Raw genomic sequence first — 54,139 nt, 5'->3', positions numbered from 1 at the left:
GAGAATCTTCTCCGGAAAATCCGTGGATGAGTTAATAATGTCACATTCTTAAATGGAATGACTATACACGCTGGCAGCACAGGGCAACACAAAATTTCTCCATGCCGTCTGCCAGAATTCGGCCTCTGGTTTGGTCTGGAAGCATACGATAAATTTAATAAAAACACCGATGATAGATTGGAGCTGGAAAATCAGCCGGGTGTATCCGGGGCTGGATCCACATGCGAAATCAGGCGATGATTATCCGGCACGCGTCTATGTTGTTGCCGGTAATCCGTTTTTCCCCTCGACATTGCGCAGCCTTGTCTATGTCTGGGCCAATGGCCCGGTCAGTGCGGCGCATCGCGGGCCGAATGGCACGCCGTTCTATCCTGATCCTTATACAACTCAGGCTGAAATCGTGGCCCTCAGGCAAGGTGCGGCGGGCGCCGGCTCATGGGTGTCTGAACACCGTGATCTGCGCACGGATCTCGCCCGCGCTTTCGGGCCCGGGCATGATGTTATTGGTGCTGTCGCTGTCATGTCTGATTGTGATGATGCCCATGGACATGGAGAGGCATGGTATGGCGATATTCATTTTGAAAAACGCGATCCCCCCGATAGTGGCCTGTAGCGGGGACCATTCATGCGCGTCATATGGGAATTTAAGAAATCTATATATTGACGAGCATAAATTGAAAATAAGCCTTCACTTCGTGTGGTTTAGTCAGGATAGTTCTGCACACTGGCGGCAACCGAATCCGCGACCTGCTCCTTGCCGATAATGCCAAGCACGTCAGCTCCGCGCGGCGCGCCCCGCCCGCCAACCACCACGGCCAGCACCGCATCCTTCGCCCAGATGCGGCGGATGACGTCGAACACCATCGTGGTATCGCGCACAATGGTGAATTTCAGCCCCGCGGCATCGCCAAGGGTAAGGCCCGTATCGGTTTGCGCCAGGCCGCGGCGCATGCCGGGATTAAGGCGCATAACACCGGCGATATGATCATCACGCGTCACCACCACATGCTGTACGGCCTCATCATCAGCCACCTGTTGCAGAAATGCATCCAGGCTCATCTCCGCCGGCAGCACGGCGATGGCGCTGTTCATTACCTCAGCCGCCCGTTTCACCAAAAACATATTCGCATGCAGGGCTTTGGGAATCGGGTGGCCGCGCCGCACCAGCTTGAGCGTGTACATCGTCTCGGGCGAGAGCATCCGGCGCACCTGCACGCTCACAGCCACCGCAACGATCATCGGCATCACGATGTTATAGTCGCGCGTCATCTCGAATATCATCGTCACGGCGGTCATCACCGCACCCGTGCCGCCGCCCACCATCGCCGCCATGCCCACCATGGCGAACACCGGCACGCTGACCGGCAGCGGCAGATGCAACGCCTGCAGAACAGCCGCAAAGCCGCCGCCAATGGTCGCGCCCATGAACAGCGAGGGTGAAAAAATTCCTCCCGAGGCGCCTGAGCCCAGGCTGGTGGTCGTGGCCGCGAGCTTGGCGGCGAACAGCAGAAGCAGCAACGGCCAGACGGAGAGCTGCCCGTTCAGGATCGACTCAATCGCGGCGTAACCCACGCCCTCCACGTAATAATGCCCAAACCCAAGCTGCAACGCATAAATCAGCATGCCCACCAGCACCATGCCGGCAGCGTGGCGCGTGTAACGCCCGGGGATCAGCTCGAACCAATCCTCCATCCAGTGCAGGCTGCGCACGAACAGGGCCGCGGCCGCACCGGTCACCGCGCCGAGCACCACAAACAGCAGCAGCGAGATGGCCGCCTGCGGGTCCGCGCTGGTGGAACCCAGCGGCGGCACCGCGAAGGCAGCCGCGGGCCCGAAAAAATATCGTCCCACGAAGGTGGCGGCCCCGGTGGCCAGCGCCACGGGCAGGAAGCTGGTCACGCTCACCTCGGGCAGCATCAGCTCGATGGCGAACATAACCCCGCCGATCGGCGTATTGAACGTCGCGGCGATACCCGCTCCGGCACCAGCGGCAACCAGGATGATGCGGCTCGCGGCGGGCATTTTAATCATCTGCCCCAGCGTGGAGCCGAGCGCCGAGCCGATCTGGATAATCGGCCCTTCTCGCCCAACCGCAGCGCCCGAGCCGATGGATAGCGCCGAGGCCAAGGATTTAACCACCGCCACCACGGGGCGGATTTTGCCGCCTTTGTAATAAATCGCGTCCATCACCTCCGGCACGCCGTGGCCTTTGGCCTCGGGCGCGAAGTTGGAAACCAGGAAGGTCACCCCCAGCCCACCGATGACAGGCACCAGAATGACCAGCGCCCCCCAATGCCCCACAGTGGTGAATTGTGAGGAATCATAGGCAACGGCAAACCGGCCCAGAAAGAATATATTATGGATCAGCCCGATAAGCGCGCGGAAAATCACCGCGCCAAAGCCGGTGACAACGCCAACCACAAGCGCCAGCATTGACAAATAGCCAAGCGTCAGGGGGCGGTTCTCAGCCGGTTCCGGGGATGGGGCCGTGTCGGCCTGCGAGAGAATATGATCCATGGGCAAGGGCGCTAATCCCGGTTGGCGGTTTCTGTCAATTTGGCGAATTCTGATGCACGGCGAACCGGCAATGGCTCAATGTGCCATCTGCAATGCCTCGGCACCTTCCTTGTCATGCACGCCATAGCGCTCCACCATCGTGGCGCTCGCCTCATTCAGGCCAACCACCTCAACTTCGATCCCGCGTCCGCGCTCTTTCATCACCACCGTATCCAGCGCGCCAATGGCTGAAATATCCCAGAAATGAGCGTGGGTCAGGTCGATGACGATGCGCCGGACGGAAGGTTCGGTCACATGAATATCATTGGTCAACGTGCCGGCGGAGGCGAAGAAGATTTGCCCGGTCACATGAAAAGTCTGCACTGCCCCATCGCCGGAAAGTGCTGAGTTCACACCGCTTAACCTTGAGACCTTGCTGGCGAAGAAGACGCCCGACATCAGCACCCCCACCAGCACACCTGCGGACAAATTCCCCGTTGAGACGACGACGATGACCGTGGCCAGCATCACCGCCGATGACGTTTTCGGGTTGGTCCGCAATTGTGCGAGTGAACGCCAGGAGAAGGTGTTGATCGAGACCATGATCATCACCGCCGTCAGCGCCGCTACCGGCACCAAGGCGAGCAGGTGCTGCATGGCGACCAGCAGCACGAGCAGAAAGGCGCCGGAGACCAAAGTGGAAAGCCGCCCCCGGCCGCCGGAGGAGACATTGATGACGGATTGGCCGATCATGGCACAGCCGCCCATGCCGCCGAAAAAAGCGGCGGCGATATTGGCGATGCCTTGCCCGGCGGATTCCCGGCTCCGGTTGCTTGGCGTATCGGTCATGTCATCGACAATTTGCGCGGTCAGCTGCGTCTCCAGCAGGCCGACAGCGGCAAGGGTGAGCGCCAGGGGCAACAGCAGCCAGAGCGTCTCCAGCGTGTACGGCACCTGCGGAATGCCAAACTGCGGCAGGGCAGAGGGCAGCTGGCCCAAGTTGGCGACTGTGCGGACATGCAGCCCCGTTGCCGCCGTGATGATGGTGAGCACCACCACCGCTACCAGCGCCGAGGGCACCGCCCGCGTGATCCGCGGAAACAGATAGATAATCGCGAGGCCCAACGCGATCAGCCCGTAAGTGGCCATCGGCACATGCACGAGTTGCGGCATTTGCGCGAGAAAGATTAAAATCGCGAGCGCGTTGACGAACCCGGTAATCACTGAGCGGGAGACAAAGCGCATCAGCCGGTCGAGCTTGAATATGCCGGCCAAGATCTGGAACAATCCCATCAGAATGGTCGCGGCGAAGAGATATTGCACGCCATGGGCATGCACCAGGCCACCCATCAACACGGCGGTGGATGCCGTGGCGGCCGAGATCATGGCCACCCGCCCGCCGGTGAAGGCGATGACGCAGGCAATGACGACGGAGGCATATAGCCCGACCTTTGGGTCAACCCCTGCGACCACTGAGAAGCCGATCGCCTCAGGGATGAGGGCAAGGGCCACGACCACGCCGGAGAGGACGTCAACACGAATATTGCCCAGCCACTCACGGGCCAGAACAGGTGAAAAATTCTTCAAAAACATTATCCAAGGGAAAGCGATTCTAAAAATTCGGCTGTCCACGAACTTCAATCGCATTGTCCGGCGGATCGGCGGCCGGAAGAGCCACCCGGAATTGCACCGGGTCCAGGTTAATGACCCGGCTTTACCGAAGTTCATGCTGCGATGCAATGTCTTAGCCACAACGAAGATGCTGATCTTCGGCATGAAGCATCGCCCGGCGCTGGAATGGGCGGCTGGCTCATTCATTGCCATTGTGCTTTGCCGTCAGAGGATGGGAATAGCCATATGACAGGAGCGGCCTATGTCAGTGCTTAGCCAGATTACCGTTGAGCCAAAGCCATTTTCGCCGGATCCGATCACCGATGAAGAGGCAGGCGCCATGTTCCGTGCGGCCCTCAACCTCTTTCGCCTATGGGGGCAACAGACGACCAGGCTGCAACCATCCTCGATTTGCCACGCCGGACCTTCGGCCGCTGGAAAGCCGGAGAGATTGGCCGGATCGGCCGTGACGGCAAGGCCAGGCTCTCCAACCTCATGGAAATCCACAAAGCCTTGCGGATCATTTTCAAGGAGCCCGCGCGGGGCTACGACTGGATTAAAATCCCCAACGCGGCTTTCGGGGGCGCCCCGGCTTTGGATGTCATGCTCCATGGCGAGTTGACTGACCTCATGCGCGTGCGGAACTATTTGGATGCGGAGCGTGGCGGCTGGTGATCGATCCGTCGATCGTACCTGTCTCGCCGGTTCATTGGGTTGGCGCGAACCAAGCCGCGCGCGCAGCATCAGACTGCTCGTCGACCCAATGGCGCTGCCACCACTACAGCCGAGCCACCTTCAACCCGTCAAAACCACTGTGCCGAGGTACTAGCCGATGACGATCGTACGGGCCTTGACCTGAATCAATCTGCTTGCCCAGACTTAAGAATCAACATTTCCGCTAGCCGCTCGGGCAGTTTGCGGCGGCCGCGCGGCGGGTCAATCTGGCGTCATTCTTGCTCTTGGCGCCCTCGCGTAGACGACCCGGCCGGTCCGTGATTTTCAACACCGTTCAAGGGTGCCATGTGCTCCAGTGAAGCCTTGACCGATGTATGTCAGATGAGGCTTACTTAACCCTGTGACCGGCCTCGCTGGCCGGAGGATATTTCCGCAACGGGGTTTGAGGGGGCAATGCCCGCGGAGAACTGGCCAGATCGCCGGAGCCGGGCTCTCCGGCAGGCTTACGCATCCAAAGCTCCTGCACCACGCCGCGGGTCAGCCCAGGCAATTGTTGAAGGAGCCGTTTTGCAAGTATCTCTTTTATCCCCCGATTCTTCAATTTCGCGGGAGCCCGCGGCCAATTTCGCGGTTCACTATGCCAACCTCCACACGGCCCTTGCGCTTCTGGCACAACCGAGCCGGATTCTCGGCGTGGTTGGTTACGGTATTGAGCGGCCTGGCGTCTTACCTCCAGCCTGCCCGTTCGTGGCCGCGCCACTCTTGCCCGCGGCTGGAGGCGCGATGTTCGAAATCTGGACGGCGGCCTCCCCGTGCCGGCCTTGTCAGGTTGGGCCTGTCATCGGAGCCTGTAGCGACGATCTCGCCTTCGGTGCAATCAAGCTGGACGAAACCGGAAAAGCCTCGCTGGAGGCGGCGGTCGAAGCGGCCTATTTGAATATTTTCGATTTCATGCAGGACATTGGCTTTCAAACGCCGATCCGGTTCTGGAATTATCTGACCTCGATCACCGATCACGATCAGGGGTTAGAGCGCTACAGGCGTTTTAATATCGGCCGTCACCGGGCATTCTCGGCCCGGTTGCGCCAACAGGTTCCGCCGGTTGCAAGTGGTGTCGGCGGGCATCAGGGTGCGCCGGTGATCTATTTTCTGGCGGCGCGCGAGCCCGCGATGACGATTGAAAATCCCCGCCAGGTCAGTGCCTATGCATATCCGCCAATTTATGGCCCCTGCAGCCCGAGCTTTTCACGGGCATCGATTTACGCGCGCGCAAGCGCGGAATCGTTGTTTATCTCCGGCACCGCCAGTATCGTTGGCCACGAAACGCGCCATCGCGGCGATCTCCCGGGCCAGATCGCGGAGACGGCGGCTAATCTGCGCGCACTGATCGGCGCGGCCGCGCAAGCCGCCACAGCGCCGCTGAGCGGCCGTTGGTCGGTAAAGATATATGTACAGGACCCAGGTGATTGCGCGGCGGTTGAACCCGCCGTCGACGCGGTTTTTGGCGCAGATGCGGAGCGGTTATATTTGCGCGGCGACATCTGCCGATCCGATCTGCTGATGGAAATAGAGGCCTTCCGCCGTTCGGCTTAGAATGCAATGACTTCAAATTGGTCCGCTTTGCCGGCCAATTTGAACTCTGAATCGTCCTCTATCCTTATAATTTAGAGCGTGCGTGATGCACGGCCTCAGGCCGCGCTGCTGCGTGTCACCGCCAGACTAAGCTTCGGCATCAGGATTTGCAAAAGAGGGCCGGTCATCAGTGTTGTTGCCACAGCCAGGATTACGAGCATGGTGAAGACCTTCTCGGGAAGAAATCCGGTTTCCAGGCCGATGTTGAGGACGATCAGTTCCATGAGTGCGCGCGTGTTCATCAATACGCCAATGAGGAGCGCCGCCGGGCTGTTGTAGCCGGCCAGCCGGCCGGCGATGAAGACCGGAACGACCTTGCCCAAGGTTCCTGCCGCGACGAACGCCAGCAGCCAGAGCCAATCGGTGGCGGAGGTCAGGCCGAGCAGGTTGGTGCGAAGGCCCGTGAAGGTGAAGAACACCGGCAGGAAGAATACCAGTACGAAACCGCCGACCTGGCGGCGCCAGGCTTCGACGAAGGCGCGATCATGATGGACCAGCAGCCCGGCGGCAAAGCCGCCGAAGATCGTGAAGATGCCGAGTCTGAAGGTGCACATGCCGAGCAGGAATATGCAAATGAGGGCGATTGCCATCAGCGATAGAGAAATTTCACCGTTGATGATTGGAAATTTCCGGAGCAGGGCGCGTGCGGCGGGCCGGAGCACCAGCACGCAGACCAGCACGAAACACAGTATGAGACCGACCTGAAGTGCGGATTTTTGGGGTGAGAATGTTGCCGTGGCAGCGGCGGATACGCCCGCGAGGAGCACCCAGCCCGCAACATCGTTGATGGCGGCGGCTGAGATGGCGAGGGCGCCAAGTTCATGCCGGAGCATCCCGTATTCGGCGAGGATGCGTCCAAGGATGGGCACGGCGGTGATCGCCATCGCGACGCCGCAAAAGAGCGAATATAGGGTTACGGGAATCTGCCCCGCAAAAACCGGCGCGGAGAGATGGCCGAGCCAGACGCCAAGACCGAAGGGGACCATGACCGATACAGCCGCGAGCGGCAACAATCCCCTGCGTGCCCGCGCCTCACGCAGATGATTGAACTCAAAGCTCATCCCGATCTGACACATCAGCAATATGAGGCCGATCTGTGACAGGATCACGATCGGCGCCGCCGGCTTGGCGCCAAATACGCTCGCGGAAAAGGCTGGAAAGAAATGGCCAAAAAAAGATGGGCCAAGCAGCAGCCCGGCCATGATTTCGCCAACCACGCCCGGCTGCCCGAACCGCCGGAAGACCAAGTTCATGATCCGCGCGGCGCCGATCATGATCACCAGCTGAATAAGAATGGAGAAGAGCAATGTCTCCGTCTGCTGGGTGGAGGTAATCATTGGGGCGGCGAGCGTCATGCAGGCTCATGGTCTGGTTTTTGGGCCGTGTATCGCTGGAACAGATCAAACTCGTTCACGCATCGCACATTGAGAAATCCGCTCTCGGTCAAGACCCGCATAATTGCATCGGGCGGCATGCAGTTGGCGATCGTTTTCCAATGATAACGCATGAGTGCCCGCGAGCCTCGCTCGCGGGTCATCAGCAAGGAGAGCAGCGGCAGAATACCGCCGATATAAGCCGCCGCCAGTATTCGGCTCAGCCGTTTGCGCGGCGCGCTGATTTCCAGCAGCAGGATGGTGCCGCCAGGCCGCAATATCCGCATCGCTTCGCGCAATGCCGCCTCGATATCCGCAAGATGCCGGAGCGCGTAGCCCATGGTCACGAAATCGGCGATGTCAGGCGCCAGGGGCAGCGCCTCGGCGGTGGCCTGGATCAGGCGGATACCAAGGTTCTTGCGTGCAATGGCGAGCATGGCTTCGCTGACGTCAACACCGATGACCGCACCCAGATCGCCGGTGAGCGTGATCGCTTCGCGCGCCAGCAGGCCGGTTCCAACGGCAACGTCCACAATTTTCACACCAGGGCGCACGCCGGCCTTGCGCAGGCTGGTGCGGCGGTACCAGGCGCCGGAGCCCAATGAAAACAGCCGGTTGACCCCGTCGTAATGCTGCGCCGAGCGGTTGAATAAATCGCGCACAAAGGACAGCCGCCGCGCCGGATCCGCGAAGTACGCCGAGGCAACCAACGGCGGTTGTGTAACCTCTGGGCGCTCCTGATGATTAGACATAGAGGCGTACCTGTGGCTTAATGTTACTGAATCGTTCATCGGCGAATACAGTATCGGGGTCAATGCTCTGCAACCTGTCCGCCGGTACAGGGAGGGGACCGAGATTGCCGCAGCTTCAGCAGAGTGAGCTTCCCGCAGCACAAACGGATTGTGATGTGTTTGTTGTTGGCGGCGGCCCTGCGGGGTCCACAATCGCGGCGTTGCTGGCGGAACGGGGCCACCGCGTGATTTTGGGCGAGAAAGACCGGCATCCGCGTTTCCATATCGGTGAGTCGTTGCTGCCGCATAACCTGCCGTTATTTGACCGTCTGGGCGTTCGTGAGAAAATTGAGACATCCTCGATCCAAAAACATGGAATCGAATTCGTCTCGCCCTATCACGGCAAAAGCGTCAGATATGATTTCGCGAATGCCTGGGACAAACGCTTCCCCTACTCTTTCCAGGTCCGCCGCTCGGCCTTCGATCACATCCTGTTAAAAAATGCCGCGGCAAAGGGCGCCGAGGTGATCGAGGGCTGCCGCATCACCTCGATTGAGTTTCCAGACGGCGGTCATCCGCTTATTACCGGCCGCGGCGAGGACGCAAGCACGCGGCAATGGACAGCTGCCTTCGTCGTCGATGCCTCAGGCCGTGACACGCTATTGGCGGCGCAGCTGGAGATGAAGGAGCGCAACCCCAGGAACAACAGCGCGGCCATCTTCGGGCATTTTACCGGCGCGCGCCGTCTGCCAGGAAAAGCCGAGGGCAATATCAGCATCGTCTGGTTTGACCATGGCTGGTTCTGGTTCATCCCGCTCTCTGATGGCACAACCAGCATCGGCGCCGTCTGCCAGGCGCCATTTCTTAAAAACCGCGGCGCGGACTTGAAGAGCTTCTTCATGAGCGTCATCGCTTCCTGTCCCGAGATCGCGGACCGCCTCAAGGATGCTCAGCTCGCCGGTGAGGTGACCGCAACCGGCAATTATTCCTATGGCGTCAAACGCACCAGCGGCCAGAACTTCATCCTGGTTGGTGACGCCTGCGCCTTTATCGATCCAGTGTTTTCCAGCGGCGTATACCTCGCGATGACCACGGCGTTCTGGGCCGCTGACGCGGTGGATGCCTGCCTGCGTTCACCGCCTCGCGCGGCACGCGCGCTCCGCCGCTACGATGCCGAGACGCGCAAGGTTCTGGCGGCGTTCACCTGGTTCATCTATCGCATCCGCGAACCGGCGATGCGCAACCTGTTCATGTCGCCGCGCAACTGGTTCCGCATGGAGGAAGCTGTTCTCTCCTTGCTCGCCGGCGGCATTTTTGATGGATGGCCGATCCGCGCGCGCCTCTATATGTTCAGAACGATCTACTACATAACAAAATTCGCCCATCTGCGGCATCGCGTTTTTGCCCGCCGCCCCGCCCCCGCGCAAGCTGGGTCAACAGTTGGGTAGCGGCGATGCCGGCGCGAAATGCGGATCACGCGGAGAATACCCATCTCGTTCTGATCCCCAGCTACAACACCGGCGAAAAACTCTTCGAGACCGTCGCGGACGCGCGAAGCCATTGGCTGCCTGTGTGGGTGGTGATCGACGGCAGCACTGACGGAACCGGCGAGGCGCTTGCGGCGTTGAGCGCAAACCAACGCGGGGTGCGGGTGATCCGCCGAAGCCGCAATGGCGGCAAGGGTGCCGCCGTGCTTGATGGTATCCGGGCGGCGGCCACGGCGGGTTTCACCCATGTTCTGGTCATGGATGCCGATGGCCAGCATCCGGCATCCATGATCCCCGCATTCATGCAGCTTTCGCAGCGCAACCCTCAGGCGATGATTCTTGGCACGCCGGTTTTCGACCACAATGCGCCGCGCATCCGCGTCATCGGGCGGCGCGTGTCGAACGCCCTCGCCAGGCTCGAGACACTGAGCGGAATTGGCGATGTTCTGTTTGGGTTTCGTGTCTATCCACTGGCAGCGTTGAGAACCATCATGGAGTCCAGCCGCTGGATGCGCCGGTTCGATTTTGACACCGAAGCCGTGGTCCGGCTTTCGTGGCGCGGCGTGCCAGCCATAAATCAGCCTGTCCCCGTGCGGTATTTCCGGGCCGCGGATGGCGGTGTCTCGCATTTTCGCTACGTCCGCGACAACATCGCGCTGGCCGCGATGCACCTGCGCCTGATCGGTGGATTCCTCCCCCGCCTGCCGTGGTTGGTGGCGCGGCTGCTTAATCGATCATCCTCTAAATCATTCCACCATTGATGGAAATCTGCTGCCCGGAGATGTAACCGGCACGTTCCGATGCGAGAAACGCCACCAGATCGGCGACTTCCTCCGGCCGGCCGGCCCGTTTCATCGGCACCAGCCGGTCGATCGCCTCCTTGGGGAACACATCTTCGATCGCGGGTGAGGCGATAATCCCCGGCGCGACGGTGTTGACCGTGATGCCCCGGCTGGCGAGTTCCAGCGCCAGCGACCGCGTGGCCCCGTGCAGCCCCGCCTTCGCCGCCGCATAATTGGCCTGGCCGCGATTGCCCATGATGGCCGCAACCGAGGAGATGTTGATGATCCGCCCCCACCGCGTGCGGATCATCGGCATCAGGAGCGGCTGCGTGACGTTGAAAAATCCGTTCAGCGACACGTCTATGACGTTGGACCATTGTTCAGGGCGCATCCCCGGCATCACCGCGTCATCATGGATCCCCGCGTTATTCACCAGAATTTGGATCGGACCGGCCTCAAGCAACCGCGTGAGCGCGCGCTGTGTTTCCTCCGCATTGGTGACATCGAACCGCACGGCCTCCGCCGCGCCGCCGCCAGCCGCGATCTCCGCCGCCAGATCTTCCGCGCGGCCAGGCTGGCAGTGTGCATGCACATGGACATGATGCCCCGCCGCCGCCAGCGCGCGCGCGATGGCGGCGCCGATGGTGCCGCTCCCGCCAGTGACCAGGGCGCGGCTCATTCCCCCGCCTCGAAAACAACGGTGGCGCGGCCGCTGAGGAGTTCAGTGTCGTGGCGCGCGAGACGAAAGCGGTAGGTCGCGCCATCGGCATCACCCAGCAGGCGCTCCGCCTCGATGATGAGATCGCCACTTGCAGCATCGAGGAGTCCGGTTCGCAACGCGACGTCGCGCAGGCTAACCAGATAACCACGGCGAGGCGGGCCGCTATTTCCAGCGCTGAGCCGGCCTTGAACCGCCATGGCCTGAGCCGCAATCTCGATGCCGCACGCCACCCCCAACTCGCCATTCGCGCGCCGCATCGGGTTGTCCTGGTCCTGGTAGCGGCGCGAGAGGCATCGCACCGAAACATCGTTCCAGCTCAGCACCTCGTCGAGCAGGCACATGGCGCCGCAATGGGGGATCATCGTGAGGATCTGTTCGCGGTTAATGATGGTCATGTCAGGCTCCACGCGGATTGGGCGATGCCGGAAGCGGCGTGATGCGCAACGCGAGGACCATATCATCCAGATAATTCAGGCTGATGCTGCTCTCCTCCCGGCGCGCCAGCGCCGCCAGCAGCGGCAGGCTCCGCGCCGCGGGAGTGCCCTGGCGCAACCACTCAAGCTCCGGTGGCGAGTCAGAGGCGGGCGAGGTGAGAGTCCCTGGCCGCAGCTCCAGTTCGATACATGCGATGGAGGCCGCTCCCGGCGCCGGGGACAGCACCAGCGCTATGCCAAAGGCCGCGGCGAGCGGCCGCGCGTCGCGGAGCGGAGATGGATATTGCACGTCATAGGCGATCAGCGCGACAGATTCCCGCGTTGCCGCCGCCTGCACAGCAGCCTCAAGCAGCCCCGCGGCAAAGCTGTCATTGTAACAGCAAAGGCTGGTTGAGGCGGCCCGGGAGTGGGTGGCGATACTCCAATACCCGGCAGCGGCATTATGGACCGAATTATGGAACCGCGTCGGTGAAAGTTCACGGTTCGGCGACGCCAGAACATGCAGGATTTCGTGGATCGTATCGCCGTCACCGCCGGAGGACGCGAAGACCGCCGCCGTTCCAGCCGGATCGCGCCCCGCCATGGCGAAGGCCTCGGCGCCAATGGCAAGCGCAATTTTCACGATCTGGGGCGCGCGGCGGCGTTCATTGGCCGGCAGCAGCATGCTCGCCGGCACGCAGATTGGTGATGCTTCGTAATCATCCGTGCCGGCCAGCACCGGGCGGCTTGCCTCCCAGCCATTCAGCCCGGGGCCGCATAGGCCGATCCCTTCGATATAAATGCGGATCACGCGGAGCGGCCCAGTATCAGACTGCAATTTACGCCGCCAAAGCCGAAGGAGTTGCTAACCACCCGATCGATCCTGGCAACGTGGCCCTCCAGCACATACCGGCTTTTGAAACCGGGATCGAGCGCGCGCGTATGCGGGCTGCCAGGTAGAAAACCATGCTGGATCGCCAGCGCGCTGATGATTGCCTCGGCCACGCCGGAGGCGCCAAGCGTGTGCCCGGTGAAGCCTTTGGTCGAGCTGCAGGGCACGGCGCCGCCGAACAGGTCTGATACGGCACGATCCTCCGCCGCGTCGCCAACCAGCGTCGCCGTGCCGTGCAGGTTGATATAGTCAATCGCCGCCGGTTCGAGCCCCGCGGCGTTTAATGCCCGCTCCATCGCCAACCGCGCCCCGCTCCCCTCGGGGTGCGGCGATGACATATGGTAGGCATCAGAGCTTTCGCCGGCACCCAACAGCAGGACAGTATCCGCGCTCAACCGTTCGCTGGGCCGTTCGAGCAGGATGAAGCCCGCCGCCTCGCCAAGTGAAATCCCGCGGCGCTCAGGGTCGAACGGCCGGCACGGCTCATCCGCCATAACGCCCAGCGCGTGGAAGCCAAAGAGCGTGGTGGCGCAAAGCGTGTCGGCGCCACCGACGATGGCGGCGTCGCAGATGCCGGTGGCGATCATCCGCGCCGCGCTGGCAAAAACTTTGGAGGTTGCCGCGCAGGCAGTGGACACGGTGAAAGCCGGTCCGGCGAGGCCAAGCATTTCGCGGACAAACCGCGCGAGTGAATAGGTGTTGTGCGTGCGCGCATAGTCAAACCCGGGGGGCAATATGCCGCTTGCGGGGTCGCGCAGGCGGTACGCGCCTTCCGTCTGCAGTATGCCCGAGGTACTCGTACCAGCAAAGACACCGATGCGCCCGGCGCCGTAGCGCTCTCGCGCCGCCGCAACCGTATCCAGAAAACCGTCCTGGCGCAGCGCCAGCGCGGCGAGCCGGTTATTGCGGCAATCAAAACCAGCCAGCCCGGGCTGCAGGGGGGTGTCATCAAGGCCGGTGATCTCACCGGCATATGTCTGGAACGGAATCGAATCGAACGCGCAGGGGGCGAGGGCGCTGCGGCCTTCCCGCAGCGCCGCCATGGTCTGCTCACGGCCCGCGCCGAGGCTGGTCACGATGGAAAAATTGCTCAATGCCAACGGCCCGCTCATGGCAGGACCTCCACCGGTAATGCGCCGGATTGTTCAAGGCACGCCAGCTGTCCGCGGACTTTCGCGGCTTCCCGCGCGGCATATTCGTTATAGCGCATTTGGAAGCCGGCGCCCTGGCCGGTGGCGCCGCGCGATTTCAGCGCCGTGGCATATAATTTTTCAAAATGCCGCAGATTGGCCCGCAGATCGAGGTATCTCGGCTCGGTGAATATGCGGGCGAAGCGGTGACGGTAAGGCCCCCAAAACGGATTGTCATAGAAAATCAGCCGCAAGCGATTGATATCATAAACTTCATTATCCGCCACGGCTGGCGCGGCGGCCGCCAGAGCTCCCGGCGCCGTCGGGAGGAAGCCGGTTGTAAGGAATGCCTGCCGCGCCTGTCTGTCCTTGTAAATTGCTTTTGGATTTTGGATCGGCAGATCATTTGTGCGCAGGGCGAGATCCACCAGCTCGTTCTTCGGCACCGGGAAATTGAACGCCGCGAGCGCGAAGAACTGCCCGGTCGGCCAAGGCGCCCAGACTCCCGCCGCCGCGAGCGCATTATGCGCCACATGGCCGCAATTATCGTTGAACAGCCGCCAGTTATACACGCGGGTGCCGTCGCGATAGGGCGCATTGATGCCGTTGAGGAAATCGACGATCGCCGACATCCTTGCATGGTCCAGCGGTATTCGCGTGCGAAAGGTGTCGCGGCCGAACTGGGCCGCATAATCGGTCGCGACGGAGATTTCATACATATAATCCCGCTCCGTCATGCCGCTTGGTTTGTCGCGGAACAGATGGTCATGGAATTGCACGCCGTCGAGCACGCCCATCGCCTTGGCGTGGTGCTGCGTCCGCTCATAGGCTTCGCGCGTCAGGGGTTCGCCAGGCTTAAGCGCGCCGCGCCATAAAAAATCGCGCCCTTCGGCGGCAACCCAATTGGCGTTTTTGTAGTGCGAGTTCACGCTGATGCCCACGCCTTGCGAGCCTGGCGAGGCGTCCGGCGCGCAGAGTTCAAGCACAGGGTATCCCTGTGTCCGGTCGAGGCGCACGCCGTTCAGGTAGAGCAGCGAATGCCCGCCCATGCCGCTGCGCAACGGAATGCCAAAACCGGGCTTCTTGCGCAGCTCCGACAATGCGCAAAGTTCGGCGTAATATGGGTAGAATTGTTCATAGGCCGCGCCGCCCGTGCCCTTCATGGCGCAATTTTCCTGGCTGGCACGATCATCGCCATCATTGCTCATGACTCCCGCGGCCATTCCTTTTCGTTTGGTCATCTTATTCACCGTGTGCCGCATCGTCCAGTTCCGCCGCCGTGGCCTCACCAGCCGGGAGAAAGGGCGAGGTGTCCAGCACAAGCCGCCAGAGCGTGCGCCAGGTATCCCAATCATGGCCGCCAGCGGCGGTTACAACGCGCGCGGCGGGCAGCGCGTCCGCGAGCAGCCGGTGCCCACGGGCAAAACGGTCTTCGCGCCCATACCCGAGATAGAGCGCCGGAGATACCGCCCGCTGAACGAGAAAATCCCGCAGCCAAACCAGCATGCGCTGTTCCGGCGCCGTGGCGGCGGAGCGCGCGGCGGGCCATGCCGCCAGCCCCCCGGCCCGGCCCAGCTCGGCAACAGTGCCTTTTGTGCCCAGAAACGGTGCCAGCAACACCATGCCTTCCAACGCGGCGGCGTGCGCGCTCGCGTAGAGCAGCGCGCCCATGCAGCCCAGCGAGATACCCAGCAGCCAGACCCGCGCATAGCCCTGCGCGCGCGCCGGTTCGACAACCGCGCGATGCAGCGCGGCGGCGACATCGCCATCAAGATAGAGGTCCAGATCCGGCTGCGCGATGATGATATCCACGGCCAGCCCGCGCGCATGCACGGCGTCGGCCATGCCATGCTCCACGAACGCGCTTGCCTTGATCCCCGCACCCGGCAGCATGACCAGCAAAACGCGATCGCCCCCGGCGCCCGGCGCCTTGTGGAGGATTTGGGTGATCATGCCTCCAGTCCCGGTGCCTTGAGCAAGGCAGCGCAGACGAGGCTCAGAAACGTGCCCATCGCAACCGTCATGCCGATATCGTGCAGCACTGGAATGCTCGATAAGGCCATCAGCCCATAGGCTGACACGGTGCAGAGATTAGCCAGGACGATGGAGGCGATCGATCGGTGCCATGTCTCGGCATCGGGCGCCGATCGTTCGAAGAAGAGACAATAATTGGAACCGACGGCGACGATGAGCAGGAAGCCGACAACCATGAAAATCGAGACTTTGCCACCGCCAAGCGTGAGCAGGGCCGCTGTCATGATCACCGCGGCGGCGAGCGGCGCCACGACGGTGATAACGCGCGCCACGGAGCGCAACCCGGCGAGCAGAAGGAGCACAACGGCAAGGCTGCCGGTGACGGCAAGCAGCACGGCCTCTCGCTGGAACGTTTGCAGGAGCTGGTCCGATTCATGGTTCAGGTCAACGAACCTCACGCCAGGCAATCCGGCCAGCGCGATTGCCCGGGCCACGCCCGCCGGGTCGGCGACATCATGCAGCGGCGCCATCACAACCCAGCCATTGTCTCTGCGGACCAGCATGGATCCGAGCTGGAGCGCCAGCGGCGGCGGCAGGCTGCCGGCGCTCAGGAGCGGGCCGGTTTTCGTTGCGGCCACATCACGGAAAAACGGTTCGAACGCATCCGCGCGGAACGGCAGGCCGGCCTGTGCCTGGGTGAAGCGCTCGCGTAACAGGGCCGCGCCGGGCAACGCCGCCTGCCGGGCCCGCTGCGTCCTTAAGCTGGGCAAAATCATACTCGGCACATCGAACCCGCCAAGCTTCCCGCGCGCCACAAGGCTGTTCAGACTCGCTGTCAGGTCCTCGCTTTTCTCCAGCGCCCCTTCTTTGTCAGCAGCCTTGAACACCGCGAAATAGCGGACATCCGGCACGCCGAGGTCACGGCGGAGCATCTGGTCCTGTGCCTGGTCCCTGGCGGGGATCGGGCTCAAATTCTCCAGATTATTATCCCAGAGCGCACCGCGGTGCATCGTCAGCGCGAAGATGGACGCAAGCACCCCGGCGGCGACGAGCCAGCGCAGGCGCCGCCGCTGGCGGATGGCCGCGCGCAGCGGCCGCGATATGGAATCCGCGCCCGCCGCGCAAAACCCTTGCGGCACAAGATGCGGCAGGACAAAGCGGGTAACACCGGCCGCGACAATCAGCCCCGCGATTGAAAACAACCCGAGCTGCGCGAAGCCGGTGAAGCTTGAGAACAGCATGGCGCTGAACCCAACGGTCGAGGTGAGCATGCCGAGACGCAGCGTCGGCCAGATGCGCGCGATCGTGTCGCTGGCCGTCTCGCCGCGCGCCGTCTGGGTAAACAGATAGATCGCGTAATCAATCGATTCGCCGATCAGCGTCACCCCAAAGCCCAGCGTAACGCCGTGGACAAACCCAAAAGTCAGCGACACCGTGGCGATGGCCGCGAGCACGCCGCTGGCGATGGGCAGAATGCCCAGCAGCAACACGCGCGGCGAACGATAGGCGAAGCTTAACAGGCTGACGGCACCAGCCATCGCGAGCAATGATAGCCGGGTAACATCGCGCTTGGTGGTATCGCGAATATGAATGGCGAACACCCCCGGCCCGCTTTCAATCAGGCGCACCCCCGCCGCACCCGGCACCGCACGGCGGGCCTTGCCGAAATCACCGTTGATCAGCGTCAACGCCTGCTGCTGCGAGTCGATGTCAAAACCAGGAGCGCTGGTATGAACCAGCAACAGCGCGCGCGCGCCATCGCTTGAAAACCACACATTGCCGATGCTGGCCGGGCCTTGGGCTTGGCCGAGCTGGCGCAGCAGCGTCAGGGCTTCGCCGGTTGGGTCGCCGGGCAGGGTTTGCTGGATCATCCCGCCCAGATCCGAGCCAAGCAGCCCAAGATCATTCAGCAGCGCGGCATGCAGCCCGGTTGCCGTGAAACGATCGGCGGTTATATCCGCGCTGAGCAGATAGCGGTTGGCCCAGACAAAACCCTGCACCCCGGCGAAGGATTGGTCATCGCCGTTGATGACGTCAATGAATTCCGCCCGTTGCCGGAGTTGCCCGGCCAAGGTCTCGCTCATCGCTGCGAGTATGGGTGCCGGCGCGCCGGTGAGCGCCAGCACGATCAGATGTGACGCCGCGCCGCTCGTCGCCTGCTCGGTGAGAACCTGCTGTGCCATCGGCGCCGATTGGGGCAGGAAAGCCCCCATATCGGTGCGAAACTGGGTCCGGGCGATGATACCGGCACATGCGACCAACAGAACCAGCCAGAAGCCGAGCGCGCGGCGCTTATTGGGCATCGCTCACATCTTCGGCAATGCTCATCTCCGAATGGTCGCCATTGCCGCTCGCGGTATCAAGGCCGTCAAGATGATTCTGTTTGCCGCGAATGATGATCCATTTGATCATACGGGCGGCGCCGGGATTTTTGGGCTGCAGCAGAAGCTGCCAATTGGCGGCATCACCGCTGAGCCGTACGATATAATAATGGTCAAGCGCTGGCAGGTCACCTGCGAGCGTGGCGCGGATCCCTTCGACCAACCCGCCGATCCGCGGATCGGCATTCAGCGAAAAAACATGAGTTTGCTGGTCCGGGCCGCCGCTTATGGTGATCTGGTCATGGTCGAGAACAAAATTTTCCGGCACCGGCAACAACGTCGCCTTGCGTATATAATCAGGCGCCACGTAGCTCAGGGAGCCTGATGCCACCAGCGGCGTGCTCAACACCTGCACGGTCTTGCGTTCGGTGAAGCTGGCGGAGGCCGAGTGGACCTGCGCAAGCTCTTGCATCAATTGCGCCAGCCCCCAGTTCGCGGTGGCAGGCTGCGCCAGGGCCAAGGGCGCGCTCGCGATGCAGAGCGCGCAAAGCCAGGGCAATAGCCGGATTATCCGCATCTCATGCCCAGAAATCATAGAAGTTGAACCAGTTGAACGGCGCCTCGCGGCAATGATGCTCAAGCCGGGCGGCATATTGGCGCATGATGCCATCAAGCCACGCATCGCTGTCCTTTGGCCGCGATTCGGGGGCTTCGGCCAGGGTTTCAAAAAACACGTCATAGGTCCGCCCGCCCCGGTAGACGCCAACCATCATCACAACCGGGCACTGCAGAAGCATGGCCACACGGAACGGCCCTTGCGGAAATTTGGCGGGCGCGCCCAGGAACGGATAGCTCACCATGTCCTTGCCATTGATATTGCGGTCCGCGAGCACACCGATGAAATGTCCTTGCCGGAGGCGCTCCGCCACTGAAATCAGCGAATCCATCCGGCCCAGGCCGATGACCTCCGTCGCCAGGCGTGGATTGATGGCCGCCAGCGCCGCGCGGATTTTCTTCGCATTTTCCTCATACATGAGAAGGCTGATCGGCAAGTCCGCATGGTTGCGGCCAACCGCGCGCGCGACTTCAAAGCTGCCGAAATGCGCGCCCAACAGGATGCACCCGCCCCCGCGCTGCTCAATTGCGCGCACGATCTCCTCGCCGTGCACGCGGATATCAAATTGGTCGAGTTGCTCATTGAGGAGGAAGACGCGGTCGAGCACGCAGGACGCGAATGTTAAAAAATGTGAAAAAATATCGGCGAGACGCGGCTTGCGGCCAAGCACCCGCGCCAGATAAGCCCGCGAGCCGCGCGCCGCCGCGGGCGAAGATGCGAGGAAGAAGATGCAGATCGGGTAAAGAAACAGCCGGGCCACCCGCCGGTGGAGGCGCAAGGCGACCCACACCCCGAGCTTGATCAGCGGCAAAGACCCGCGCTCGCGCCGGGCCGCCCATTCCTGCACGAGCAGCTTCTGGGTCATGGCCGGCTGATCTCGAGTGTGCCTGTCAGCGCCAAAGCGCCCCCACCGGCCAGCCTGCATTCGAACTTGATCGCGCCGTTGACCTGTGTTTGCCACCGCAGGTCCAGCCTCTCGCCGGGGCGGACAGGATGCAGGAATTTCGCGGCACGGATGACGGCCGCGCCACCGGCTACCCCTCCGGCAACGGCCGCTACCACGCAATCAAGCATCAGCGCGCCGGGAACAATCGGGTTGGAGGGGAAGTGGCCCGCCATGGCCGGGTGGTCGCTGGCAAAATGAAGTTCCATTGATTGCCACACGGTTAAGCGTCCTGCGCGCGGCCCGCAAGCCGCAGCAGCGCCTCACGCGGCAATTTGCCGAGCTCGTTGCGCGGCAATGCATCGGTGAAGATAAGGGGGCGCGGCAGAAACGCCGGGTCAATCCGCTCGCGCAGCGCCTGCAAAATCGTCTCGGGCCGCAGTGCCGGCGCCACCACCAGAGCCGTCAGGCGTGAAACGTGCGAGCCGTTCGCTTCCCCCATGAAAAAGACGCCATCCTCTACACCTGGGATGCTCTGGAGCTGGTGGTTGAGATGCGTCAAGGAGGTGCGCTTGCCGGCAATATCTATGAGATCGGCCGAGCGGCCACCCAGCAGAAACAACCCGGGGCCAGTCAGCTCGATCACGTCCTGCAGCGGCGCCACCCCCTCCACCGCGGCACCGCTGGCCCAGGTGCCGTGCTCGTTCTGGCTTAACGCGACGCCATCGAAGCATTGCCACTGGGTTTCCTGTGCGGTCCGCCGGGTCGCGACTTGTCCCGCCTCCGTGCAGCCGTAAATTTCGATGAGGGGCGCGCCGAAACAGGCCTCGGCCTGGGCCGCGAGCGATACCGGCAGCGGCGCCGTCGCCGAGAGGATAAGATCGGCACGGGGCATCCCCCCCGGCTCGGCGACAAGGGCGCGCAGATGCACCGGCGTGGTGACCAGGATGCGCGGCCCGGCCGTTCGTTCAAGCGCCGCGCGGATATCGGCCGGATAAAGCGGCCAGCCGGTGTCGATGGTCAGACCATGCTGGAGCCCGAGCAGGATTGCCGATTCAAGCCCATAACTATGCTGATGCGGCACTGTAGCGATGACCGTGCCGCCACGCAGCCGCGAGAGCCCAAGCCGATCACCGGCAGCCCGCGCGCTATGCACCAGCGTGGACCATGTTTTTGGCACCGGCTTTGGCTTGCCGGTCGAACCGGAGGTGAACAAAATAAGCGCCGGCTGATCGCGGGGCACGTCCTCCATCTCCGCCGCCGCGCCAGCGTCATCAAACGTGCCGGGGTAGATAAAACTGGTGAGCGGCGGGGGCGTGGTGTCGGTGAGCGCATAAAGATCGGGATAATCCTCCGCCAGCGCCCGCAGGACACCTGGCGCGGTGCTAGGCGGCATCAGGCTGATCTGCTGGCGCCGCAGCGCGGCGGCCACACCGACCATGAACCGGTAGCGGTCGGTGCAGAGATTGAGGATATATCGATGCGCGGGCAACCTGGACGCGAGGGCCGCGATATCCCTGCGTAATTCAGCCCGGCGGATCGGCCTTCCGGCGCGTACCGCGACGATGGCGTTATCGTCCGCATGCCGCGCAATGGCATAGCCTGCATTACCGGCCAACGGCGATGCGCAATTCACGATATAATCAGTCCGGCCGCGCGGCATCGGAGAGAGCTGGCCATGTGCCCACATCCCGCCTGGAGTTGGCAACCATGTCCAGGATCATGGCGAGCGAATGCCGGGGCGGGTTACGCAGGCAGCGGAGCCGGCACATGTATTCGGCGGCAAACATTGCCACGACCAAAGGGATATCGAGGATATTGACGAAAACCGACCATACGACCAGCGGGGCAAAGCAAAACAGGGTGATCGACATTGTGAGCTGCGCCGCGAAAAAGCAGCACCAGGCGAATGTGACGCGGCGCGTGTAAAGCGCCAATTCGCCGGAGACATCCCCCTGCAGCCTGCGCGCCATGCCGGTGATGAGGGCCTCGCGGCCCGGCCGCAGTGTCAGTGCGAATGTGAGCAGGAGGCTGCCATAAAGCCCCCAATGCGTGAGCGCCGAGAAGGTGATCAGGCCCAGCTTGAACAATTCCCCGAAGCCCAGCGCCAATGTGAGGTGGACATGGTTTGTCGCGACGATGGCAATATGAAACGATAGCGAAACGATACATAAGCCCACTACCGCCGAAAGAGGCGTGCGGGCGGCGGTCAAGGCACGCATTTAAAGCTCTCGATGGCTTTGGATATACGCATTGAGGCTACGCAGCGAGCTGAATATCCTGACGTTGTCCCTATCGTCCGCACGCAGCTTCACACCAAACTGCTGTGACACGACGAGCGAAATCTCAAGCATGTCGATCGAATCCAGCCCGAGGCCTTCGCCGTAAAGTGGCATCTCAGGGTCGATCTCGCTCGCAACGGCCTCAAGGTTGAGGGTATCGACGAGCAGGCGCGCAAGTTCGGCTTCCTGGGGGGTTTGAGTCGTGTTGTCGGCCTTCATGCGGCTATCTGGGGCGGCGAGGTTGGTCCAGTCAAGTTAGAACGAAGCGCGTGTACAATGAAATTAACCCGCAAGGCCGTGTAGGGGAAAAATATTTATATTTATTAAGTGGTTAGAGCGTTATGGTTGTCTGCCAGATCGCGCGGGGATTCGCCCGGGCCCTGCAGGGGTTCACCAGAACAGGGCTGGATCATGGCCGCGCCGCATCAATTGCGGTCCGGCCCTCCGCCAGGGGCGCCGCGGGATAGGGTAATTTCAGGTGCTTATCCTGAACCCGCCGGGTTGCAGGCTTGTTACATAGCGGTAAACGAACTCTGCGACCTCGGCGATCGCCTCCTCGCGGGATAAAAAATCGGGATGCTCGTCCAAATACTGGCCGACCGCGCTTATCACCGTCTTTTCAATAAAATAACACTTGCGGGAAATGGCGAGCGGGTCGGCGGTGCTGAAATGCTGCTGGATGAACATAAAATGCGCCTGATGGATCAGCCGGTCGAAGGAGATCGGCTGCGCCGCGTCACGCAGCTCGGGCACCTCGTTCAAAATCTGGAACAGCGCGTAGCGGTCCTTCTCGGAGACGTCGAAAAGCAGACGCATATGCGCGCGAATGGCGGCTTCGAGCGGCAGGCCCATCAGCTCAATGGCCTGACGCTTCACCGCCAGCGCGGCACGCGAGCTGGCCGCTTCATAAATGGCCAGGGCAATCGATTCCCGGTTCGCGAAATATTGGTAAATCGAGCCGATGCTCACATTGGCGGTCTCGGCGATCCGGTTCGTGCTGACATAGGCATAGCCATCCTGCTGAAACAGGGAGGCCGCCGTGGTGATGATCCGGTCTACCACAATTTGCGAGCGCTTCTGGCGGGGCCGTTTGCGGGCGGCAAAACGGGGGGAGAGGGCAGTGGCGGGCATTGCCGGTGATCCTGGAATAATAATACGAGTATTATGTGAGCATAAGCTCATATAATAGAGCTGCCTGAGGCGCAAGGACGCGGGCTGGGCCGGAACACGGGCCGCCCGAGCGTGACAAGCAAGGGGGATCAACCATGGACACCGTGATGCAGAATTCAGGACTTTTGGATATACCACTCGACCGGCTGGATGTTTCCCAGCACCATCTCTTCCGCACCGGCGAGGTGCTGCCGCTGTTTGCGCGGTTGCGGCGGGAAGACCCGGTGCATTACTGCGCGCAGAGCCAGAACGGTCCCTACTGGTCCGTGACCAAGCATGAGGACATCATGAAGGTGGACACCAACCCCAAGGTGTTTTCCTCCTCCTGGGAAAATGGCGGCATTGTGCTGGATGACGCGCAGGCAATCCCCCCGGTGAAGGATTTCGTGATCTCCGCGTTCATCGCGCTCGATGAGCCGCGCCACGGCGTATACCGCCGCGCGGTGCAGCCGATTGTCTCCGCCGATAGCCTGCGCAGCCTGGAAGACCTGGTGCGCACCCGCACGAAAAAAGTGCTTGACAGTCTGCCCCGGGACCAGGTGTTCAACTGGGTCGATCTGGTTTCAATCGAGCTGACGACGCTGCTGCTGGCCACATTGTTCGACGTCCCGGTCGAGGACCGGCATCTGCTCCGTGAATGGTCTGACGTTACCGCGACGCTCGAAGGCATGGACGGCTTCATCGGCCATGAAAACCGCATCGCGAAGCTGACCGAATGTCTGCATTATTTCATGAAATTATGGAACGATCGCGTCAACGCGCCGCCAAAGTTCGATCTGGTGTCGATGCTGGCGCATGACCCCAACACGCGCAACATGACCCCAATTGACTATCTCAGCCAAATCCTCGTGCTGATCGTCGGCGGCAACGATACGACGCGCAACACGATGTCAGCCACGATCAACGCGATCAATCTGTTCCCGGATGAATATCGCAAAGTCCGCGAAGACCGCAAGCTGATCCCCGCCATGGTCGATGAGATCATCCGCTGGCAGACCCCGATTCCGCATATGCGCCGTACCGCGCTGGAAGATTTCCAGCTGCGCGGCAAGCTGATCCGCAAGGGAGACAAGGTGGCGATGTGGTATTACTCGGGCAACCGCGATGAGGAGGTGTTCCCCGACGGCGATAGCGTGAATGTCAACCGTCCCAATGTCAGCCGGCAATTGTCATTCGGTTTTGGTATCCACCGGTGCATGGGCATGAACATCGCCAAGCTGCAGTTGCGGATTCTCTGGGAGGAAATGCTGGATCGTTTTGAATTCATTGAAATGCTCAAGCCGCCGGTGCGCACAATGTCCAACCAGATCAACGGGTATACCGAGGTGATGGTACGCATCCGCGGCTAAGCCCTCTGCCCGTGCCGGAAATTTCCAGACGTAGAAACATGATGAGTGGATTGCAAATGGTGAAAATTACTTTTGTCGACAATAGCGGTGCATCCCAGATCGTGGACGCCCAGCCCGGCGTTTCCCTGATGCGCGCGGCGGTGGATAACGGCGTGAACGGCATCAGCGCCGATTGCGGGGGCGCCTGCGCCTGCGCCACATGCCAGGTGTATGTTGCGGATGAATGGTTCGCGAAAACCGGTGCCCCGGCGGAGGACGAACAGGCGATGCTGGGCTTCACCAACAGCGTGCGCGGCAATTCGCGGCTATCGTGCCAGATTACGCTGACCGCGGCGCTCGACGGAATGGTTGTTACCACCCCCGAACAACAAACCTGACAAAGGCATAGCTTCCGCTTCAGGCCCAGGGTCAGTAGCGTCTGCCTGACCCGGGCCGTCAATCGCTTCAATCGATTGCGTTGACGAATAAAATCAATTTCCTAAATGATTGAATTGGGCTTAGATAGCCCTCGTTAACACCAATCCGCAGGAGCGAAAAAAATATGTCGTTGATCAATACCGTCGTCAAACCGTTCTCGGCCCAGGCATTCAAGAGCGGCAAATTCGTGCCGGTGAGCGATGCCGACCTCAAGGGCAAGTGGTCCGTGGTGTTCTTCTACCCGGCGGATTTCACCTTTGTCTGCCCGACCGAGCTGGAAGACCTCGCCAACAACTATGCCGAATTCAAGAAGCTGGGCGTCGAGATTTACGCGGTTTCGACCGACACGCATTTCTCCCACAAGGCCTGGCACGACACCTCCGAAGCCGTGAAGAAGATCGACTACTTCATGGTCGGCGACCCGACGCACGCCATCTGCCGTAATTTCGAAGTGCTGATCGAGGACGCCGGCCTGGCCGACCGCGGCACCTTCGTGATCGACCCGGACGGCAAGATTCAAATCGTTGAAATCAATGCCGGCGGCATCGGCCGCGATGCCAGCGAGTTGCTGCGCAAGGTGAAAGCCGCGCAATATGTCGCCTCGCACCCCGGCGAGGTCTGCCCGGCGCATTGGCATGAGGGTGATGCAACCCTCGCGCCCTCGCTCGACCTGGTCGGCAAAATCTAAATACCCGACAAATCTCCACCGCCGGTTTGCGGCGGTGGAGACCCTTAAAGACCCAAAATAAGCCTCCCCCACCCCGCCAGATACGCTGGCCCCGCGGGTAGAGGCGTGAATTTTCCCATTGGAGCGGTTTTATGTTGGACAACAGCCTTAAAGGCCAGTTGAAGGCCTATCTTGAGCGCGTCACAATGCCGATTGAGCTGGTGGCGGCGCTTGACGGCAGCGCCAAATCCCAGGAGCTGCTCGGCCTGCTGCGCGATGTCGCGGCGCAATCGGACAAGATCACCCTGAAGCTCGACGGGCAGGATGCGCGTATCCCCTCCTTCGCGATCAACCGCGTGGGCAGCGATGTGAGCGTGCGCTTCGCCGGGCTGCCGATGGGCCATGAATTCACATCCCTGGTGCTGGCGCTGCTGCAGGTGGGAGGCCATCCGCCAAAAATCACCCCGGAGGTCATCGCCCAGATCAAGGCATTGCCGGGCGATTATCACTTCGAGACGTATTTCTCGCAATCCTGCCAGCTTTGCCCGGATGTGGTGCAGGCGCTCAACCTGCTCAGCGTCATCAACCCGCGTATCACCCATGTCGCGATCGACGGCGCCTTGTTCCAGGCCGAGGTCGAGGCGCGCAAGGTGATGGCGGTACCCACCGTGCTGTTGAACGGCGCCGAGTTCAGCCAGGGGCGGATCACCCTGGAGGAAATTCTCGCCAAGCTCGACACCGGCGCGGCCGAGCGGGAAACCGCGGCGATCGCGGCGCGCGCGGCGTATGACGTGTTGATCCTCGGCGGCGGCCCGGCGGGTGCGGCGGCGGCGGTCTATGCGGCGCGCAAGGGCATTCGCACCGGCCTGCTGGCCGAGCGTTTCGGCGGCCAGGTGCTCGACACCATGGCGATCGAGAATTTCATCTCCGTGCCGCATACTGAAGGGCCGAAATTCGCCGCCGCGCTGGAGCAGCATGTGCGCGGCTACGGGGTGGACATCATCAACCTGCAACGCGCCACCGGCATCACCCCGGCGGCGGCGCCGGGCGGATTGATGAGCGTGCAACTGGCCAGCGGCGCGGCGTTGCAGACGAAATCGCTCATTCTTTCGCCGGGCGCACGCTGGCGGCAGATGAACGTGCCGGGCGAGGATGAATACCGCAACAAGGGCGTGGCCTATTGCCCGCATTGCGACGGCCCGCTGTTCAAGGGCAAGCGCGTGGCGGTGATTGGCGGCGGCAACTCCGGGGTGGAGGCGGCGATCGATCTGGCGGGGATTGTGGCCCATGTCACCCTGATCGAGTTCGATGCCCAGCTGCGCGCCGATGCGGTGTTGCAGCGCAAGCTGGCCAGCCTGGCCAACGCAACGGTCATCACCTCCGCGCTCAGCACCGAGGTTCATGGCGATGGCAGCAAGGTCATCGGCCTGAGCTATAAGGACCGCGTGAGCGAGGCGATGCACCGGCTCGATCTGGATGGCATCTTCGTGCAGATCGGCCTGGTTCCCAACACCGAATGGCTGAAGGGCACGGTGGCGCTCTCCCCGCGCGGCGAGATCGAGATCGACGCCCGCGGCGAGACCTCGGTGCCGGGGGTGTTCGCCGCCGGCGATGCCACCACAGTGCCCTATAAGCAGATCGTCATCGCGGCGGGCGACGGGGCGAAGGCAGCGCTCTCGGCGTTTGATTATCTCATCCGCCTCGCGCCCGCGGCGTGAAAGTCTGACCGGGGGAACCAATGGTCTATCTGCCGACGCCGCAGCAGCTGCGCTATCTGGTCACCCTGGCGGAGACCGGGCATTTCAGCCGCGCGGCGGCGGCCTGCGCGGTGTCGCAGTCCACGCTCTCGGCCGGGATTCTGGCGCTGGAACGCCAGCTCGATGCGGCGATCCTTGACCGCAGCGCCACCAAGCATGCGGTGTTCACGCCGCTGGGGCTGGAGCTGGTGGCCAAGGCCCGCACGGCGCTGAGCGCGCTGGCGGCCCTGGCGGAAGCGTCGGACGCCGCGCGCGCCCCGATGACCGGGCCGCTGCGCCTGGGGATCATCCCCACCATCGGCCCGTTTCTGCTCCCCCGCTTCATGCCCGCGCTGCGCGAGGCCTATCCGGGGCTGAAACTCTTTTTGCGGGAGGACCAGACCGAGCGGCTGCTCGACCAGCTTGAGGGCGGGCATCTCGACGTGCTGGTGCTGGCGGAGCCTTGCCCTTGCGGCGGGGCGGAGACACTGGCGGTGCAGCGCGACGAGTTTCTGGTCGCCCTGCCCAAGGGCCACCCCCTGGCCGCGCGTGAGAGCGTGGCCGTGGCCGCGCTGGCGGCGGAGCCGTTTCTGCTGCTCGAGGAAGGGCATTGTCTGCGCGACCAGGTGCTCAACACCTGCGGCGCGGGGGTTGGGCGCAGCTCCGAGTTCGCCGCGACCTCGCTGCACACGCTCATCCAGATGGTCGCCGGAGGTCTGGGGCTGACGCTGGTGCCGCGCCTCGCGGTGCTGGCGGGGATCACCGAAGGCGCTGATGTTGAGCTGCGGCGGCTGGAAGGAGCGGGCGGCTGGCGCAGCATATCGCTGGCCTGGCGCCCCAACAGCCCGCATGCGGCCGAATACCGGGCGCTTGCGCCATTGCTCGCTTCGGCCTGCGCCTGAAATCCTTGGCCCGGCGCATGGCTGCCCTGTAATCCCGCCGCGTCTTGGCCCGCGGGCGTGGACGTGGCAACCTCCCGCAATGCGGCGCTGCAAACTTCTTTGGTTGGCCGGCATGGCTGTTTTCATCGGGCAGGCGGCATCCGCCGCCGATCCGGTGAGCTATACGGTCAGCTTCACCCCCAGCGGCGATCCCGCGCTGGACAGTCTGTTGCGGCAGACCTCAGCGCTTGTCTCGGTTCAGAAAAAACTCCCCGCCGGGCCGTTTGCGCTCATCGGCCGCGCGCGGGCGGACGCGCGGCAATTCTCCGTGGTGCTGCACAGCCTGGGCTATGATGGCGGGAACGTGGAGATCACCATCGGCGGCGATGCGCTGGCCGACCCGGCGCTGCTGGACATGTTGAACACGTTGCCGGCCAATCAGACCGTGGCGGTGCGGGTAACGCCGCATCAGGGCCCGGTGTTCCGGCTGGGCAAGGTGCAAACCCCCGGCCTGCCGCCCGGCTTCATCCCGCCACCCATGGTGCAGCCCGGCCAGCCAGCCCTGGCGGCGCCGATCCTGGCTGTCACCCCGGCGCTGCGCACCGCCTTGCACAATGCGGGCTATGCCTTTGCCGAGGTAAGCCAGCCGCTGGCCGTGGCGCAGCAGGCCACGCAACGGCTGGATGTTACCTACACCGTGACCCCCGGCCCGCGGGTCAGCATCGGGCCGGTCAGCTTCGAGGGGCTCACCCGCACCAACCCTGATTTTCTGCGGGCGCATATCGCGCTGAAACCTGGCCAGCCATTCTCTGACACCTCGCTCGCCCTGGCGCGGGACTCGCTTCTGGGCCTGGGCGTTTTCGCCTCCGTCACGCCGCTGCCCGCGGCCAAGGCCACGGCGGACGGCGCGGTGCCGGTGACCTTCCGCGTCGTGCCGCAAAAACGCCATGCCGTGACCCTGAGCGCGCTCTACGCCACCGACACCGGGCTGACACTGGGCACCTCCTGGGAGGACCGCGATGTTTTCACCCATGCCGAGCGCCTGAAGTTTACCGCCGCCGGAAACGGACTGGCCGCCACCGGCACCAGGGCGCCGGGCTATGACCTCAAGGCCGTTTTCGCCAAGCCCGATTTTGCCGCCAGGGGGCAAATGCTTAGCGTCTCGCTGGAGGCGTTGAATGAATCCCTCACCGCCTATAGCCGCAAGGCGCTGCTGGCCGGGCTTGCGCTCTCCCGCCCGCTCGGCGCGCATCTCAGCCTCACCTACGGGCCGCAATTCATCGCCGAGGCCGTGCGCCAGCAGGGCGTCAACCGTGACTACGCGCTGGCGCAATTGCCCGTCAGCTTCATCTATTCCACAGCCGATAATCTGCTGGAACCTACCCAGGGCATGAATGCCAGCGTCACGGTGACGCCGACGCTGCCGACGGCGGGCGCTGGCAAACCGTTTGTCATAGGGCAGGCATCGGTGGCGGTTTATGTTCCCGTGGAGCCGGCCGGGCGCGGCGTGGTGGCGCTGCATGGCCAGGCCGGCAGTATCGAGGGTGCATCCATATTCCAGGTGCCGCCGGACCAGCGGTTCTACGCAGGCGGCTCCGGCACGGTGCGCGGCTACACCTATCAGACAATCGGGCCGCTGTTCCCCGATGACGCCCCGGAGGGTGGCTTGGCGATGGACGCGGTGAGCCTGGAGTTCCGTCAGCGGGTGGGCAAGAGTTTTGGCCTGGTGCCCTTTATCGATGCCGGGCAGGTGAACACCGGCAGCCGGCCGTTTGCCGGCACGCTGCGAGCCGGGGCGGGTCTGGGGGTGCGCTATTATACAAGCATCGGGCCGATCCGGCTGGACCTCGCCTTTCCCTTCACCCGCGTGGCAGGCAGCGCCGCCTTCGCGCTCTATGTCGGCTTTGGCGAGGCGTTCTGATGCGCTGGCTCCGTAGCTTTTTCATCCTCTTGCTGGTGGCCGCCGGGCTGCCGCTGCTGGTGCTGGGCGGGGTCTGCGTAGGGCTCAACACCGGCGGCGGGCGGGCCTTCGCCGAACGGCAGATCAACCATTTTCTGGCTCCTGGCATCAGCATTTCCGGCCTGTCGGGGCATTTTCCAGCGGATATCAAGCTCACAACCCTCACCCTGGCGGACAGCACAGGCGTCTGGCTAAGCGGCCAGAACCTGGAACTGCGCTGGCAACCGGCCGCAATTCTGCGCGGCGGCATTGCCGTAACCTCGCTGAGCGCGGCGGCGCTTGACATTGCCCGCCTGCCGGTGACCGGGCAGAGCACCAGCACCAGCACCACGGCGGGCGGCCTGCCCGCATGGCGCCTGGATGTCGCCCGGCTGAGCGTACCAGCACTCAACCTCGGCCCCGCGCTGGCGGGCACGCCCACCACGCTCACCCTCACCGGCGCCGCGCATTTCCAGGGTAACACGCGCGGCGGCGTCACACTCAAAGCCACGGCGCAGCAAGGCGGCGCGGATTACACGCTGGACGGCGCGATCGACCCGCAAACCGTCTCCGCCAAGCTGCATATAGCCGAGCCGCCCGATGGCCTGCTCGCGCATCTGGCGGGCACGCAAGGGCAGGGGCCGTTTGTGCTGAATGCCGCCCTGGCCGGGCCGCGCGGCGCGGCGGCGCTGACGTTTGACATGGCGCTGGGCGCGGCGCGGCTGAACGGCACCGGCACGCTCGGGCTAAATCCCCGAAATCCGAGCGCCGATGTGGTATTCAATCTCCCCGCCCTGGCCCCCATGGGCGCGCTGGCCGGACAAACCGTGGCAGGCAGCGCCACCCTGCATCTTGTTCTGGCCGCGCAAAATGGCGTCACCCGCATTGCATTCTCCGGCGGCACCACGCTCACCGCCGGACCTTACGGACTTGCGAAACTCACCGGCCCGGCCGGGCATTTCTCACTCGCCGCGGATCTGCGCGGCCGGGTTCTGAATATCCGGCAGTTCGATGCTTCCGGTGCATCATTCCAGATGTCCGCCACCGGCCGCCTGGCGCCAGCGGCGGTAAACCTGCAAATGCAGCTCGCTCTCCCCCGGCTGGGCGCGTTCTTCCCCGGAATTTCCGGCAGCGCCACGGGCACCGGCAGCATCACCGGCGCGCCCGGAGACTATGCCGCCAAGGCTGTGCTGACCGGCAATGCCGCCGAGAAAAACATTCCCTCCGGCCCCTTCAGCATCGTACTTGACGCCCGGCATCTGCCGCGCCTGCCGGAGGGCACGCTCACCGCCTCCGGCGCGCTGGAAAATGCGCCGCTGACGCTCGACGCCGCGTTCTCGCGAGACGCGAAGGGTGCTGCGGTGTTCACCATCAACAAGGCCACATGGCGCTCGTTGAATGCACAGGCGGACCTTGCGATGGCTCCGGGCGCCACGCTGCCCAACGGCACCGCGCAGCTCAGCATCGGGCGGCTGGATGATTTCGCCCGTTTCTCGCCGCTGCCGCTCAGCGGCCGCGTGGCGGCTGATTTCTCATATTCCGCGGCCAACATCCTCAAGCTGAAAATCGACGCGCAAAACCTGGTGACCGCGCCGCGCCTCGGCGCCGTGAATGCCACGCTCAGCGCCACCGGCCCCGCCGCCGCGCTTGCCGTGCGGGGGCAGGCCAGCACGCGCAAACCGGGTTCGGCCCCGGCGCAAATGGCGCTGGCCGGGGTGGTCAATCTGGAGACACGCACCGCCACGCTGGCGGCGTTCACCGCGGCCTGGCAGCAGATGAACGCCGTGCTGCAAGGCCCTGCGCAGCTCTCGGCGCAGTCCGGGATAACATTGCGCCACCTCGCGCTGGAGGTGAACGGCGGGCGGGTTGCGCTGGATGGCACGCTCACGCCCCGGCTGGATGATGCGAAGTTGAACATACAGAACCTTCCCGCCAGCCTGGCCAGCCTGTTCGTGCCGGGCCTGAAAGCCACCGGCACGCTTGCGGCCAGTGCCACCCTCAGCGGCAGCCTGGCCGAGCCGGCCGGCCAGATCACGTTCAACGCGCAAAACATCAAGCTGCATGCGGGCCCGGCCGCCGCCATGCCGGCGGTGGCGTTCAGCGGCAGCGCCACGGTGGCGGGGGCGAGCGCACGCGTGAAGGCGGCATTGACCGCCGGTTCGGATATGGACCTTGCCGCCGATGGGCTGGTGCCGCTCACCGCAACCGGCGCTCTGAACCTGCATGTCAACGGGCGGGGGGATCTGCGGTTGCTTGACCCGTTGCTGGCGGCGCATGAAACCATGGTGCGCGGAATGGTTACGGCGGATATGACGCTGACCGGCACTCCGGCCACGCCGCTGGCCAGCGGCAGCGCCACGCTGGCTGATGGCAGCGTTCAGGACATCGGCACGGGGCTGAACCTTACACACATGGCAGCGCGGATGCAGGCGGCGGGGACGCTGCTGACGCTGCAAAGCTTTCAGGCCACCGCCGGGGCAGGTCAGCTCACCGGCCACGGCACGGTTGATCTGGGCACGCCCGATATGCCGCTCGATATTATTCTCACCGCCACCAACGCCAGCCCCATCTCCTCGGATATTCTGAGTGGAAGCGTTGATGCCGCGCTGTCCCTGACCGGGGCGCTACAGGGAAACATGCTGCTGGCGGGCAATGTGAATATCAAAAAGGCGAACATCAACATTGCGCAGTCTTTGCCGCCCAGTGTCGCTGATCTGCCGATCACGAATGCCGGCGAGCCGCCCCCCCCGCCGTCAACGCCGCCGCCAGATATCGGGCTTGACCTGCGGGTGACCGGCCGCAACCAGATTTTTGTGCGCGGCAACGGCATTTTCGCCGAACTTGGCGGAGACGCGCATATTACCGGCACGCTGGCCGCCCCGATCCCCGAAGGAGGCTTCGAGCTGATCCGCGGTTATGTCTCGCTGACCGGCAAAAATCTCAATTTCACCAAAGGCAGCGTGAGCTTCAACGGCGCCGGGTTCATGCCGGCGCTCGACCTGGAAGCCACCAGCACGAGCACCAGCAACGTCACCGCCACATTGATCGTGGGTGGCACGGCGGCCAAGCCGGTGATCACGTTGAGCAGCACGCCGCCATTGCCCTCGGATGAAATTCTGGCGCAATTGCTGTTCGGGCAAAGCGCCACAAGCCTCTCACCGTTCCAGACGGCCTCGCTGGCGGCGGCGCTGGCGCAGATCGCCGGGCTGGGCGGTGGTCTGCCCAATCCGCTCGACTCGGTGCGCGATGCGCTGGGCCTGAACGAGCTCTCCCTCAGCAGCAACGCCAGCGGCCCCCCCTCGGTGGAGGCCGGGCGCTATGTCGCGCCGGGGGTTTATCTCGGCGCGACACAGGCAACCAATGGTCAGGGCACGCAGGCGACCGTGGAGATCAACCTTACCAAGGGGCTGAAACTGCAATCCTCAACAGGCACCAGCCGCACCGGCAACAGCAGCAGCGTGGGGCTGACCTACCAGTTCAACTATTGAGCCGGGGCGCCAGAGCCTGATCGCTTTAAGTGCGATCAGGCTCTGGCCGCTTTTCTGAGGGCGATTCACGTTTTCGGCTCGCTCGGTTGAGCGAACCTCAAACGATCGCGCTAAGCCGCGCTTTGCTGATTATGCCGTCGAGGCGTTTCATTATTTTATGGGCGAGCTGCTGGGGCGGCCGCTGCATAAGCATCTGGACGCGCTGGGGCTGGGCACGCCGATGCGGGCGATGAGCTTTGAGTTTCATCAATCATTATGGCCGGATCGGGTGTTTTTCATGGAGGTGCATGTGGCGGCGGTGCGCGTGCGCGGTTTTGATCTGATCGTGACGGGCAAGGATGATGAGGGGCATAGGTATTTCACCGCCATGCTCTCACCGGTTTGCATCAGCGCGGGGGTGCGCCGCGCGGTGCCGGTTCCTGATGTTCTGCGGCGCAAATTGGAGGAATATCAGTTGCGGGAGCCGGTGCCAGTGAGCAGTTGATCCAGCCGGTCCAGCTCTGAGCGGATGCCGGTGACGATTTCGTGCGGGGTGGCGCTGCCGCTGGGGGCGTTCTGGTTGAGCAGCGAGGCGACGCCGAGTCCCGCCACGATGGCGGCAACCTCGGCGGCGGATTTGTTGGCGGCCGGGTTGAACCACCAGGCGGTCCAGTTGCACATGCCGATGAAGCTCAGCGCGGCGATGTTGGCGTCCACCGGGCGGAACTCGCCGGCGCGGATGCCCGATTTGATGAGGCCGGAGATTTTGGCCAGGACTTCGCGTTTGCCGGCCTGGTGGCGCTCGAACAGCGGGGCGGGGAGGTGGTTTTCCTCACGGTCCAGCACCTTGAAGCGCACGGCGCGGGCGAGCTGGCGGGTGACCAGGGTTTCCGCCGCCTTGAGCAGCTGGGCCTGGAAGCTGGCGCCGGGCTCGTGGGTGAGCTTGCGCAGCTCGCTGGAGGCGGCGACGGTGACGTCTTCAACCAGGGCGGTGAGGAAATCATCCTTGCTGCCGAAATAATGGTAGAGCGTGGTGCGGCCGACACCGGCGGCGTTGGCGATGTCTTGCAGGCTGGTGCCGGAAAAGCCCTTTTCGGCGAAAAGCTCGGCGGCGCAGTCCAGCAGCTCGCGCTCCATAAGGTCGCGGCGCGGGCCGCCTTTGCGCTTTTGTGGGGCTGGGGGAGAGTCCATGCTGGTTACTTTAGAGCATGATCGCTTTGAGGGCGATCATGCTCCCGCCATTTTTTCGGGGGCGATACGCGCCTTAAACGAACAGGCTCCGGGCCGTGCCAGGGTGTTTATGAATGTATCAGGGCGCGCGCGGCGGTGAGCGGGCGGGGGGCGCCTTTCATCAGGCCGGAGGAGAGGATGCGGCGCACGAGCGGCAGGTGCGCGCCAGCGCTGATGACGGCGCCGCGCAGGGCGCGGGCGGGGGGGCGATCGTCGGTGTAGAGCAGGGCGGTGGCGTTGGTGGCGAGGTAGAGCGGCAGGGTGGCGCGGCGGTGGCGGCTCTCATAGCGGCGCAGCAAGGCTGGGGCGCCGATGTCCTGGCCGGCGGCTCCGGCGATGAGGGTGGCGAGAATATGCTGGCCGGAGAGGCCGAAGTTGAAACCATGCGCGGTGACGGGGTGCATGCCGACGGCGGCGTCGCCCACCAGGGCGAAACGGCCGGCCACGAAGCGCCCGGCATAGGCGGCGGCCAGGGGGTAGGCGTGGCGGGTGCTCACCAGTTGCATGGCGCCGAGCTGGTGCTGGTAGCGTTCGCTCATTTCCGCGGCGAAGGTCTCGGGCGTGAGGGCCATGAGCGCCTCGGCCTGGCTTGTGGGCAAGGTGACCACCAGGGAGCACATGTTGGGCTGGGATTCGGTGCCGTTGAGCGGCAGGGTGGCGATGGTCTGGCCAAAGCCGAACCACTCGGTGGCGACGCCATGGTGCGGCTGCTCATGCGCCATGCGGCAGACCAGCATGGTTTTACCGAAATCCTGTATGCGCGCCGGGATGCCCATGCGGCGGCGCATTTCGGAGAAGCGCGTGTCGGCGGCCGCGATGAGGGGGGCGGTGAGGGTGGTGCCGTCAGCCAGGGTGAGGCTGGCGGAGTCCGCGCTGGTGTGGATGGCGCTGGCGGCGGTGTTGGCCAGCAGGTGGATGTTGGGGTGGTTGGCGCTGGCGGCGAAGAGGGCGCGGCGGATCAGATGATTGGGGACCAGTTGCCCCAGCATGCCCGCTTGCGCGCGCGGCGGGGCGAAACGCAGGGAGCGGGGGGAATTGCCGTTGCGGACCTGGGCCTCGCCCAGGGGGGAGATCTCGGCCGCCGGGATGTGCGCCCAGGCGCCGAGGCCGCGCAATAATTCCACCGAGCGGTGGGTGAGGGCGATGTCGCGCCCGTCGAACGCGGGGGATTCCAGCGACTCGCGGGGGCATTTTTCCACCAGGGCGATTTTGCGGCCCTGGGCGGCGAGCGAGCCTGCGAGGCTGAGGCCAGCAGGCCCCGCGCCGATGATGATGACGTCGTAATCTTGCGCGCTGGCGGCCATGATGATCCCCTGAAAACCGGGTTAGCGGTTAGCAGCCCGGCGGGGGGCGTCATTGATTCAGGTCAAAGCGGATTCAGGTCAAAGCGGATTCAGGCCAAAGTGGATTCAGCTCAAAGCGCGATGCGGCGCAGGATCTCCTCGGCCAGGGCGTCGATGTCGCTTTGTTGCGTGCGGTGGTTGACGATGGCGGCGCGGATGGCCATGCGGCCGCCGATGATGGTGGTGGAAGGGGCGAAAAGGCCGGATTCCTGCAGGTCCGCCACCAGATCGGCGGTTTGCGCATCTGTGTAGCCGGTGATGGCAAAGCAGACGATGTTGAGCTTGACCGGGGCCAGGAGTTCCAGCCGGTTGCTGGCGGTGATGCGCGCGGCGAGGTGCTGGGCCAGGGTGCAGGTGGTGTCTACCACGGCGCCGAGGGCCTCGCTGCCGTAGGCGCTCAGGGTCATCCACACTTTTAAGGCGCGGAAGCCGCGGGAGAGGTCCGGCCCGAGGTCGCACGGCCAGGGGTGGCCGCCGGCCAGGCCGCGCGGGGCGGCGGCGAGGTAGCTGGTGGCCTGGGCGAAGGTGGCGTTGTGGAGTTCGGGATCGCGGATGAGGACGCAGCCGGCGTCATAGGTGACCTGCGCCCATTTATGGAAGTCAAACGCCACGGAGTCGGCGCGCTCGATGCCGGTGAGGAAGTGTTTGCGGTTGGGCGAAAGGGCGGCGAGGGCGCCAAAGGCGGCGTCGGCATGGAACCAGGCGTTATGTTCATGCGCGATTTCGGCCAGGGCGGTGAGGTCGTCAAACGCGCCGACATCCACGGTGCCTGCGGTGCCGACGATGAGGAAGGGCGTGCAGCCTGCGGCCTTGTCGGCGGCGATGGCGGCGCGCAGGGCGTTAAGGTCCATGCGGAAATCGGCATCGACCGGGATTTTGCGCAGTGCCTGCAGGCCGAGACCCGCCATGTCCAGCGCGCTGGGCACGCAGCGGTGGACCCCGGCGCTGGCATAGGCGGTGAGGCGCGCGCCCTGGAGCCCGTTGGCGCGGGCATCGGCGCCCAGGGCCTTGAAGCGGGCGCAGAGCACCGCGATGAAATTGGCCATGGAGGAGCCGGTGAGCAGCACGCCGCTGGTCTGCGCGGGCAGGCCCAGCATCTCGGCCGCCCAGGCGATGACCTGGCGCTCCACCACGATGCCCACATGGTCGCGACCGCCGCAATTGGCGTTCATCGCCCCGGCGAGGAGTTCGGCCAGCATGGAGACCGGATTGCCGCCGCCATGGACCCAGCCCATGAAACGCGGGTGGGTGTTGCCGGTGACATAGGGCTTTATGTTGGTGGTGAAGGATTCGTAGAGGCGCTCCGGCGCCGTGCCGTGGGCGGGCAGGGGGGCTGTGAAACCTGCGCGGATGTCATCGGGCAGGGGGCGCCAGACGGGTTGCGTGGCGATGCCGGAGAGATGGTCGATCATGTCGTCCATCATCTGGTGGCCCAGGGCGCGCAGGCCGGACCAGCCGGCGGGGTCAAGTGTGCTCATGCGGGGCGTTATAAGGCGCGCCTCGGCATTACCCAAATTTCCCCGCCGGGGTGGTTTCAGGCGGCGGCGGCGTTCGCGGCGGCGTCAGTCTGGGCGAGGAGGCTGGAGTCAGTGCTGCGGCGGACTTCCACCGGCGTCACAATCCCCTCCGGCAGGGTAAATTCGAAGCCGTGGTTGCCGCTGCCGAAACCGGCGTCGCGCACGTCCTCGCGGTAGAAATTGGCCAGCACCCGGCCGACGCGCTGGCCCGCGCTGAAAATGTCCAGGCAGACGGGGGTTTCGGGTGATGCGGTGTCCTGCGCCCAGCCGGCGCAGATTTGCGGCCCGGCGGAGTCGACATAGCCGCGCAGCGGGCCGCTGGCCGAGGGGGAGGCGATGCCGGCGCGGCCTTTGAGGCGGTGGCGGATGGCTTCGAGCTGGAAGCCGCTGTCCAGGCGGGGCAGGCACATGTGTTCCGGGGCGCTGCCCTGCGGGTAGAGGGTGTGGAAGCTTTCCGCGTTGTGGAACTGCGGCCGGAAAGATTCGCCCATGAAGGTCTCGGCCGGGCAGTTCTCGGCGAAGATGATTTCGTGGTTTTCCAGTTCGATGTGGAAATAGGTGACCTCCTCGACGCGCGGAAGCTGGGTGATGGACACGCCGTTGACCAGCCGCGCGGCATGGACCAGCGCACCGTCGATGCAAATGGCGTGGCCGGGGGAGACGAAGAGGTCACGGGCTGGAATGTTCTCGGCCAGCGCGCCGGGTTTGATGTGGATGGGCAACACCTTGGCGTGGTTGGCGAAGGGGGCGGCGTAGCTGCGGGTGCCGATCCATTTTATTTTTTGCAGCCCGGCATGGAGGGTTTGCACCTCGTCGCCGATTTGCAGCTCCTCGACTGCCACCTCGCCGCGCGCGGTGGCGATGCGCGTGCCGCGTGCGTAGCAGGTCACCTCGGTGATCTGCGTGCCAGCGGTCACATCCGTGATGGTGAAGGCGGTGGCGGGGGGCACGCCCGGCAGACTCAACAGCTCGGTGGACGTTCCGTTCGAGAGTGTCAGCACGCCGCCTGCGAATGTATCGGAGGTGGCGGTGAAGCCATCGAGGACCAGCGTATCGCCAATGGTGAAGCCGTTGATCGCGGCGGCGATGCTGCCCAGCTCGGCGTAGTTGCCCTCCAGCGTCCAGGCGGCGCCATTGTCGAAGGTGATGCTGTTAAAGCCGCTGACTGTGCCGCCCATGTCAAACGACCCGGCGGAGCTGCCGGAGGCGAGCTCCAGGACGCCATTGTTTGCGGCGTCGCCGATGCTGCCGGTGAAACGGGCCCCGGTATCGAGGATGAGGCGGTCACCGGTGCCGCCGAAATAAACCGCCGATCCGCCGGGCGCGCCCTGGATCAGCCCGGCGTTGATGAGTGTGCCGTTGGAGCCAAGCAGCGCCGCGCCGCCAACGCCAGATACCGTGCCGGTCGCGGCGTTGTCGAATGTGCCGCCGCCGGAGAGAACCACACCGGTCGCATCATAGGTTTTGCCGTTGAAAACAAAGGTGGTGCCCGTGGCGGTCAGCTGCCCGGCGTTGTCGATTGTCGCGAGGATGCCAGAGGAGGCTGTTACGTCCACCCCGATCCGGCCGCCGGTGATGGTGCCGCCGGATGCGTTGCTGACATTTCCGCCATCCTTGAAGTACGCACCTATCTGCTTACCGTAGATATACCCGTTATTGTTCAGCCCGGCGGTCAGGCCCAGCGTATTTGCCGCGTAAACACCCAGATAAGTACCGCCGATAATGCGGCCGCCGGCTTGGTTTATTATCTCTCCTGCGTCACGCAGATAGACGCCAATACCGGCGCTGATCGTCCCCCCCGACTGGTTCGTCGCGTGGCCGCCGGAGAGCAGCGCCATGCCGGTGTCACCCAGAGTAACGCCATTATTAATAAATATGGTGTTGCCCGCGGTAATCAGCCCGGTATTGGAAATCTCACCCGCCCCCGCCCCGGTCGCGCCAGTGACAATGCCTTCATGCACACCCGTGACAGTGCCGGTATTAACCATCGTGCCAGCGTTAGCGAAATATACGCCCGCGCCATGGTTCCCGGCGATGCTGCCGGCGTTATCGACATAGCCGGAGCTGTTCATACGAATACCTGAGCGGCCGGAAATAACGCTGCTCAGGCTGTTAAACACCTGGCCGGATTGTTGCAGGTAAACTCCGGCATAGGCGGCGAGGGTGCCGCCGCCGCTGCCGGTCTGCTGGATGGTGCCGGAATTGTGAATAATGGCGGTACCGTTCTGCGCCTCTATCCCGGCGTAGCGTACCCCGGTGATCGTGCCGTTGTTCACGACGGTCATCGTCTCGGCATTTGTGCCCTGCGCCTGGATGAAGACGCCGACATTGCTGGCGCTGATCATTCCGTTGTTCACCGCCGTGCCAGGAAGCTCCAGGGCGATGCCGGTGCCAAACAGGCCGTAGGTGCTGCTTGTCGTCCTGATCTGCAATCCCGCGGTGCTGCTGGCCGCGATCAGGCCGCTGTTTTTTACATAGCCGGCGAGGCCGGGGGGCGGCGTGTTGCTGTGGGTGGTTGGGTTGTAATAATGCAGATAAACGCCGTTCTGCCCGGTGATGGTGCCGCTGTTGATGAGGGTGCCGCCATCGTTGAGCTGGACCCCGCCGTAAAAATTCGTATATTTATTGCCGGTTCCAGCGGTGTTGGTGCCAACGGCGCGGATATCGCCCGAATTGCTGACAAGCCCGCCGCTGCCGAGGTTTATGCCGCCGGAGTATCCGATGATGGTCCCGGCATTTTGCACCGTGACGGGGTGCGAATTTTTCTGCCCGGTCACCGCGTATTGGTCCCCTTTCAACGTGCCGCTGCTCAACAGCCCGGTGCTGGTGTTGGAGACCACGCCGCCGCCGAACAGCGCCACCGCGCCATATCTGGCGCCATAGATGGTGCCGGAATTAACCACCGTGCCGCTGCCGCTGAACAGCACCACGCCAACGCCGATCGAGCCGTCGATCTGCTTGCTGTTCTCGATATAGGACGAGCCGGTGCCGAAGACCGCAATGCCGCTGGCGCCTTGGATTGTGCCGGAATTGAGCACGGCGCCCGAGGCGCCCAGCAGAATGCCCCCGGCGAAGGGGTTGGAGGCATTCGTGCCATGGGTTTCGATCAACCCGGTATTGGTGATGGTGAAATTCCCGGTGGAGGGGCCGAACACGGCGCCCGCGAAGGGTATGAGCGTTGGCCCGTTACCGACGTTGACGCTGTAGGTGCCGGCGGGGCCGTAGGCGTTGATTGTACCCGTGATGGTTACATTCGGCGTCCCCGCGCTCAGGGTTTGGGTAACGTTGTGATACCCGGTGATCGTTTGAGACATGAATAAGCCCCCCGCTTCTGTGCAATCCTTATCGGTTTGTTAACAGATACGGGGGGCGAATTCCATTGATTTAGATCACGTTTATACGGGTCTGTGATAAAAAGCTGGAGTGCGGCGCGGCCGGGCGCCTGGGGCTCAGGCCATCCGCGCCTGCACGGCCCGCACCGCCTGGCGCTGTTCGGCGACCTGGGTTCTCATCGATTTTTGCAACTTCTCGAAGGCGCGGACCTCGATCTGGCGCACCCGCTCACGCGAGACGTTGTAGTGCTGGGAGAGGTCTTCCAGCGTGGTTGGGTTGTCCTTCAGGCGGCGTTCGGAGAGGATGTGGCGTTCGCGCTCGGAGAGGGTTTTGAGCGCGTTGGCGAGCAGGGCCTTGCGGCCGGTCAGCTCCTCGCGTTCGGCGAGTTCGGACTCCTGGCCTTCGCTGTCATCAACCAGCCAGTCCTGCCATTCGCCTTCACCGTCCATTTTGATCGGCGCGTTCAGGCTGCTGTCCGCCGAGGAGAGGCGGCGGTTCATGTTTACCACGTCCTGCTCGGGGACGTCGAGCAGATGCGCGATTTTGGCCACCTGGTCGGGTTGCAGATCGCCATCGTCAATCGCCTGCATCTGGCCTTTGAGGCGGCGCAGGTTGAAGAACAGTTTTTTCTGCGCCGCGGTGGTGCCCATTTTAACCAGCGACCAGGAATGCAGGATGTATTCCTGAATGGCCGCGCGGATCCACCACATCGCATAAGTGGAGAGGCGGAAGCCGCGATCGGGGTCGAAGCGTTTCACCGCCTGCATCATGCCGACGTTGCCCTCGGAGATGAGTTCGCCGACCGGCAGGCCGTAGCCGCGGTAGCCCATGGCGATTTTGGCGACCAGGCGCAGGTGCGAGTTCACCAGCGTATGCGCGGCCTTTTGGTCGCCGCGCTCGCGCCAGGCACGGGCCAGACGTTCTTCTTCCTCATGCGCCAGCATCGGGTATTTGCGGATTTCCTGCATATACCGGGTCAGGCTGGTGTCGGGGCCGATAGCCGAGATGGAGGCCATAAAGTGGATTCTCCTAAAATTTTCTCAGTTTGTGCCACCCAAGGAATTCGGCGTGGCAGGCAACTGAATACTTCATACGTTGTATCGCTGCCGTCTGGATCACATATCCTTATCAGTATTCACCGGAGATACCCCTTAAAAGGCAGTAATCCTCCGGCCAGATAGATGACCGTTTGGCGGCTTGATAAGGCAGTCTATGGGGCGGCGGAGAGGTTCGTCAATTAAAATGGACTGGTTTAGTCCTGTTTCAACTGCATGCGAGCAATGCATCCGCAAGGGTCTGGAAATCGGCCGGGGGCGGGACGGTAAAGCGCAGGGGAACGCCGGTGATGGGGTGGGTGAAGCCCAGGGTTTCAGCGTGTAGCGCCTGGCGGGGGAAGTCTAGGGCGAGGTCCAGCGCGGGTTGGCTGAGCGTTTTGGCGACGGCCGGGCGGCGGCGGAGATAGACCGGGTCGCCGACCAGGGGGTGGCCGATATGGGCGAGGTGCACGCGGATTTGGTGTGTGCGCCCGGTGGCCAGGCGGCAGGCGAGCAGGGCGGCGGCGGTGCCGAAGCTGCGCAGGGTGCGGTAGTTGGTGAGCGCGTGCTTGCCGTTGCGGGTGACCACGGCCATGCGCTTGCGCTCACGCGGGTCGCGGCCGATGTCGCCGTGGATGGCGCCGCTGGCGGGGTTGGGCACGCCCCAGCAGATGGCCTTGTACTCGCGCTCCAGGTCACGCGCGGCGAAGGCGGCGGAGAGGCGGGTGTGGGCCAGCTCGGTTTTGGCGGCAACCATGACGCCGGAGGTGTCCTTGTCGAGCCGGTGGACGATGCCGGGGCGGCGCTCGCCGCCGATGCCGGTGAGGCTCTCGCCGCAATGGGCGATGAGGGCGTTGACCAGGGTGCCGTCCGGGTTGCCGGGGGCGGGGTGGACCACCATGCCGGCGGGTTTGTTGAGCACCAGGAGGTGTTCGTCCTCAAAGAGGATGGAGAGCGCGATGGCTTCGCCCTGCGGCGTGGCGGGCGCGGGGGCGGGAGGGGTGAGACGGTAGAGCGCGCCAGGGCGCACGGGCTCGGAGGCGTCGGTGGTGATGGCGCCGTCGCGCGTGAGCAGGCCCTCCAGGATCATGCCCTTGACGCGGGAGCGCGAGATGGTGCCGATGGCTTTTGCCAGGAAGGTGTCGAGCCGGATGCCGGCATCTTCCGGCGTGGCGTGGACGGTTATTTCAGGGAGTGGGTATGCGCGATCAACCACAGGCGGATTTACGGGGGCTGAAGGCGCTGGTGGGCGGCATGGGGCTGCTCATTGTGCTGGGCACCGCGCTGGTCATTGGGACAGTCATCCACCGCATCTATGCCAGGAAGCCCGCGGCGTCGATGGTGGTGGCGCCCTTGACCACGCCAGGGGCGCCTGTGGCGGCCACGGTTGCTGGCGCGCTGGCACCGGGCGAACACATCGCGGGCATCGCCGGGGCAGGGGGCGATGTGGCAGTTTGGGTGAACGGCCCAGGCGGAGACCGGCTGCTGCTGGTCGACCCGGCCAGCGGGCGGGTGAGCGTGGCGTTGAGCGCAACCCGCTGAAAAGGCGGGCTGTTGGGGTGTTTTTGTGGAGGGGACGAAAAATTCCACCGCATGGCTTGTAAAAATTATCCCCCTGGCTTAATGCGCTCGTGCCTCGTCCCGTTCGTCTAGAGGCCTAGGACACTGCCCTTTCACGGCGGCGACAGGGGTTCGAATCCCCTACGGGACGCCAAGCAATTTCAACAGCTTAGCAAGGTTATCCACAAGCTCGTTTAGGGCGATACGGGATATATACGGGATAGACGTAACGGGACCGCCTAGAATAGACCGGGACAAGCCCCTGTTTTCACGCTCCCGTGACCGGCCAGCCCTTCACCGGCTGCACCTCCACAACATGATTGCCGGTTGCAACCATCGCGGGCAACTTGCCGCCGGTCATGCCGGTCTCAAGGGGGTGTTTCCCAAACCTCAGCCGGACCCGCTGCAAAAACGGTGTTTGAGGTGTTTGAGGTGTTTGAAATTGAAAGATGCAGATATTTACTGCAAAAAATCCAAACACTTTTTTCAAACACGTTTTCTGGCAGGTGTTTGAGGTGTTTGAAACCCGGTGTTTTACCCTTCAAACACAAAAAACCCGGCACGATGGCCGGGCTGGTTGGCGGATATGGGGGCGTCAATCAGTCAGGGGGCAGTTCATCGCGCCCATTATCGGGGAGCGTCACCCGGACATTGCCAACGGTTATTTCGTAACACAGCGTTTCAACCAGCGTGCCATCGGGCGTCCGGTCAACGATCGTTCGGCGGATGACAAGCGGCGCGCTGGCGGGGGCGAGAGCGGCTTCAAGGGCGGCTAGGCGGCGCTCAAGGGGTTTCATTTTTTGGCTTCCAATGCTGCGATTCTGGTTTCGAGTTCGGCGGTCTCGATGGTGCGGCGCGTGGTCTCTATCAGCCCGGCCAGCCCCTGCGCTTCGTCTATGGTGATGACGCCATCGGCGGCGGCTGCGGTGATCGCGCCCAGGGCTTCAAGGGCGCTGGCGGCATCCGTGACAGGCTCCAGCGGCAGCACCACGGGGCGGCTCTTCACCTCGGGCCAGATACGCCGCAACACCAGCTCGGCGCTTCGGGCATCGCCGGATTTAGCCGAATTGATGACCGCGAGAAGGATTTCCTCAGAAGCGTTCCGGCCCAGCAGGTCCAGGGCTTCAACCGCCTTGTGGCGCACGCCTTTAGGTCGCCCAGCCGGGTTGCCACTCTGGCCGGGCTTAAATCGCCCCGCCTGCTTGGGGCCAGAATTATCAGTCATGCGCGGCCCCCGTATTGCCGCCGCCAGGGCGAAAGGTTCCCCAGCGGCGGCGGGATCGCGGCCAGGGGGTCTGGCCTGCCCGATTTAGATTTTTGGAAGCGGTGCATCGGCGTTGTTTTCGAGGTCCGCAATCAGCTTTTTCCACGGCGCAAGGTCCGGTGTCGGCAATGGGGTAGTGCGGTATTGCAGCCCTCGGGCCACGGCTAACCGATGTTGATGGGACTCAGGCGCGAAGCGGGAAAACAGATTCAATTCAGCGCGGTTTTGAATCTGCATCCGCTCAATCTCATCGGTGCGCTCAATCAACCGCACAACATGCGGGGCCAGCACCTCGGCCATGCCTTCGTCAATCGCCATTTTATAAATCAGGCTTTGCTCAATATCCTCCAGCTCATCCCGGATTTTTTCGAGAGCGCGCTCGGCAATAAGTTTTGCATCCTCGATCTCCGTGATTGCGGCGCGCTGGCGGGTGATGCTCGGCATGACTGCCACATGGTCGCCACCGGCTACCATTGCGTCAACTGCGGCTTTTGCCCGGCCCTCGCGCGCTTCGCCTATCTCGCGCTGCGCTTGGGTGATTTTAATATCGGCATCGCGGATTGCAGCAGTTGCGCGGGTTTGCGCGGCTTCGAGTTGGTCACGGCGGGCAATCTTCACCTTCCGTGCGGCGATGGCTTGGCGGAGTTTTTCGCGTGCGGGGTCTTTTGCCATCGTTAAGCCTTTCTGATTCGTGATGTTGCCGGGCATTGTGCGGCCAGGGTTTTCCGTGCGGCGGAATCTTGCGCGAATGACGGTTTCGCTAAGTTCCCCTCGGGCGTAATCAGGCGCAACATGCTGCGGTAATGGTCCGGCGGGATCCCGGCCAGGTCAACGCCGCACGATTCCAGCGCCTCTTTATAAAGGGCCTCGGCATCCCCGCCAAAAGTCTCGCCCAGAAACGGCAACACTTCACGCCGCGCGGTTTCAGCTTCCAGCGCCTTCGCCATTGCGGCCTTGGTTAACGTCTCGGTCAGTTCGTCCAAACCGTAGCGCATGGCTCAGCCTTTCCGAATACGGGCAGTAGATGGTGCCACTGCGGCCAGCGCAGCAGCACCGGCAGCTGTCGCGGCGGGGGACGGGGTGCCAGCCCGGCGAATTGCCCGGAAAAGGCCGCCGTAGCCATCGCGGGGAACGCCGCGCAGGTCTGCCCCCAGCGCGTCCAAACCGATGCCGTAAATATCCTCTGCGCTCTTTGCGCCATCCAGCGCCATCGGGGCGACAACGCGCGAGACTTCGTTCAGGGCCACCCGGCGGGCTTCCATCGCGCGGGTTGCGTTTTTGGCGGCGCGGTCAACGGCGATGCCTAACGCGGCGGCATCAAAGGCGTGCTTGTCATCATATCCAAGGCGCGGGGGCTTGCTCATTTTTTGGCGGCTTTCTTTGGCGGGATGGGGTTAATGGCAACTGCAAGAATTTTCCGCACCAGGGCGGAACGGCTAACCCCCGCGCGGGCGGCGGTTTCGTCAATGCGCTGCACCAGGTCGCGGGGGAGATTCAGGGATGTAGGGGCCGATTCGATCATTTAACAATAATAACCGAATTGCCCCAAATACACAAGCAAAACTAACATTGAGTTTGCAACGTTGCGGGCGTGGGTCATGCGTCACCGCCCATAATATCAGCGGTGACGACGTAAAACCTCATTTGACCATGCCCGCCAATATGGATTGATTGCGAGTTTTTGCCGTCGGCGGATTCTTTCAAATACCCCTTGTCGCGCAACACCGCCGCTACTTGCTTGTAGTTCATGCCTTTGCAAACCTCATTGCGCCACGCCTCGGGCATGATAAGGAATTGCAGTTCGTCACCCACAAGCCGCGAGAATCCCGCGCGGTTCAGAATACGAATTTCACCGGGCGGATAGTAATTTTCGCCGGTTTTGGAATTGGTCTCATGCAACCGCTCAAACCGGCTTGCCCCGTGCGCTTCCAGGAACGCGCGAACCTGCGCCAGCGCCGCCGAATCTTCACCCGCGCCACTACCGCCGCGCTCGGCCAGCCATGCCTTGAAACACGCGCCAGCCGCCCGCAACGCCTCGTTTTTGGGCCAGGGCAGCACACCATAAACCCGCGCCAGTTCACCCGCCACGCCTATCAGTGCAAACCGGCTGCAAACGGATTTAACCTGGCCGTCGGCGTCGGCGGGGCAATTGTCTTTCATGAATTTGTCGCGTAGCCCCTTAAGATCGGCAGTCAGACCGCCTTCATCTTTCGCCCGATTATCCGTCAACTTCGCCAGGAAAGCCCGCGCCGCCGTGCCGTAATACTTTGCCGCCGCGCCGCTGATTTGTGTCGCCAGATCGCGGGCGTTGTCGAAGCCGTGAAGCTCTTGAAACACGCCATACCCGGCCCCGGCATCGGCAGGCAGATTGACAAGCCGCACTTCAAGCCCGGCCATTGTGCGCTTGCCTGCCTCGCCAATTTTCGCCGCGAGAGTGAGTTCACCAGTTGAAAGAAACAGGCTGCGCCAGGTTTGACGACGGCGGGCTTCACCGCCTCGCCCGGCGCGGCCTTTGCCGGTCTCGTTTGCAAGCATATAGGTAGTATCGCCAACCTCTTTAGAATCCGCCTGCCCGATTTCATCTAGAATCAACAAGCAATCGCTTGTTTCCGCCGCCACTCCTTCCAAGCCGTTCGCGGTGGTTTTCCAGGACCGCACCTGTCCGTTGCGTCGCGTGCCAGGCCCCCATTCTGAACCAGCAGCAAGGGCGCATGTTGTTTTGCCGCATTGTGAAGCGCCAACCAGGTGCAAGCCGCCCGAGTCCTGGCCCATGAATTCCAGAAGCGGGCCTGCAAACCCCGCTGCCATGAACAGCGCCACTCGATCATTGCCGATTGCGAATTGTGCAAGCTCATCCTGCCACTGTTTCAGCGTGCCAGCGGTTTTGAAGCTCTCGGCGCTAACTATCCGCTCAGACTGTAAAACGATGTTCGCCGCGCCTTCGCCGTAAACTTTGCCCCAAGGCGCGACAAAAACCGGCTTTCCCTCGGCTTCGTGCCAGCCGGTGCGGTCCACACATTCAAACCGGCGTGAAGAATAAACCCGCGCCAGGAAGTCTTTAAGCAGCCCGTGCGCTTGGCCGATACCGCACACAAGCCCGGCATCGGTCAGCGTTTCCGCAATTAAATTGCCCTCACGATGCAGCAAACTTTTAGGCATGGCCCATTCATGCCGCCGTCCATCGCGGTCGAGCCAGCGCAGAAACACGCTCCAGCCGGTGCCGTTTGATGTTCGCGCCTCGCCCAAAACGTCAAACTGACCGCAGACAAAAACCTTCTCAGGCCATGAACGATCCTTTTGTTGACCCGGCTGAAACCATAGCTGCCCTTTTTCCCAGGAATACCCGTCCGGCATTTTGAACGGCGGTTCAGCCAGCGCCGCACCGGCCAGCAACTCGGCCAGCACGTCCGGGCCTTCGCCTTCGGGCAGATCATCGGCCACATCCCAGCCGGGCGGAAACAGTTCCGGCACGCTCACAATGCGGATTTCAGCCGCGCCAGCTTCTCCGGCAAGGCGCGTAACGGCGCGGGCATAATCGGTTCCGGCGTCGTCATGGTCCGGCCAGATCGTCACCATGCGGTCAGCTAATGGCGTCCAGTCAGCTTTGCCGGCCGAATTACTCCCGCCGCATGAAGTGATCGCCACATAACTAGGAAACAGCTTTGCCGCTGCATCGGCTGATTTTTCACCTTCCGCAATCAACACCGGGTCTTCGGGGCGCGCAGCCAGCCGGTCCAGGCCGTAGAGTGGCAGCGGGGGCAATGGGCGTTTCCAGTGCCAGCCGGTGGCGTCTCGCCGCAACCCATTTTTGTCGGTCCATGCGCGCCGCCCGTAGGTGTAGGGGAGGGTTTGCTTGCCGCCATCGGCGGTATTGAACCGATACACCGAGAAGATCGGCGCGCCGTCGGCGGTGCGATAGTCCCAGCGCGCCACGGAATCCCCGTGCTGCCAATGTTTCACGCTCTCGGGCGGTTCAGCCGGTGCCGGGCATTGCGGCTCCCAAATTTCCGGCATGGCGAGGCGTTCAGCAACCGCCGCAACGGCGGCGGTGAAGTCGGGGAAGCCGCTGGTTTTCGGGGCCTCTGTAAACGGTGCGAAGGGGTCCGGCGTAATGCCGTCGGCGGAAAGCTCGTTCATTTTACGGCCTCCAAACCAAGCATTACGGCCATTTTTCGCGCCGCGTCCGGCTGGTTCATGCTGAACAGATACGCCGCGAGGCTCACGGGGTCGCCCCCCTTGTCGCCGGTCGCAAAGTCAGACCAAGCCCCGGTATTGGCGTTTATGCGGAAACTGCCTTCCGTCCGGTCATTCCGGCGCGGGTTGCGGGCGGTGTATTCTTGACCGGCAAAGCGGCCGCCCGGCAACCAGCGCGAGACGATGGCAGGGAAGTTCGCCAATGCGGCGCGGTTGACGGCGGAGAAGTCTACGGTATCGCTCATTTTTTGCCTCCCGTGAGAGCTGCGGCCAGGCGGCAACACTCGGCGGCATCGGCCAGTTGAACGGCGCGGCATCGGGGGTCAGGCTCACGGCGGCGGCGCAGCCACTCGGCGCGGGAAAGCAGATGCGCGGCGGCGCGTTTTAGGTCTAGGGGGCGAAGATTGCGCTTGTTATCGGCGGGGGTTTGGGGTAATTTGGGCATGTTCGATAAGCCTTTCTAAGCCGCCTCGGGGGAAAACGGGGCGGTTTTTCTTTGTTTGGGAGTCAGGCGGCGGCGCGGGCGGTAATGGGGGCAGCGGGCAGGCTCTCGATATATTGCCGCAATGATTCGCCAAGAATGAGGGTTCTTTTCCCGGCCTTGCGGGCTTCCAGTTTCCCTTCCGCAATCAAAAGATAGAGGCGGCTGCGGGAAAGTCCTGATTGTTCAGTTGCGTTTTCAATCGTTAGGGCGATGGGCATGGGGTGGCTCCTGTCTGGTTGGTTCCCCGGTTGTCCCGCGGTACATCACGCGAAAACATGGGGGGTTTCCGAGATTTATTCCCCAAGCCCTCGCCGTTTAGCTTCTGACAAAACCAGCAAGAGACTCTTTGCCCGTAGCGCGGGCGTGTCGCCCATTCCGGGGGGCAAAGGCTCGCGGTAGCGCAGCAGCGCATGAGGGGCGATGTCGGCCCCTTCTCCTTCCTCGCACCGCGCGCGCCAGTTTTGGACAGTTTGCACTGTGAGTTTTTTCCAGTCGATTGCCTCGCCAGCTTTCAGGGCGGCGCAAACTTTCTTTGCGGCCAACGGAACAGTGTCGCCACTATCCACAAGCTCGGTCATGCACCGCGCTGCCATCCCGATCATTGCGGCACGTCGGCGGGCTGTTGTCGGTCGTTTGCTGGCGGTACGGGTTGCCAAAAGCGGTACTTTCCGGCCCTCATCAAGATCGCGCAGCGCCTCTAATAGCCGCCCCAACGGAAGAAGCGCGCCCGCCTGAAGCAGTCCCGGCGCGTTACTCAGGTACTCGATAACCGCACCAAGGGATTGCTCAGCGGCGGCGAAGCCAGAAGGCGCGCCGTCATATTCAACCCCCGCCTCATGATGTTGATGGGAGGTGATTAACGAGGTGCAAAGCCTCGCCCATTCACTCAGTTCCGGCGCGTCAAACTCCGGCCTTAATGCGCGGAAAACGGTTTTGACGGATTCGGCGGGCGTGGTATCGTGATTCATCTTCGTTCCTTCCAGTGGTTCGGGGTTTTCTTTGGCCGGGCTGGTGTTCGCTGCACCTCCCGGCCTTTTGCGTTTTGGGCTTGGCCCTGCGCGGTTCACCGGCATGGTGTTTCACCTCCACAATCATAAAAAACCGCAGAAAGCCGCCAGTTTTGACGGTTAAGAAGTTCCGCAATCTTGTTTTCAAACACCTCAAACACCTGTCCATATTTAAGGTGTTTGAAATTTATTCCCCCAAAAACCGCAGAAAGCCGCCGTTTATTTGTGTTCAAACACTTCAAACACCTCAAACACCACAAAGAAGATGTTTCCGGCTTTGAAAAATAGGTCAGCATTACTTACCTTTCATTGTGGATTTAGCCAGCGGCGTTACATTTGATTGCGGGACTAAGCCCGTATCGGCGAACCCGGCGCGCATAGCCTCGGCCAGATATGAGGGGGCGAGGTGTGCATAGTGTTTGCTGCATATGGCTTCACTGTTGCCTAGCTGCGCGGCGATTACGCTCATGCTCACCCCGGCTTGTGCTAGGCGGCTGGCGTGGGTGTGGCGGAGGATATGAAACCCGATTGCGGGGGCAATGCCAGCCAGCTTGCAGGCATCTGATAGGCGGCGGGATTGATGACTTTTAAGCCATTGCTCGCCGTCGTCACGGGGCAGCACCAAAGCATTGCGGGGCTTGCCTGCGCTGGCCGTGGTGAATAGCTGCACCGCCTCAGCGGTTAAGGTGACGACGCGGGGCTTGCCTGCCTTGGCTTCCCGAACCGTGGCACGTCCGCCCACAAGGTCCAGATCGGCCACGCGAAGATTGCACAATTCGCCATAGCGGCATCCGGTCAGCAGCGCCGCCACAACCAGGTTGCGGAAAGCGCCTTGCGTGGCGTTCACCAGGCGGGCGGCTTCGTCATCGGTCAGCCAGCGCACCTTTGCAGCGTCCACGCCATGAAACGGTTGAACGCGCCGCCATGCGTCATCCGATTGCGCCAGCCCGTCGCGATACGCCAAATTTAGCGCCGCCTTGAGCGTGGTCATGATTCGGTTTGCCGTGCTGCGCCTTGCCCGTTTCCCGGCTGCATCTAGCGTTGCCCGGCTCTTGGGGGTGCCGTCGGCGCTGGCTCTAAGCCGTGCCGGTGCCGTCGCCAGCTTGTCACGCCAGGCTTTAATGATTCCAGCCGTGAGATCGTCAACCAGCCGCTTGCCCAGGCTTGGCAGGATATGAGCATCAACCGTGAATTGCGTTTCCCGCTCGGCCTTCCCGCCCTTGGCGCGGTAGTGCGTCATATAGTGCGTCATCGCCTCGGCAACGGTGATCTGTCTCACCGGCTCTTTCTTGGAGAGCGTGGCAAACCAAGCTCCCGCCGCGTCATAGGCTTGCTGATAGCTCAAGGTGCCGTCGCCGTCGGCGTCTAGGTAGTCATCGGCGCTGCCCAAAGCCTGAAACAGATTGCGGGGGGTTCTGCCTTTTACATAATGGCGGGCAATCCAGGTGCCAGACTTCCCGCCTGCAATCCGCCGGTAGCCCAGCGCGCGCCCCTCCTGAATGTTGCGCCAGAACGGCTCCTTCCGCACCGGCAACCGCAGCCGCGCCGATCTGTTGTCTAAAACCTCATCCCTACTCTTGCGCGCCATGTCACCGCCCTAAAATATGCCGTGCGGGATATATACGGGATATACGGTACAGAACGCAACGGGATAATAGGGGATTAAACTTTAGGGTTTACAACGCTTTATTGAACAGTATGGAACGCTAGAGGACGCTAGATACCGCTCTTTCACGGCGGCGACAGGGGTTCGAATCCCCTACGGGACGCCAAGGCTTGCAACCAATTGAAAAGCCATGGTTATTTTTGTGTCGTCCCGCGCTTGTGACACTCACTTGTGCACACGCGGGAAGCCAAAAATGGGGTGTTGTTCATACGTCGTGAAGAGGCGAAACCGGTACTACTTCCGTATGCGGTTGCCGACCGATCTGGGCCTGATTTTACGTCGAACTCATTTAATTGCATCACTTGGTACCAGTGATGCTCATAATGCAAAAATAAACGCATCGAGATTGTTTTTCTCACTTGCATGTTTTCTTGAGACACTGCGTCTTAGGATGACACACGAACTCAACACTGATCGAACGGATCAAAGCCCGGCAGAATTGCTGGCGCTGGGAGCGTTTGAGTTGGGGCGCCAATATCAAATGGGTGTCGAAGAACTCCGCATAGAATTCAATCTCAAGCTCAAAGCGATGGTCACAAGTGTTCAGGCTCAGATGGTTCCCGGCGATACGGCAGTCTGGGAGATGGCATCCGCGCCACAGCCTGCTCCCATGTTAACAAGGCAGGTAGACCACCCACACTATACACAAATGACAAATGAAACTGTCTCGGTCGAAATGCCACCTTCGATCATATCAACGCATACCGTGGAGGAAGCACGTCCCAGGAATTTAATCCCATCCTCTCCTGTTTGGCATACCCTTCGCACAGCGTTCATGCGCGATAAACCCGATCTCGAGAAAAAAACAATTTGGAGCTATGATCAGGCGTTTGACATATGGATCAAGCTAATCGGCGATAAAGCCATTAGGGACATTCGTCGGGGAGACGTCAAGGTTTTCGCGGACTTTCTGCGTGATAAGGAAAATCCCCGTGGCGGGAAGTTAAGTCATGCAACAATCCAACGCAGCGTCGGGCATATTAAGACGTTCATGAGCTGGGCGGTTGCTGCAGGCAGTGTGGAGGACGATGGTTTTGAAAAGGTGAGCATCCGAAGCTTAACGAAGGAAGAACGGATGGGCGATGAAGATCGTCGGGCTTTCACCCAGAGCGAAGTGTCAATGTTGTTTCACAGCCGACTCTTTACGGAAGAATGTAGTCCAAGCGAGGAAGCAACCCGTTGGTTTTTAGCTATTGCAGCTCTAACAGGTGCTCGAACAGAGGAAATCGCAATGGCGCCTTCGCAGTTCGTATGGGTAGACGACGTTCTTTGTATGGATCTTCGTAAGGTTGGCACCAAAACTCCTGCCGCACCCCGGTTGATCCCACTTCTTGGAGACCTTCTGAAGATGGGTATAGTCGAATGGGCTGCCAAGCAGTCCGCCCGAGGGTTCACCCTGGTTCAACCGGATGTTAAGCAAAAGAGCGCGCCTGCATGGTCCAAATTTTTAAACCGGTATTTGGATAAGACCGTCACGAAGGACCCCACACTCGCCTTGTACTCATTGCGGCATAGTTTCCGACAAATGTTGCGAGCGGGAAATATAGGCGACGAATTGTGCGATAAAATTTTTGGGCATTCCAGCGGGAAGGTCGGGGCAGGTTATGGCAGAGACCTCAGCGCCGATGAAGCCCGGTTGTTTTTAGCTGGAGTAAAACCTCACGTATCCCTTCAGCATCTATGGCAGTAAACCGCGAACCAAACATCCCGGCTGGCCTGGCATATCATATTATCCTATCCTGACTCGTTGGCGACTGGGTTGGACGCGGAGATGAAGGGTAGAGTACGGCAGGGTCGGGCCGTGGAACGAACCCGCTTCGCGGGATTGGTGCATGTGTTGATGGCGTTGCCTTAGCCCAGGT

At 62.6% G+C, this 54,139-nt stretch carries 51 protein-coding genes, 1 tRNA gene, 1 pseudogene and 1 other annotated feature; of the genes and pseudogenes, 16 read left to right on the top strand and 37 right to left on the bottom strand.

Annotated features, from left to right (window positions below; genetic code table 11):
* The first annotated feature begins 70 nt into the window (after positions 1-70).
* Positions 71-613, top strand: coding sequence for a DUF3047 domain-containing protein (locus tag QQJ84_RS04030; protein ID WP_284256763.1), 543 nt, complete (start codon positions 71-73; stop codon positions 611-613).
* A gap of 89 nt (positions 614-702) precedes the next feature.
* Here QQJ84_RS04030 and QQJ84_RS04025 read toward each other — a convergent pair whose 3' ends face one another.
* On the bottom strand, positions 703-2,517 hold the full coding sequence (locus QQJ84_RS04025) for a chloride channel protein (protein WP_284256761.1): 1,815 nt from the start codon (positions 2,515-2,517) through the stop codon (positions 703-705).
* A gap of 75 nt (positions 2,518-2,592) precedes the next feature.
* Positions 2,593-4,083, bottom strand: coding sequence for a SulP family inorganic anion transporter (locus QQJ84_RS04020; protein ID WP_284256757.1), 1,491 nt, complete (start codon positions 4,081-4,083; stop codon positions 2,593-2,595).
* A gap of 57 nt (positions 4,084-4,140) precedes the next feature.
* Positions 4,141-4,196: a sequence feature (sul1 is cis-regulatory element that is thought to sense ions involved in sulfur or methionine metabolism; They are found in Alphaproteobacteria), on the bottom strand.
* Positions 4,197-4,479: 283 nt separating this feature from the next.
* Here QQJ84_RS04020 and QQJ84_RS04015 point away from each other — a divergent pair.
* Positions 4,480-4,782, top strand: a complete 303-nt coding sequence (locus tag QQJ84_RS04015; protein WP_284256749.1) for an MbcA/ParS/Xre antitoxin family protein — start codon at positions 4,480-4,482, stop codon at positions 4,780-4,782.
* Between the two features lie 453 nt (positions 4,783-5,235).
* Complete coding sequence (locus QQJ84_RS04010; RefSeq protein WP_284256747.1) at positions 5,236-6,375, top strand: chorismate transformation enzyme, FkbO/Hyg5 family; 1,140 nt, start codon at positions 5,236-5,238, stop codon at positions 6,373-6,375.
* Between the two features lie 95 nt (positions 6,376-6,470).
* Here the strand turns inward: QQJ84_RS04010 and QQJ84_RS04005 are convergent, their stop codons facing one another.
* Together QQJ84_RS04005 and QQJ84_RS04000 are read right to left on the bottom strand one after the other, a co-directional pair.
* Entirely contained in the window at positions 6,471-7,769 is a 1,299-nt protein-coding gene (locus QQJ84_RS04005) for a cation:proton antiporter (RefSeq protein WP_284256744.1), read from the bottom strand.
* Positions 7,766-8,539 (bottom strand): class I SAM-dependent methyltransferase, encoded by a 774-nt coding sequence (locus QQJ84_RS04000; protein ID WP_284256742.1) that lies wholly within the window; start codon positions 8,537-8,539, stop codon positions 7,766-7,768. Before QQJ84_RS04000 ends, QQJ84_RS04005 begins: the two co-directional genes overlap by 4 nt.
* A gap of 104 nt (positions 8,540-8,643) precedes the next feature.
* Between QQJ84_RS04000 and QQJ84_RS03995 the strand changes: the two genes are divergently transcribed.
* Positions 8,644-9,966, top strand: a complete 1,323-nt coding sequence (locus QQJ84_RS03995) for an NAD(P)/FAD-dependent oxidoreductase (RefSeq protein WP_284256740.1) — start codon at positions 8,644-8,646, stop codon at positions 9,964-9,966.
* Between the two features lie 5 nt (positions 9,967-9,971).
* Positions 9,972-10,766: a glycosyltransferase family 2 protein gene (locus QQJ84_RS03990; RefSeq protein ID WP_284256737.1), complete on the top strand. Its 795-nt coding sequence runs from the start codon at positions 9,972-9,974 to the stop codon at positions 10,764-10,766.
* Here the strand turns inward: QQJ84_RS03990 and fabG are convergent.
* The 14 genes from fabG to QQJ84_RS03920 form a co-directional block, all read right to left on the bottom strand.
* Positions 10,747-11,466, bottom strand: a complete 720-nt coding sequence (fabG, locus tag QQJ84_RS03985; RefSeq protein WP_284256734.1) for a 3-oxoacyl-ACP reductase FabG — start codon at positions 11,464-11,466, stop codon at positions 10,747-10,749. The two genes, QQJ84_RS03990 and fabG, sit on opposite strands and share 20 nt — an antisense overlap.
* Entirely contained in the window at positions 11,463-11,903 is a 441-nt protein-coding gene (locus QQJ84_RS03980; protein ID WP_284256732.1) for a phosphotransferase, read from the bottom strand. Before QQJ84_RS03980 ends, fabG begins: the two co-directional genes overlap by 4 nt.
* A 1-nt stretch (position 11,904) precedes the next feature.
* Positions 11,905-12,759 carry a beta-ketoacyl synthase chain length factor gene (locus QQJ84_RS03975; protein ID WP_284256731.1) on the bottom strand — a complete coding sequence of 285 codons (855 nt, stop codon included), beginning with the start codon at positions 12,757-12,759 and terminating at the stop codon, positions 11,905-11,907.
* A complete protein-coding gene (locus tag QQJ84_RS03970) occupies positions 12,729-13,925 on the bottom strand; it encodes a beta-ketoacyl-[acyl-carrier-protein] synthase family protein (protein WP_284256730.1) in 1,197 nt (398 codons plus the stop codon). Before QQJ84_RS03970 ends, QQJ84_RS03975 begins: the two co-directional genes overlap by 31 nt.
* Entirely contained in the window at positions 13,922-15,151 is a 1,230-nt protein-coding gene (locus tag QQJ84_RS03965; protein ID WP_284256728.1) for a hypothetical protein, read from the bottom strand. The genes QQJ84_RS03970 and QQJ84_RS03965 overlap by 4 nt, the downstream gene beginning before the upstream one ends.
* A 34-nt stretch (positions 15,152-15,185) precedes the next feature.
* Positions 15,186-15,896: an alpha/beta fold hydrolase gene (locus QQJ84_RS03960; protein WP_284256726.1), complete on the bottom strand. Its 711-nt coding sequence runs from the start codon at positions 15,894-15,896 to the stop codon at positions 15,186-15,188.
* Complete coding sequence (locus QQJ84_RS03955) at positions 15,893-18,220, bottom strand: MMPL family transporter (RefSeq protein WP_284256723.1); 2,328 nt, start codon at positions 18,218-18,220, stop codon at positions 15,893-15,895. The genes QQJ84_RS03960 and QQJ84_RS03955 overlap by 4 nt, the downstream gene beginning before the upstream one ends.
* Positions 18,210-18,797 (bottom strand): LolA-related protein, encoded by a 588-nt coding sequence (locus tag QQJ84_RS03950; RefSeq protein WP_284256721.1) that lies wholly within the window; start codon positions 18,795-18,797, stop codon positions 18,210-18,212. The genes QQJ84_RS03955 and QQJ84_RS03950 overlap by 11 nt, the downstream gene beginning before the upstream one ends.
* Before the next feature lie 19 nt (positions 18,798-18,816).
* A complete protein-coding gene (locus QQJ84_RS03945; protein WP_284256718.1) occupies positions 18,817-19,719 on the bottom strand; it encodes an LpxL/LpxP family acyltransferase in 903 nt (300 codons plus the stop codon).
* Positions 19,716-20,006, bottom strand: a complete 291-nt coding sequence (locus QQJ84_RS03940) for a hypothetical protein (protein ID WP_284256716.1) — start codon at positions 20,004-20,006, stop codon at positions 19,716-19,718. Before QQJ84_RS03940 ends, QQJ84_RS03945 begins: the two co-directional genes overlap by 4 nt.
* 14 nt (positions 20,007-20,020) lie before the next feature.
* A complete protein-coding gene (locus QQJ84_RS03935; protein WP_284256714.1) occupies positions 20,021-21,355 on the bottom strand; it encodes an AMP-binding protein in 1,335 nt (444 codons plus the stop codon).
* Positions 21,356-21,380: 25 nt separating this feature from the next.
* Positions 21,381-21,959 carry a COG4648 family protein gene (locus tag QQJ84_RS03930; RefSeq protein ID WP_284256712.1) on the bottom strand — a complete coding sequence of 193 codons (579 nt, stop codon included), beginning with the start codon at positions 21,957-21,959 and terminating at the stop codon, positions 21,381-21,383.
* Positions 21,960-22,238, bottom strand: coding sequence for a phosphopantetheine-binding protein (locus tag QQJ84_RS03925; protein WP_284256711.1), 279 nt, complete (start codon positions 22,236-22,238; stop codon positions 21,960-21,962).
* Between the two features lie 255 nt (positions 22,239-22,493).
* Positions 22,494-23,150: a TetR/AcrR family transcriptional regulator gene (locus QQJ84_RS03920; RefSeq protein ID WP_284256709.1), complete on the bottom strand. Its 657-nt coding sequence runs from the start codon at positions 23,148-23,150 to the stop codon at positions 22,494-22,496.
* Positions 23,151-23,284: 134 nt separating this feature from the next.
* Here QQJ84_RS03920 and QQJ84_RS03915 point away from each other — a divergent pair, with 134 nt between their 5' ends.
* The 8 genes and pseudogenes from QQJ84_RS03915 to QQJ84_RS03880 all read left to right on the top strand — a co-directional run.
* Positions 23,285-24,538 carry a cytochrome P450 gene (locus QQJ84_RS03915; protein ID WP_284256708.1) on the top strand — a complete coding sequence of 418 codons (1,254 nt, stop codon included), beginning with the start codon at positions 23,285-23,287 and terminating at the stop codon, positions 24,536-24,538.
* Between the two features lie 56 nt (positions 24,539-24,594).
* Positions 24,595-24,915, top strand: coding sequence for a 2Fe-2S iron-sulfur cluster-binding protein (locus tag QQJ84_RS03910; RefSeq protein WP_284256707.1), 321 nt, complete (start codon positions 24,595-24,597; stop codon positions 24,913-24,915).
* 164 nt (positions 24,916-25,079) lie between these two features.
* A complete protein-coding gene (gene ahpC, locus QQJ84_RS03905) occupies positions 25,080-25,643 on the top strand; it encodes an alkyl hydroperoxide reductase subunit C (RefSeq protein ID WP_284256705.1) in 564 nt (187 codons plus the stop codon).
* 131 nt (positions 25,644-25,774) lie between these two features.
* Positions 25,775-27,340 carry an alkyl hydroperoxide reductase subunit F gene (ahpF, locus tag QQJ84_RS03900; RefSeq protein WP_284256704.1) on the top strand — a complete coding sequence of 522 codons (1,566 nt, stop codon included), beginning with the start codon at positions 25,775-25,777 and terminating at the stop codon, positions 27,338-27,340.
* A 20-nt stretch (positions 27,341-27,360) separates the two neighbouring features.
* Positions 27,361-28,260, top strand: a complete 900-nt coding sequence (locus QQJ84_RS03895) for a hydrogen peroxide-inducible genes activator (protein WP_284256703.1) — start codon at positions 27,361-27,363, stop codon at positions 28,258-28,260.
* A 112-nt stretch (positions 28,261-28,372) separates the two neighbouring features.
* Positions 28,373-30,160, top strand: a complete 1,788-nt coding sequence (locus QQJ84_RS03890) for an autotransporter assembly complex protein TamA (RefSeq protein WP_284256702.1) — start codon at positions 28,373-28,375, stop codon at positions 30,158-30,160.
* Entirely contained in the window at positions 30,160-33,666 is a 3,507-nt protein-coding gene (locus QQJ84_RS03885; protein WP_284256700.1) for a translocation/assembly module TamB domain-containing protein, read from the top strand. Before QQJ84_RS03890 ends, QQJ84_RS03885 begins: the two co-directional genes overlap by 1 nt.
* Positions 33,667-33,802: 136 nt before the next feature.
* Positions 33,803-34,150: pseudogene (locus QQJ84_RS03880) on the top strand (thioesterase family protein); the annotation flags it as partial.
* Here QQJ84_RS03880 and QQJ84_RS03875 read toward each other — a convergent pair.
* The 6 genes from QQJ84_RS03875 to QQJ84_RS03850 form a co-directional block, all read right to left on the bottom strand.
* Entirely contained in the window at positions 34,117-34,836 is a 720-nt protein-coding gene (locus tag QQJ84_RS03875) for a TetR/AcrR family transcriptional regulator (RefSeq protein ID WP_284256698.1), read from the bottom strand. The pseudogene QQJ84_RS03880 and the gene QQJ84_RS03875 overlap by 34 nt on opposite strands.
* Before the next feature lie 107 nt (positions 34,837-34,943).
* Positions 34,944-36,179: a 5-demethoxyubiquinol-8 5-hydroxylase UbiM gene (gene ubiM / locus QQJ84_RS03870; protein ID WP_284256697.1), complete on the bottom strand. Its 1,236-nt coding sequence runs from the start codon at positions 36,177-36,179 to the stop codon at positions 34,944-34,946.
* Positions 36,180-36,289: 110 nt separating this feature from the next.
* Positions 36,290-37,696 carry a pyridoxal phosphate-dependent decarboxylase family protein gene (locus QQJ84_RS03865; protein WP_284256695.1) on the bottom strand — a complete coding sequence of 469 codons (1,407 nt, stop codon included), beginning with the start codon at positions 37,694-37,696 and terminating at the stop codon, positions 36,290-36,292.
* Positions 37,697-37,752: 56 nt separating this feature from the next.
* Entirely contained in the window at positions 37,753-41,049 is a 3,297-nt protein-coding gene (locus QQJ84_RS03860) for a Hint domain-containing protein (RefSeq protein ID WP_284256694.1), read from the bottom strand.
* A gap of 135 nt (positions 41,050-41,184) precedes the next feature.
* Positions 41,185-42,084 (bottom strand): RNA polymerase sigma factor RpoH, encoded by a 900-nt coding sequence (gene rpoH / locus QQJ84_RS03855; protein ID WP_284256693.1) that lies wholly within the window; start codon positions 42,082-42,084, stop codon positions 41,185-41,187.
* Positions 42,085-42,331: 247 nt separating this feature from the next.
* On the bottom strand, positions 42,332-43,318 hold the full coding sequence (locus QQJ84_RS03850; RefSeq protein ID WP_284256692.1) for an RluA family pseudouridine synthase: 987 nt from the start codon (positions 43,316-43,318) through the stop codon (positions 42,332-42,334).
* On the opposite strand from QQJ84_RS03850, the gene QQJ84_RS03845 reads away from it, so the two are divergent.
* Complete coding sequence (locus tag QQJ84_RS03845; RefSeq protein WP_284256691.1) at positions 43,303-43,644, top strand: hypothetical protein; 342 nt, start codon at positions 43,303-43,305, stop codon at positions 43,642-43,644. The two genes, QQJ84_RS03850 and QQJ84_RS03845, sit on opposite strands and share 16 nt — an antisense overlap.
* Before the next feature lie 96 nt (positions 43,645-43,740).
* Positions 43,741-43,816, top strand: a tRNA-Glu gene (locus tag QQJ84_RS03840).
* 114 nt (positions 43,817-43,930) lie between these two features.
* Here the strand turns inward: QQJ84_RS03840 and QQJ84_RS03835 are convergent.
* The 13 genes from QQJ84_RS03835 to QQJ84_RS03780 all read right to left on the bottom strand — a co-directional run bounded on the left by QQJ84_RS03835 (position 43,931) and on the right by QQJ84_RS03780 (position 52,199).
* The gene (locus QQJ84_RS03835) at positions 43,931-44,152 is read right to left on the bottom strand and encodes a hypothetical protein (protein ID WP_284256690.1); all 222 of its coding nucleotides are present in this window, start codon (positions 44,150-44,152) and stop codon (positions 43,931-43,933) included.
* Positions 44,153-44,261: 109 nt separating this feature from the next.
* On the bottom strand, positions 44,262-44,459 hold the full coding sequence (locus tag QQJ84_RS03830) for a hypothetical protein (RefSeq protein ID WP_284256689.1): 198 nt from the start codon (positions 44,457-44,459) through the stop codon (positions 44,262-44,264).
* Positions 44,456-44,887, bottom strand: coding sequence for a DUF5681 domain-containing protein (locus QQJ84_RS03825; RefSeq protein WP_284256688.1), 432 nt, complete (start codon positions 44,885-44,887; stop codon positions 44,456-44,458). The genes QQJ84_RS03830 and QQJ84_RS03825 overlap by 4 nt, the downstream gene beginning before the upstream one ends.
* 84 nt (positions 44,888-44,971) lie before the next feature.
* Entirely contained in the window at positions 44,972-45,634 is a 663-nt protein-coding gene (locus QQJ84_RS03820) for a hypothetical protein (RefSeq protein WP_284256687.1), read from the bottom strand.
* Positions 45,601-45,921 carry a hypothetical protein gene (locus QQJ84_RS03815; RefSeq protein ID WP_284256686.1) on the bottom strand — a complete coding sequence of 107 codons (321 nt, stop codon included), beginning with the start codon at positions 45,919-45,921 and terminating at the stop codon, positions 45,601-45,603. The genes QQJ84_RS03820 and QQJ84_RS03815 overlap by 34 nt, the downstream gene beginning before the upstream one ends.
* A gap of 3 nt (positions 45,922-45,924) precedes the next feature.
* Positions 45,925-46,290 (bottom strand): hypothetical protein, encoded by a 366-nt coding sequence (locus QQJ84_RS03810; RefSeq protein ID WP_284256685.1) that lies wholly within the window; start codon positions 46,288-46,290, stop codon positions 45,925-45,927.
* Positions 46,287-46,448, bottom strand: coding sequence for a ribbon-helix-helix domain-containing protein (locus QQJ84_RS19420; protein ID WP_408861733.1), 162 nt, complete (start codon positions 46,446-46,448; stop codon positions 46,287-46,289). Before QQJ84_RS19420 ends, QQJ84_RS03810 begins: the two co-directional genes overlap by 4 nt.
* A gap of 74 nt (positions 46,449-46,522) precedes the next feature.
* Positions 46,523-49,063, bottom strand: coding sequence for a DUF927 domain-containing protein (locus QQJ84_RS03805; RefSeq protein WP_284256684.1), 2,541 nt, complete (start codon positions 49,061-49,063; stop codon positions 46,523-46,525).
* Positions 49,060-49,365: a hypothetical protein gene (locus QQJ84_RS03800; RefSeq protein ID WP_284256683.1), complete on the bottom strand. Its 306-nt coding sequence runs from the start codon at positions 49,363-49,365 to the stop codon at positions 49,060-49,062. Before QQJ84_RS03800 ends, QQJ84_RS03805 begins: the two co-directional genes overlap by 4 nt.
* Positions 49,362-49,565 (bottom strand): hypothetical protein, encoded by a 204-nt coding sequence (locus tag QQJ84_RS03795; RefSeq protein ID WP_284256682.1) that lies wholly within the window; start codon positions 49,563-49,565, stop codon positions 49,362-49,364. The genes QQJ84_RS03800 and QQJ84_RS03795 overlap by 4 nt, the downstream gene beginning before the upstream one ends.
* A 62-nt stretch (positions 49,566-49,627) precedes the next feature.
* Positions 49,628-49,822 (bottom strand): helix-turn-helix domain-containing protein, encoded by a 195-nt coding sequence (locus QQJ84_RS03790; RefSeq protein WP_284256681.1) that lies wholly within the window; start codon positions 49,820-49,822, stop codon positions 49,628-49,630.
* A gap of 75 nt (positions 49,823-49,897) precedes the next feature.
* Complete coding sequence (locus tag QQJ84_RS03785) at positions 49,898-50,572, bottom strand: hypothetical protein (RefSeq protein ID WP_284256680.1); 675 nt, start codon at positions 50,570-50,572, stop codon at positions 49,898-49,900.
* A gap of 334 nt (positions 50,573-50,906) precedes the next feature.
* Positions 50,907-52,199 carry a tyrosine-type recombinase/integrase gene (locus QQJ84_RS03780; RefSeq protein WP_284256679.1) on the bottom strand — a complete coding sequence of 431 codons (1,293 nt, stop codon included), beginning with the start codon at positions 52,197-52,199 and terminating at the stop codon, positions 50,907-50,909.
* Between the two features lie 208 nt (positions 52,200-52,407).
* Between QQJ84_RS03780 and QQJ84_RS03775 the strand changes: the two genes are divergently transcribed.
* The gene (locus tag QQJ84_RS03775; protein ID WP_348522662.1) at positions 52,408-53,967 is read left to right on the top strand and encodes a DUF6538 domain-containing protein; all 1,560 of its coding nucleotides are present in this window, start codon (positions 52,408-52,410) and stop codon (positions 53,965-53,967) included.
* Positions 53,968-54,139: the final 172 nt, after the last annotated feature.

Origin of the sequence: Acidocella aquatica (assembly GCF_030160635.1) — a bacterium.
Taxonomy (GTDB): Bacteria; Pseudomonadota; Alphaproteobacteria; order Acetobacterales; family Acetobacteraceae; genus Acidocella; species Acidocella aquatica.
The sequence above is the reverse complement of the archived record's forward strand: the minus strand, read 5'-3'. Positions and strand labels throughout refer to the sequence as shown.

Coding starts and splice junctions, on each gene's coding strand:
- QQJ84_RS04025 (WP_284256761.1), bottom strand. CDS start 2,517: ATGGATCATATTCTCTCGCAGGCCGACACGGCCCCATCCCCGGAACCG.
- QQJ84_RS04015 (WP_284256749.1), top strand. CDS start 4,480: ATGGGGGCAACAGACGACCAGGCTGCAACCATCCTCGATTTGCCACGC.
- QQJ84_RS04010 (WP_284256747.1), top strand. CDS start 5,236: ATGCCCGCGGAGAACTGGCCAGATCGCCGGAGCCGGGCTCTCCGGCAG.
- QQJ84_RS04005 (WP_284256744.1), bottom strand. CDS start 7,769: ATGACGCTCGCCGCCCCAATGATTACCTCCACCCAGCAGACGGAGACA.
- QQJ84_RS04000 (WP_284256742.1), bottom strand. CDS start 8,539: ATGTCTAATCATCAGGAGCGCCCAGAGGTTACACAACCGCCGTTGGTT.
- QQJ84_RS03990 (WP_284256737.1), top strand. CDS start 9,972: ATGCCGGCGCGAAATGCGGATCACGCGGAGAATACCCATCTCGTTCTG.
- fabG (WP_284256734.1), bottom strand. CDS start 11,466: ATGAGCCGCGCCCTGGTCACTGGCGGGAGCGGCACCATCGGCGCCGCC.
- QQJ84_RS03980 (WP_284256732.1), bottom strand. CDS start 11,903: ATGACCATCATTAACCGCGAACAGATCCTCACGATGATCCCCCATTGC.
- QQJ84_RS03970 (WP_284256730.1), bottom strand. CDS start 13,925: ATGAGCGGGCCGTTGGCATTGAGCAATTTTTCCATCGTGACCAGCCTC.
- QQJ84_RS03965 (WP_284256728.1), bottom strand. CDS start 15,151: ATGAGCAATGATGGCGATGATCGTGCCAGCCAGGAAAATTGCGCCATG.
- QQJ84_RS03960 (WP_284256726.1), bottom strand. CDS start 15,896: ATGATCACCCAAATCCTCCACAAGGCGCCGGGCGCCGGGGGCGATCGC.
- QQJ84_RS03955 (WP_284256723.1), bottom strand. CDS start 18,220: ATGCCCAATAAGCGCCGCGCGCTCGGCTTCTGGCTGGTTCTGTTGGTC.
- QQJ84_RS03945 (WP_284256718.1), bottom strand. CDS start 19,719: ATGACCCAGAAGCTGCTCGTGCAGGAATGGGCGGCCCGGCGCGAGCGC.
- QQJ84_RS03940 (WP_284256716.1), bottom strand. CDS start 20,006: ATGGAACTTCATTTTGCCAGCGACCACCCGGCCATGGCGGGCCACTTC.
- QQJ84_RS03930 (WP_284256712.1), bottom strand. CDS start 21,959: ATGCGTGCCTTGACCGCCGCCCGCACGCCTCTTTCGGCGGTAGTGGGC.
- QQJ84_RS03925 (WP_284256711.1), bottom strand. CDS start 22,238: ATGAAGGCCGACAACACGACTCAAACCCCCCAGGAAGCCGAACTTGCG.
- QQJ84_RS03920 (WP_284256709.1), bottom strand. CDS start 23,150: ATGCCCGCCACTGCCCTCTCCCCCCGTTTTGCCGCCCGCAAACGGCCC.
- QQJ84_RS03915 (WP_284256708.1), top strand. CDS start 23,285: ATGGACACCGTGATGCAGAATTCAGGACTTTTGGATATACCACTCGAC.
- QQJ84_RS03910 (WP_284256707.1), top strand. CDS start 24,595: ATGGTGAAAATTACTTTTGTCGACAATAGCGGTGCATCCCAGATCGTG.
- ahpC (WP_284256705.1), top strand. CDS start 25,080: ATGTCGTTGATCAATACCGTCGTCAAACCGTTCTCGGCCCAGGCATTC.
- ahpF (WP_284256704.1), top strand. CDS start 25,775: ATGTTGGACAACAGCCTTAAAGGCCAGTTGAAGGCCTATCTTGAGCGC.
- QQJ84_RS03895 (WP_284256703.1), top strand. CDS start 27,361: ATGGTCTATCTGCCGACGCCGCAGCAGCTGCGCTATCTGGTCACCCTG.
- QQJ84_RS03890 (WP_284256702.1), top strand. CDS start 28,373: ATGGCTGTTTTCATCGGGCAGGCGGCATCCGCCGCCGATCCGGTGAGC.
- QQJ84_RS03885 (WP_284256700.1), top strand. CDS start 30,160: ATGCGCTGGCTCCGTAGCTTTTTCATCCTCTTGCTGGTGGCCGCCGGG.
- QQJ84_RS03875 (WP_284256698.1), bottom strand. CDS start 34,836: ATGGACTCTCCCCCAGCCCCACAAAAGCGCAAAGGCGGCCCGCGCCGC.
- ubiM (WP_284256697.1), bottom strand. CDS start 36,179: ATGGCCGCCAGCGCGCAAGATTACGACGTCATCATCATCGGCGCGGGG.
- QQJ84_RS03865 (WP_284256695.1), bottom strand. CDS start 37,696: ATGAGCACACTTGACCCCGCCGGCTGGTCCGGCCTGCGCGCCCTGGGC.
- QQJ84_RS03860 (WP_284256694.1), bottom strand. CDS start 41,049: ATGTCTCAAACGATCACCGGGTATCACAACGTTACCCAAACCCTGAGC.
- rpoH (WP_284256693.1), bottom strand. CDS start 42,084: ATGGCCTCCATCTCGGCTATCGGCCCCGACACCAGCCTGACCCGGTAT.
- QQJ84_RS03845 (WP_284256691.1), top strand. CDS start 43,303: ATGCGCGATCAACCACAGGCGGATTTACGGGGGCTGAAGGCGCTGGTG.
- QQJ84_RS03830 (WP_284256689.1), bottom strand. CDS start 44,459: ATGAAACCCCTTGAGCGCCGCCTAGCCGCCCTTGAAGCCGCTCTCGCC.
- QQJ84_RS03825 (WP_284256688.1), bottom strand. CDS start 44,887: ATGACTGATAATTCTGGCCCCAAGCAGGCGGGGCGATTTAAGCCCGGC.
- QQJ84_RS03820 (WP_284256687.1), bottom strand. CDS start 45,634: ATGCCCGGCAACATCACGAATCAGAAAGGCTTAACGATGGCAAAAGAC.
- QQJ84_RS03815 (WP_284256686.1), bottom strand. CDS start 45,921: ATGCGCTACGGTTTGGACGAACTGACCGAGACGTTAACCAAGGCCGCA.
- QQJ84_RS03810 (WP_284256685.1), bottom strand. CDS start 46,290: ATGAGCAAGCCCCCGCGCCTTGGATATGATGACAAGCACGCCTTTGAT.
- QQJ84_RS19420 (WP_408861733.1), bottom strand. CDS start 46,448: ATGATCGAATCGGCCCCTACATCCCTGAATCTCCCCCGCGACCTGGTG.
- QQJ84_RS03805 (WP_284256684.1), bottom strand. CDS start 49,063: ATGAACGAGCTTTCCGCCGACGGCATTACGCCGGACCCCTTCGCACCG.
- QQJ84_RS03800 (WP_284256683.1), bottom strand. CDS start 49,365: ATGAGCGATACCGTAGACTTCTCCGCCGTCAACCGCGCCGCATTGGCG.
- QQJ84_RS03795 (WP_284256682.1), bottom strand. CDS start 49,565: ATGCCCAAATTACCCCAAACCCCCGCCGATAACAAGCGCAATCTTCGC.
- QQJ84_RS03790 (WP_284256681.1), bottom strand. CDS start 49,822: ATGCCCATCGCCCTAACGATTGAAAACGCAACTGAACAATCAGGACTT.
- QQJ84_RS03785 (WP_284256680.1), bottom strand. CDS start 50,572: ATGAATCACGATACCACGCCCGCCGAATCCGTCAAAACCGTTTTCCGC.
- QQJ84_RS03780 (WP_284256679.1), bottom strand. CDS start 52,199: ATGGCGCGCAAGAGTAGGGATGAGGTTTTAGACAACAGATCGGCGCGG.
- QQJ84_RS03775 (WP_348522662.1), top strand. CDS start 52,408: ATGGTTATTTTTGTGTCGTCCCGCGCTTGTGACACTCACTTGTGCACA.